Annotated in this window: 27 protein-coding genes and 4 pseudogenes; 17 read left to right on the forward strand and 14 right to left on the reverse strand. The window is 68.8% G+C overall.

Annotated elements, in window-relative coordinates; translation table 11 throughout:
* Position 1: 1 nt before the first annotated feature.
* Together I6A60_RS25085 and I6A60_RS25090 are read left to right on the forward strand one after the other, a co-directional pair.
* Positions 2-6118: a type I polyketide synthase gene (locus tag I6A60_RS25085; RefSeq protein WP_307873855.1), complete on the forward strand. Its 6117-nt coding sequence runs from the start codon at positions 2-4 to the stop codon at positions 6116-6118.
* 4 nt (positions 6119-6122) lie between these two features.
* Positions 6123-9524, forward strand: a pseudogene (locus tag I6A60_RS25090) (type I polyketide synthase); the annotation flags it as partial.
* 53 nt (positions 9525-9577) lie between these two features.
* On the opposite strand, the gene I6A60_RS43680 reads toward I6A60_RS25090, so the two are convergent.
* A complete protein-coding gene (locus I6A60_RS43680; RefSeq protein ID WP_374210296.1) occupies positions 9578-12544 on the reverse strand; it encodes a LuxR C-terminal-related transcriptional regulator in 2967 nt (988 codons plus the stop codon).
* A gap of 390 nt (positions 12545-12934) precedes the next feature.
* Here I6A60_RS43680 and I6A60_RS25100 point away from each other — a divergent pair, with 390 nt between their 5' ends.
* The 3 genes from I6A60_RS25100 (at position 12935) to I6A60_RS25110 (ending at position 16126) form a co-directional block, all read left to right on the forward strand.
* Positions 12935-13726 carry an AfsR/SARP family transcriptional regulator gene (locus tag I6A60_RS25100; protein WP_203022795.1) on the forward strand — a complete coding sequence of 264 codons (792 nt, stop codon included), beginning with the start codon at positions 12935-12937 and terminating at the stop codon, positions 13724-13726.
* Positions 13727-13802: 76 nt separating this feature from the next.
* On the forward strand, positions 13803-15254 hold the full coding sequence (locus I6A60_RS25105; RefSeq protein ID WP_203022796.1) for an acyl-CoA carboxylase subunit beta: 1452 nt from the start codon (positions 13803-13805) through the stop codon (positions 15252-15254).
* Positions 15255-15373: 119 nt separating this feature from the next.
* Complete coding sequence (locus I6A60_RS25110) at positions 15374-16126, forward strand: thioesterase II family protein (RefSeq protein WP_203022797.1); 753 nt, start codon at positions 15374-15376, stop codon at positions 16124-16126.
* 39 nt (positions 16127-16165) lie between these two features.
* On the opposite strand, the pseudogene I6A60_RS25115 reads toward I6A60_RS25110, so the two are convergent.
* Positions 16166-16432 (reverse strand): annotated as a pseudogene (locus tag I6A60_RS25115) (transposase); the annotation flags it as partial.
* A gap of 640 nt (positions 16433-17072) precedes the next feature.
* Positions 17073-18119 carry a hypothetical protein gene (locus I6A60_RS25120; RefSeq protein WP_203022798.1) on the reverse strand — a complete coding sequence of 349 codons (1047 nt, stop codon included), beginning with the start codon at positions 18117-18119 and terminating at the stop codon, positions 17073-17075.
* Positions 18120-18706: 587 nt separating this feature from the next.
* Here I6A60_RS25120 and I6A60_RS25125 point away from each other — a divergent pair.
* From I6A60_RS25125 to I6A60_RS25160, 10 genes and pseudogenes are all read left to right on the forward strand, one after another.
* Positions 18707-19579, forward strand: a complete 873-nt coding sequence (locus I6A60_RS25125) for a helix-turn-helix transcriptional regulator (protein WP_203022799.1) — start codon at positions 18707-18709, stop codon at positions 19577-19579.
* Between the two features lie 325 nt (positions 19580-19904).
* Positions 19905-20828 (forward strand): LLM class flavin-dependent oxidoreductase, encoded by a 924-nt coding sequence (locus I6A60_RS25130; protein ID WP_203022800.1) that lies wholly within the window; start codon positions 19905-19907, stop codon positions 20826-20828.
* 230 nt (positions 20829-21058) lie between these two features.
* Positions 21059-21401, forward strand: a pseudogene (locus I6A60_RS44170) (ribonucleoside-diphosphate reductase subunit alpha); the annotation flags it as partial.
* A 462-nt stretch (positions 21402-21863) separates the two neighbouring features.
* Positions 21864-21986 (forward strand): annotated as a pseudogene (locus tag I6A60_RS41995) (IS30 family transposase); the annotation flags it as partial.
* Positions 21987-22711: 725 nt separating this feature from the next.
* On the forward strand, positions 22712-23878 hold the full coding sequence (locus tag I6A60_RS25135; RefSeq protein WP_203022802.1) for a sulfotransferase: 1167 nt from the start codon (positions 22712-22714) through the stop codon (positions 23876-23878).
* Between the two features lie 117 nt (positions 23879-23995).
* Positions 23996-24745 carry an SDR family NAD(P)-dependent oxidoreductase gene (locus I6A60_RS25140; RefSeq protein WP_203022803.1) on the forward strand — a complete coding sequence of 250 codons (750 nt, stop codon included), beginning with the start codon at positions 23996-23998 and terminating at the stop codon, positions 24743-24745.
* Entirely contained in the window at positions 24742-25782 is a 1041-nt protein-coding gene (locus tag I6A60_RS25145) for a hypothetical protein (protein ID WP_203022804.1), read from the forward strand. The genes I6A60_RS25140 and I6A60_RS25145 overlap by 4 nt, the downstream gene beginning before the upstream one ends.
* Positions 25783-25888: 106 nt before the next feature.
* Entirely contained in the window at positions 25889-26842 is a 954-nt protein-coding gene (gene cysD, locus I6A60_RS25150) for a sulfate adenylyltransferase subunit CysD (RefSeq protein ID WP_203022805.1), read from the forward strand.
* Complete coding sequence (gene cysN / locus I6A60_RS25155; RefSeq protein ID WP_203022806.1) at positions 26842-28767, forward strand: sulfate adenylyltransferase subunit CysN; 1926 nt, start codon at positions 26842-26844, stop codon at positions 28765-28767. Before cysD ends, cysN begins: the two co-directional genes overlap by 1 nt.
* Before the next feature lie 200 nt (positions 28768-28967).
* Positions 28968-29681: a 3'(2'),5'-bisphosphate nucleotidase CysQ gene (locus I6A60_RS25160; RefSeq protein ID WP_203022807.1), complete on the forward strand. Its 714-nt coding sequence runs from the start codon at positions 28968-28970 to the stop codon at positions 29679-29681.
* A 57-nt stretch (positions 29682-29738) separates the two neighbouring features.
* Here I6A60_RS25160 and I6A60_RS25165 read toward each other — a convergent pair whose 3' ends face one another.
* The 8 genes from I6A60_RS25165 to I6A60_RS25200 form a co-directional block, all read right to left on the reverse strand.
* Positions 29739-30365 (reverse strand): TetR/AcrR family transcriptional regulator, encoded by a 627-nt coding sequence (locus I6A60_RS25165; protein WP_203022808.1) that lies wholly within the window; start codon positions 30363-30365, stop codon positions 29739-29741.
* Between the two features lie 603 nt (positions 30366-30968).
* Positions 30969-31526 carry a nuclear transport factor 2 family protein gene (locus I6A60_RS25170; RefSeq protein WP_203055708.1) on the reverse strand — a complete coding sequence of 186 codons (558 nt, stop codon included), beginning with the start codon at positions 31524-31526 and terminating at the stop codon, positions 30969-30971.
* A 50-nt stretch (positions 31527-31576) separates the two neighbouring features.
* A complete protein-coding gene (locus I6A60_RS25175; RefSeq protein ID WP_203015769.1) occupies positions 31577-32344 on the reverse strand; it encodes an SDR family NAD(P)-dependent oxidoreductase in 768 nt (255 codons plus the stop codon).
* 157 nt (positions 32345-32501) lie between these two features.
* The gene (locus tag I6A60_RS25180; RefSeq protein WP_203015768.1) at positions 32502-33692 is read right to left on the reverse strand and encodes a cytochrome P450; all 1191 of its coding nucleotides are present in this window, start codon (positions 33690-33692) and stop codon (positions 32502-32504) included.
* Positions 33689-34654: a TIGR03621 family F420-dependent LLM class oxidoreductase gene (locus I6A60_RS25185; RefSeq protein WP_203015767.1), complete on the reverse strand. Its 966-nt coding sequence runs from the start codon at positions 34652-34654 to the stop codon at positions 33689-33691. The genes I6A60_RS25180 and I6A60_RS25185 overlap by 4 nt, the downstream gene beginning before the upstream one ends.
* Before the next feature lie 49 nt (positions 34655-34703).
* Positions 34704-35450, reverse strand: coding sequence for an SDR family NAD(P)-dependent oxidoreductase (locus I6A60_RS25190; protein WP_203015765.1), 747 nt, complete (start codon positions 35448-35450; stop codon positions 34704-34706).
* Positions 35451-35715: 265 nt separating this feature from the next.
* Positions 35716-36762 (reverse strand): dihydrodipicolinate reductase, encoded by a 1047-nt coding sequence (locus I6A60_RS25195; RefSeq protein WP_203015763.1) that lies wholly within the window; start codon positions 36760-36762, stop codon positions 35716-35718.
* Positions 36763-37104: 342 nt separating this feature from the next.
* Positions 37105-38349, reverse strand: a complete 1245-nt coding sequence (locus I6A60_RS25200; protein ID WP_203015761.1) for an ABC transporter substrate-binding protein — start codon at positions 38347-38349, stop codon at positions 37105-37107.
* A gap of 717 nt (positions 38350-39066) precedes the next feature.
* Between I6A60_RS25200 and I6A60_RS25205 the strand changes: the two genes are divergently transcribed.
* Together I6A60_RS25205 and I6A60_RS25210 are read left to right on the forward strand one after the other, a co-directional pair.
* The gene (locus tag I6A60_RS25205; RefSeq protein ID WP_203015760.1) at positions 39067-39291 is read left to right on the forward strand and encodes a hypothetical protein; all 225 of its coding nucleotides are present in this window, start codon (positions 39067-39069) and stop codon (positions 39289-39291) included.
* Entirely contained in the window at positions 39288-40196 is a 909-nt protein-coding gene (locus I6A60_RS25210) for a TIGR03564 family F420-dependent LLM class oxidoreductase (protein WP_203015759.1), read from the forward strand. The genes I6A60_RS25205 and I6A60_RS25210 overlap by 4 nt, the downstream gene beginning before the upstream one ends.
* 189 nt (positions 40197-40385) lie before the next feature.
* On the opposite strand, the gene I6A60_RS25215 is transcribed toward I6A60_RS25210, so the two are convergent.
* From I6A60_RS25215 to I6A60_RS25225, 3 genes are all read right to left on the reverse strand, one after another.
* On the reverse strand, positions 40386-41576 hold the full coding sequence (locus I6A60_RS25215) for a cytochrome P450 (RefSeq protein ID WP_203015758.1): 1191 nt from the start codon (positions 41574-41576) through the stop codon (positions 40386-40388).
* Positions 41577-42153: 577 nt separating this feature from the next.
* Positions 42154-42591, reverse strand: a complete 438-nt coding sequence (locus tag I6A60_RS25220) for a nuclear transport factor 2 family protein (protein WP_203015757.1) — start codon at positions 42589-42591, stop codon at positions 42154-42156.
* A 60-nt stretch (positions 42592-42651) separates the two neighbouring features.
* A complete protein-coding gene (locus I6A60_RS25225; protein ID WP_203015756.1) occupies positions 42652-43392 on the reverse strand; it encodes an SDR family NAD(P)-dependent oxidoreductase in 741 nt (246 codons plus the stop codon).
* Between the last annotated feature and the right edge of the window lie 1329 nt (positions 43393-44721).

Here is a 44721-nt window from a genome sequence, read left to right on the forward strand (position 1 = left end):
GGTGGGCGGGGGGGGGGGGGGGGGGGCGGCCGGGGGGGGGGGGGGGGGGGCCGGGGGCCGGGCCCCGGGGGGGGCCGGCGGCGCCCGGGCGCCCGACGCCGCCGGACCGCGCACCGGGGAGCCCGGGGCCGTCGCCAACGAGGTCGACGAGGAGTCCGACGCGATCGCCGTCATCGGTATGGCGTGCCGTTTCCCGGGCGGGGTCAGCTCTCCGGAGGAGCTGTGGCGACTGGTCGAGGGTGGCGTCGATGCGGTTGGGCCGTTCCCGACCAATCGCGGCTGGGATCTCGACGCTCTCCACGATCCCGATCCGGACAGGCCGGGGACCTCCTACGTGCGGGAGGGCGGGTTCGTCTACGACGCGGACCTGTTCGACCCGGAGTTCTTCAACATCAATCGGCGGGAGGCCACCGCGCTCGATCCGCAGCAGCGGCTGATGCTGGAGACGTCGTGGGAGGCGATCGAACGCGCGGGCCTCGATCCGCGCTCGCTGCACGGCACCAGCACCGGGGTGTTCGCAGGTGTGATCGCGGGTGACTACGCCGGCGCGGGGGGCCGTGTGCCGACGGATTTCGAGGGATACCTGTCAACAGGCAACACGACGAGCGTCGCCTCCGGCCGGGTCTCTTACACCCTGGGCCTGGAGGGTCCCGCGGTGACGGTGGACACGGCGTGTTCGTCGTCTCTGGTCGCCCTGCACCTGGCCGGTCAGGCGCTGCGCGGCGGCGAGTGTGACCTCGCGCTCGCCGGCGGAGTGACGATCATGTCGGGGCCCCGCAACTTCGTGGAATTCAGCCGGCAGCGGGCGCTGTCGCCGGCCGGGCGATGCAAGGCGTTCGCCGCCGACGCCGACGGCACCGGCTGGGGCGAGGGCGCCGGGATGCTACTGCTGGAACGGCTCGCCGACGCGCGGCGCAACCAGCATCGGGTGCTCGCCGTCGTCCGCGGCTCCGCCGTGAACCAGGACGGTGCCAGCAACGGTCTGACCGCGCCGCACGGACCGTCGCAGCAACGGGTCATCCGCGCCGCGCTCGCCGCCGCGCGGCTCGCTCCGGACGAGGTCGACGCGGTGGAGGCACACGGCACGGGTACTCCGCTCGGCGATCCCATTGAGGCCCAGGCGCTGATCGCCACCTATGGCGAGCGGGGTGCACGGGCGGAGCCGCTGTGGCTGGGGTCGATCAAATCGAACATCGGGCACACTCTCGCGGCGGCGGGCGTCGCCGGTGTGATCAAGATGGTCGAGGCGATGCGGCACGAGGTGTTGCCGCGCACCCTGCACGTGACCGAGCCGACCTCGGCCGTCGACTGGTCGCGGGACACCGTCCGGTTGCTGGCTGACCAGCAGCCCTGGCCGTCCGCGGGCCGTCCGCGCCGTTCGGCGGTGTCGTCGTTCGGCATCAGTGGGACCAACGCCCACGTCATCCTCGAACAGGGCCCCGCCGACGAGCCGGTGTCCACGCCCCGGCCCCTGCCGGCCGAGGGCACCGATTTGTCCTCGCCTCGCCCCGGTGCGGCGCCCGGCCCCCTGCGCACCGGGACGAGGCCGGTACCCGTCGTCCTGTCCGCGCGTACCTCGGGCGCCCTGCGCGACCAGGCCGCGCGGCTTCTCGACCTGGTCGACTCGGACGACCCGCCGCCGCTGGTCGCCACGGCCGCGGCGCTCGCGACCCAGCGCTCCAGGTTCGAGCGGCACGCGGTGGTGCTCGCCGCGGACCACGCCGAGCTGGCACGTGGCCTCGCCGCGGCCGCGAGCGGGCGACAGGCACCGAACCTCGTGCTCGGCGCGGCCGACGAGCGGGCCAGGACCGTGTTCGTTTTTCCCGGTCAGGGCTCGCAGTGGCGCGGGATGGCCGTCGACCTGCTGGCGGACGAGCCGGTCTTCGCCGAGCGGTTGCGGGACTGCGCGCGGGAGCTGTCTGACCACGTTGGCTGGTCGGTGATCGACGTGCTGCGCGGGTCACCGGGCGCGCCTCCGCTCGACCGGGTCGACGTCGTTCAGCCCACCCTGTTCGCGGTGATGGTTTCGCTGGCGGAGCTGTGGCGCTCGGTCGGGATCCGCCCGTCGGCCGTGGTGGGCCACTCGCAGGGGGAGATCGCGGCGGCGTACGTGGCCGGGGCGATGTCGCTGTCCGAAGCGGCCCGCGTGGTCGCGGTCCGCAGCAGGCTGATCGGCCGCGCGATCGTGGACCAGCGGGCCGCCGCAGCCGGCGACGAGGGTCGGCCTGGCCAGGCTGGTGGGGCCGGCCGGCCCGGGGGGATGGGCGCGGTGGGCCTCGTAGCCGTGGAGGTGCGCGAGCGACTGGCTGCCTGGGGCGAGCGGCTCGGCATCGCGGCGCACAACGGTCCGCGCTCGACCGTGGTCTCCGGCGACGCCGACGCGTTGGACGAGTTCCTGGCGTCCTGCGTCGCCGACGGTGTTCGGGCGCGACGCGTCGAGGTGGACTATGCGTCCCATTCGGCCCACATGGACGGGCTGCACGACGAGATGCTCGACCTGCTGGGTGGTCTGACGCCGCGTTCCGGCGAGGTCCCGTTCCACTCCACGGTGGAGGGAAGGCCCGTCGACACGGCGACGCTGGACGCCGAGTACTGGTTCCGCAACCTGCGCTCGACGGTCCGGCTCGAACCGGTGATCCGGGCACTCGCCGAACAGGGCCACGAGCTGTTCCTGGAGTGCTCGCCGCACCCGGTGCTGACCCTCGGCATCGAGGAGACTCTCGACACGCTGCCGCCGGGCCGCCGGGCCGGTGTCGTCGGCTCGCTGCGCCGTGACGAGGGGGGCCCGCGGGACTTCCTGCTCTCGGCGGCCACCGCCCACACCCTGGGCGCCTTCCTCGACGTCCCCGCCATGCTCGGGGCGCACGACCCGGTGTCCAGCCAGGGCTCGAGCGTGGACGCGTCGCCTGATCACCGGATGGCCGGCGATCCGGTGAGCGCGCCGCGACCGGGTCCGGCCGCCCGGCCCGAACCGTCCAGCGAGCCGCGTGGTCTCCCGCTGAGTCTGCCCACCTACCCGTTCCAGCGCCGCCGGTTCTGGTTGGAGATGGCTCGCGGGAGCGCGGACGTGGCCGGTCTCGGTCTCGTCGCGGGCGGGCATCCGCTGCTGACCGCGACGGTTGAGCTCGCCGGTGGCAGGGGCGTGGTGCACACCGGTCGGCTGTCCACGCAGAACACGCCATGGCTGGCCGAGCACGGGCTGGCGGGCACCGCCCTGCTGCCGGGGACGGCGTTCGTCGAGCTGGTCCTCGCCGCGGCGCGGTCGGCCGGCCTCGACCGGATCGAGGAGCTGACCCTGGCGGAGCCACTCCTGCTCGCGCCGGACCGTTCCGTGCGTCTTCAGGTGACGGTCACGGGGACCGGGGCATACGAGGAGCCCGGAGCGGAGAACGGTGCGTACGGCGTCGCCAGCGGTGGCCGGTCCGTGGAGGTGCACTCCCGGACGGACGGCGACGAGATCTGGACTCTGCACGCCTCCGCCGTCGTGACCAGCGGCGACGGCCCTCTGGACCGCATGGCTGAGGACCAGGTGACCGCGGCCGCCGGGCCCGGCACCGGTAGCGCCGCCGCGGCAGGGCCGGCGACCTGGCCGCCGCCCGGGGCGGCCAGCATCGCCGTCGATGACCTGTACGACGACCTGCATACCCGCGGATACGAGTACGGCCCGACGTTCCAGGGGCTGCGGGCGGCCTGGCGGTCAGGCTCCGAGCTGTACGCGGAGGTGGCTCTTCCGCCGGAGACCGCGACGGGAGGGTTCCTGCTGCATCCGGCACTGCTGGACGCCTGCCTGCATCCGATGGCCGCGTCCGCGGGCGGAACCGACCACGGCCTGGGCGACGGCGTCGTGCGCGTTCCGTTCGCCTGGCGCGGCGTACGGATCGAGACGGCGGACGTGTCGACTCTGCGGGTGCGGCTCGCGCCGGTCGACGGCGGCGAGGCTATGTCGTTGCGGGCGACGACACCCGACGGCCGGGTCGTCGCCGTCGCCGACGCCGTCGTGGTCCGCGAGATGCCGGCGGCCCGGCTACGGGCGGCGACCCGGCAGGAGTCCCTCTTTGAGCTGGTCTGGGAGCCCGCCGTCCCGTCGTCTCGCCCCGCGGCGGCCCAGCCCGGGTGGACGGTGCTCGGTCCGGACCCGCTCGGCCTGCCCGGCCCACGGGCCGCGACGCTGGACGAGATCGCCGGTCTCGCGGCGGACGGGTCCGGACATCCGCCGGCCACACCGAGGACCGTGGTCGTGGCGGCGCTGACGCCGGCGGCCGCGTGGGCGCCCGACCTGGCCACGACAGCCGACGCGGCGGCCGTGCGGGAGCTGACCAGGTCGATGCTGGCCGCGCTGCGGGCGTGGCTGGCCGACGACCGGTTCGATGAGGACATTCTCGCCGTCGTGACCCGCGGCGCGGTGTCCACAGCCGACGAACCGTTGGTGGATGTCGCCGCGGCAGCGGTCTGGGGCCTGGTCCGGTCAGCCCAGGCCGAGCACCCGGGTCGGATCGTGCTGGTCGACCTCGACGGCGCGGGGAACCCGGCCGCGGACCTGGCCGGAGCGCTCGCAAGCGGTGAGCCTCAGCTCGCCGTCCGGGCCGGCGTCTCGCTCGTCCCGTACCTTGCCCGTCCGCGGGACGGCGAAGGCGGGTCACCTACGGACGGGCCCAGGCGCCTCGGCGGGGGCTCCGACGTCGTTCACCGGCCGCGGCCGCTCGACGCGGACGGCACCGTGCTGATCACAGGCGCCAGCGGGACGCTCGCGGGCCTCCTCGCCGAGCATCTCGTTCGCGTGCACGGCGCCCGCCACCTGCTCCTGCTTAGCCGGCGCGGACCGGCGGCGCCGGGCGCCGACAGGCTAGGGCAGCGGCTGACCGATCTGGGCGCGCGCGCGACCGTGCTCGCCTGCGACGTCGCCGACCGGGCAGCGCTGGCCCGGGTGCTCGACGCGGTGCCGGTCGAGCACCCGCTGACAGCGGTGTTTCACGCCGCGGGACTCCTGCGCGACCGTACCGTCACGGCGCTGACCGACGACGACCTCGACGCCGTGTTCCGGCCCAAGGTCGACGCCGTGGCGCATCTGCACGAGATGACAGCTGACGCCGACCTCGCCGAGTTCGTCGTGTTCTCCTCGCTGGTGGCGACGATCGGCGGCGCGGGCCAGGCGAACTACGCCGCGGCCAACGCCTACCTGGACGCGCTGGCGCAGCGGCGGTGGGCAGCCGGCCTGCCGGCGAGGTCCCTCGCCTGGGGCCTGTGGGCGCCCGCGTCGGGCATGACCCGAGAGCTCGGCGCCGAGGACCTCGCCCGGCTGACCCGCTTTGGGCTGACACCCATGACGGCCGAACAGGGGCTCGCCGCCTTCGATCGGGCTCTGGAGGTGGACCGGCCGGTCGTCGCCCCGGCGCTGCTGCACGCGGCCGCCCTGCGGGCGGCCGCCAGGGACGGCCTGCTGGCCCCGGTGCTGCGCCGGCTCGCGCCGGCCCCGCTGGCCCGCCACGCCCAGGACGCCGAGGTGAATCTCGCCGCCCGGTTGGGCGGACTCGACCCGGCGGAGCGCGCGCAGGCCGTCCTCGACCTGGTACTGGGCACGATCGGCACCGTTCTGGGCCGCGGCGGGGAGCCGGTGACGCCGGGGGGTGGACCGGCCGCCACGGACGCCGAGACCGTCGAGCCGGACCGGGCCTTCAAGGACCTCGGCTTCGAGTCGCTGACGGTCGTCGAGCTACGCAACCGGCTGGGCGCCGCGACCGGCCTGCGCCTGCCGGCAACGCTCGCGTTCGACCATCCGACGCCACGCGCGGTCGCCCAGTACCTCATGTCGGCGCTCATCCCGGCGCGGGCAGACGATCCGGCGGGGGATGGGGCGGACATCGGCACCCTGCTTGACCGCCTGGAGGCCAGTCTCACAGCCGCGACCGCGCCGGATCCGGCCCACTGGGGCGAGGTCGACGGGCGGATGCGGCGGATGCTCGCCGCGTGGGCCGCCGCCCAGACCGGAGGCCAGCCCGCCGGTCTCGCGTCACCCGTCACGGAACGCATCGGTACCGCATCCGCCAGCGAGATCTTCGACTTCATCGACCGCGAGCTGGGCAGATCGGACCGGGCCACGCCGGCCCGAGGAGAGGGCTGAACCGATGACGACGAACGAGACTACGCGGATGACAGCCCCGGCACCTGAGGCGACCGAGCCGACCTCGGCGAACGAGGAGAAACTCGTCGACTACCTGCGCTGGGTGACGGCCGACCTGCACGAGACCCGCGAGCGGCTGCGGATGGCGACCGCCGCCGAGCCCGAACCGGTGGCGATCGTCGGCATGGCATGCCGCTATCCCGGCGGCGTCGAGGACCCTGACGGGCTGTGGGAGGTGGCGGCGGGCGGGCTCGACGTCGTGGCCGACTTCCCAGCGGACCGCGGCTGGGACCTCGACGCGCTCTACGACCCGAACCCCGACAGCCCTGGCACCACCTACACCCGGCAAGGGGCCTTCTTGCGGGAGGTCGCGGCCTTCGACCCGGGCTTCTTCGGGCTCAGCCCGCGGGAGGCGAAGGCGACCGACCCGCAGCACCGGCTGCTGCTCGAGGTGGCGTGGGAGGCGATCGAGCGGGCCGGGATCGACCCGGCGACGCTGCGCGGAAGCCGGACCGGTGTCTTCGCCGGCGTCATGTACAGCGACTATGCCACCCGACTGCCGAGTGTCCCGCCCGAGTACGAGCCCTATCTGGGCAGTGGCACGGCGGCCAGCGTCGCGTCCGGTCGGATCTCCTACACGCTGGGGCTGGAAGGCCCCGCCGTCACTCTCGACACCGCGTGCTCGTCGTCGCTGGTGGCCGTGCATCTCGCGGTGCGGGCACTGCGCTCCGGTGAGTGCACCATGGCGCTCGCGGGCGGGGTGACGGTGATGTCGACGCCGGCGGTGTTCACGGACTTCAGCCGCCAGCGCGCTCTCGCTCCGGACGGGCGGTGCAAGGCCTTCTCGGCGGACGCCGACGGAACCGGGTTCGGTGAGGGCGCTGGGCTGCTACTGCTGGAACGGCTGTCCGACGCGCGGCGGGCGGGGCATCCGGTACTCGCGGTCGTCCGAGGGTCGGCCGTGAACCAGGACGGCGCGAGCAATGGGCTGACCGCCCCGAACGGCCCCGCGCAGGAGCGCGTCATCCGGGCCGCGCTCGCGGACGCGAGGCTCCTGCCCCGCCAGGTCGACGCCGTCGAGGCGCATGGCACCGGCACCGCGCTGGGCGACCCGATCGAAGCGGGGGCGCTGCTCGCCGCCTACGGCCAGGAGCGCGAGCAGCCGCTGTGGCTCGGCTCGGTCAAGTCCAACATCGGCCACACCCAGGCCGCCGCCGCGGTCGCCGGCGTCATCAAGATGGTGATGGCGCTGCGGCACGGCCTGCTGCCGGCCTCGCTGCACATCGGAGCGCCTTCTCCTCATGTGGACTGGGGCAGCGGGCGGGTGGAGCTGCTGACGCGGAGCAGGCCGTGGGCTGCCGGGCTGGAGCCGCGGCGCGCGGGGGTGTCCTCCTTCGGCATCAGTGGGACGAACGCGCATCTGATCCTGGAGGAGGCACCGCCGAACACCGCGGCCGCCGACGCCTCGCCCGCTGGGGCTTCGCCCGGCCTGGGACGGCAGCCGGACGCGCCGTCACCACGCCCGCTCGCCCTCGTGCTGTCCGGCCGTGACCCGTCCGCGCTGCGGGCGAATGCCGGCCGGCTACATGACGCGCTGGCCGACCGCGCGTCGCTGCGCCCCGCCGAGGTCGCGGCCACCCTGGCCGCGCGAACCCGCTTCGAGCACCGCGCGGTCCTCGTCGGCACCGACCGCGACGAGCTGCTGCGAGGGCTGCGCGCACTGTCGGCCGGCACGTCCGCGCAGGGACTCGTCACCGGGGTCGCGCGGCACCGGCGTACCGCCTTCCTCTTCACCGGCCAGGGCAGCCAGCGGCTCGGCATGGGTGGCGAGCTGCGGACGGCGTTCCCGGTGTTCGACGAGACGCTCGACGAGCTGGCCGCTCACCTCGACGAGCATCTGGAGCAGCCGCTGCTGTCGGTGATGTTCGCCTCGCCGCGGTCGGCGACCGCGGCTCTGGTCGACCAGACGCTTTACACCCAGGCGGCGCTGTTCGCGGTCGAGGTGGCGCTATTCCGCACGGCGTGGTGGGCAGGCCTGCGGCCGGACTTCCTGATCGGGCACTCGATCGGCGAGCTGGCCGCGGCGCACGTCGCCGGGGTGCTGTCAGCCCGGGACGCGAGTGCGCTCGTCGCCGGTCGCGGCCGGCTGATGCAGTCGATCGAGGACACTGGCACGATGGTCGCCATCGCCGCGGCGGAGGAGGCCGTGCGCGAGTCCATGGTCGGCTACGAGCGACGGGTCGCCGTCGCCGCGGTCAACGGGCCGGCCGCGACGGTCGTGTCGGGCGACGCGGACGCGGTCGCGGCACTCGCCGCGCAGTGGCGACGCGCGGGGACGAGAACCAGGCGGCTGAAGGTGAGCCATGCCTTCCATTCCCATCACCTGGACTCGGTCCTGGCGGAGTTCGGCCGCCTCGCGGCCGGTCTGACCTACTCCCCGCCGACGATCCCCATCGTGTCGAACCTGACCGGCGCTCCGGTGCCGGCCGGCGAGCTGCTGTCCGCCGACCACTGGGTGCGCCACGCGAGGCAGACCGTCCGCTTCCTGGACGGCGTGCGCTGGCTGCTGGGCAGCGGCGTCGACACCTTCGTCGAGCTCGGCCCTGACGCTGTTCTGAGCGGGCTGGTCGCCGGTTGCGCGCCGTCCGGGAACGTGGCACTCCTCCCGATGATGCGCGCCGGACAACCGGAGGTGGGCACGTTCACCACCGTTCTGGGGTCCGCCTCTGCCCGCGGCGCCGAGGTGGACTGGTCGGCCGTGATGTTCGACGGCGCGCCGCCCGGGCGCGTCGAGCTGCCCAGCTACGCCTTCGCCCGGCGGCGCTACTGGCTCGACTCGCCGGCCGAGAGGCGGGTCTCGACGCCCGTGCGGGCCGCCGAGGACGCTTTCTGGGCGCTCGTCGACGCGGACGACGCCGACGGTCTGGGTGACCTGCTCAGCGGTGGCGAGCCCGTGCCCGAGCCGGTCGGCGGCGGACTGCCCAGCGGTCCCGAGGGTCCCTCCGTCCGACTCGACGGGATCCGCGCGCTGCTTCCCGCGCTCGCCAGCTGGCGGCGCGCCCTGCTCGACGACCCACCCGGGATCGGGCAGCACGCGACCGACCCGGAGGAGGACCAGGACGAGGACGAAGACGAGGACGAGGACGGTGCCCCGGCGGCGCTGCGGGAGCGCCTGCGTGGACTCGACGCGTCGGCCCAGGAGGACCTCCTGCTCGGTCTCGTGCGCGGCCACGCCGCGGCAGTGCTGGGCCACGCCTCGGCCGTCGACGTCGAGGAGGACAGGAGCCTGCTGGAAAGCGGGATGTCGTCGTTCTCCGCGCTGGAGTTTCGTGACGCCCTGCGGCGGGACACCGGCCTGGCTCTCGAACCGGCGATGATCATGGACTATCCGGCGCCGGCGGCGCTGGCGCGTCATCTGCGGTCGGAGATGGTGGCGCTACTCCTCGCGGACGCCGACGCCTAGCCGCAGGATCCGGCGCTGCTCTCAACCGACGTGACCGACGTGTCAGCACCCGCCGGCCCCGGCGACCCGGACTTGGGCGTGGCCGGGGAGGACGAGTTCACCGTGGCCATCAGACGAACGAGCTCGCTCTTCGACCGCACGTTGAGCTTGCGGTAGATCCGGGTCAGATGGACGTCGACGGTTCGCGGGCTCAGGCCTAGTCGCCCGGCGATCTCGCGGCTCGTCCCACCCTCGCCCGCCACCCTGGCTACCTCTCGTTCGCGGTTCGTCAGGGCGGCGAAGGTGCCCTCTTCGAGAGGGTCCCCCGGTGGGCGCGGGGCGTCGAGACTGTCGAGTTCCTCGGCGATCTCGGCGTACAGCCGGCGGGCGCCGCACCGAAGCGCACTCGCCTGGCCGCGGCGAAGCATGTCCACCGCCTCGTCGCTTCGGCCCGCGTCGACGGCGGCGAACGACCCCAGGTAGAGGGCGAGGGCACGGGCGACCAGCATGCCGCCGTCGACGAACATCGTCGCGGCGCGCCAGTACAGGGTGAGTGCCCGACCGCTGTCTCCCCTCGACTGCAGCACGTGCGCCTCGGCGAGTACTGCGAGCGCGTATTGATAGGCCAGCCCGAGCGGTCTGGCGGCCGCCCCGGCGCGGTGCGCCCACCTCACGTCGTGGTCGCCCGCGGCGATCGTCGCGGCCGTGAGCAGCCCGAAGCAGGCCGGCCGCAACAGCACGGGCAGCGCCCGCAGCTCGGGGCCTCCGCCCGCCTCCAGGATGAGCGACACGCACCGGCCCGAGTCTCCCTCCGCGAGAGCCGCCAGTGCCAGCACGACGGTCGGGTTCAGGCCCCACAGCGCTGGGGCCGACGAGGACGCCGTCACCGCCTCCTCTGCTCGGTCGATCGCCGTCCGGTCCCCGGGCAGGGTGTCGAGAAGCAGGCAGAATGACTCGATCATGAGAGTCAGTCCGAGCGCGGCGTCCGCGTCCATCCGCCGCGCCCACCAGGTGGCCTCGGCGCAGGCCCGTCCGGCGTTCCGAAGGTCTCCGACCATGATGTGCAGGTAGCCCCGGCCGCTGAGCAGCACGGGCAGCGCGTGGAAGTCGCCGGTTCGACGGGCGATCGCGATTCCGCGGTCGAGGTGGCGCTCCGACGAGCGCGACCCTCCCAGCAGGATCTCGGCCCAGCCCAGGACGGCGAGGTACTCCGCCAGGTGCATCGTGTCGTTGGGGAGCATGTCGGCGATCTCGGCGCAGGGCTGGGCGGCGTGCAGTGCCTCCGCGACGCGACCGGCCAGCGCCTCTCCGAGCGCTCGCACCGCGAGGGCGCCGCACTCCTCGGCCCGCGTCCCGTGACGCCGGGCGAGGCTCACCAGGTCGGCCGAGACTTCCGGGAACAGCTCCTGCGTCTCCATGACGGTGCCGAGCGCTTCGGCGATCTTCAGGCTGACGGGACGTGTGGCCGGCCCAGCGGCGACAACACCGGCCGACGCGGCGCCTCGCCCACCGGCGAAGTTCCCCAGAAAACAATCCCGTAGTACCCGGAACGACCGAGCGTAGTCGACGCTCGGCGTGGCCTCGTCCGCCAGCCTGAACATCAGCGAGTCCAGCACCCGTTGGCTTTCCGGATGTCGCCCCGCCGCAGTAAGCGCCTTGACCAGCAGGATCACCAGCCTGGTCCAGGAGGGCCCGAGGTAGCCATTCGGGCTGGCGGCCGCGACGGCCTCGATCGTCATCCGTGTCCAGCGCGCCATTGCCTCCGGTTCGAGGCACAGAAACTGGCCGGCGTGCCTGAGCAGGATCTCGACGGTCTCGACGCTCGACACGACGAGCGCGCGCTCCAGGTGCCAGTCCACCTCAGCGGAGATGTCACCCCGGTGCAGCAGCTGACCCAGCGCGCGCCGATGCATCAGGCTGCGCAGGCAGTGGTCCATGTTCTCGTAGCGCACCTCGCGCACGACGGGGTGCCGGAACCGGAAGACCGGCGGCCCGCCGTGGTCCACGCGCAGCAGGTCGCGCTGCACCAGGCTGCTCGCAGCGTCAAGGACCTCACGCGCGGTGAGACCTGCCAGCTCGGCGGCCAGTTCGAGGCGTAGCTTTCCCAGCACCGCCGCCGTGTCGGCGACCAGCGACTCATCGCGGCTCAGGAGGGCCATCTCGCGCAGCAGTGCGTGGGCGCCGCCGCCCACGGCCGCCTGCCCCACGCCGACCTCGGCCCAGCGGGTGGCCAGTAGCTGCAGGTATAGCGGGTTACCCTCGCTCTCCCGGTGCAGGTCGGCGAGGGCCGGTGCCTGCCGAGGCCATCCCAGCAGTAGGGCGCACTGGTCCAAGTCGAGACCATCGAGATCGATGCGCCGGGTGATGTTCGGCAGGTCGTGGGCGCCTGCCAGCACCGCGAGCAGCCGGGCTGAGGACTGGCGCGGCCGGTGTGCCACCACCACCAGCACGCCGCGCGGCGGGCTGCGCAGGACCGCCTCGAGCGCCTCGATCGTCCGTGTGTCGGCGAGGTGGAGGTCGTCGAAGACGAACACCAGTTCGGTCGCCGCACGCTCGATGATCGGCCGCGTGGTCGGTAGAAGGGCGATGACGTCCAGGATCCCGGCCGTCTCGGGCCGCCGTGGCGTCCCGGTGGGCGTGCCGGCTTCCCCCCCATCGGCGAACGGGCGTTCGGGTGACCACTCGCCCGCCGCGGCTCCGCTGGCAGTGGCCGATCTGATGCCGGACCGGGCCAGTTCCTCTCCGAATGCCCTCAGCAGATGTGTCTTGCCGGCGCCCGGATCCCCGGACACCTCGACAATGACCGCGCAACCGGACCTAGCCAGGTCCAGGGCCGACAATAGCAGACGCATCTCATCGGCGCGGATTACGACGGACCGCAGGTCCGTCCAGCTTTTTTCCTCCACCCGAATAACACCTCCGCTCACGGCGGGCGAGCGATACCACAGACGTGACCTGCGAAGGTCCGTCGGCGAAGCACCCACCAGAAGGGTGGCACGTCACGGTCCGTGTCATGCGCGCGGCGATTGCAGCGTTCCTCTCGGCGATGACATGTACCGTATCTGTCCCGCGCTCGGCGCGACGCTGGCGAGAACACCGAGTCAGATGGCTGACAGGACCTTCATAACATTCGACGACGCTTGCCAAGACGCAAGGACGAGAGTGTGAGGATGGTCACCCAACAGATGTCAAAACAGGACAAAACGCCGCCCTCGGTCACGATCGGTGGTCGGAGCGACTCCACTCGTTGCATGCTGTGCGGGTAGGTAGTTTCTCTAATACGCACCGCTTCCGGCGCCTGGCAGTGTCAAGTGCGGTCGGCGGCGTGCACATCCTGCCGACCTCCATCCTCGCTACGAGTTTCTGGAGGCCGGATGCGTTACCAGGTGCTGGGACCGGTCAGGGTGGTCAGACAGGGCCGGGAATTCCTCGCGAACGCACGCAAGATTGAACTCTTGCTAGCCGTTTTCATCACGCGGGCGAACGAGGTGGTAAGCGTCGGACAGCTCATCACGGAACTCTGGGCCGAAGATCCGCCGCGGCGTGCGAACGCAGCTCTGCACGTGTACGTTTCGCAGCTGAGAAAACTCCTGGTCAACTCCGAGAAAGCCGGCACCGGGATCATGACGCGGCCTCCCGGTTACCTGCTCGTACAGGGCACCGACGAGATCGATGTCCAGGACTTCCAGCGGCTCGTCGACCGCGGCCGCCATCTCCTCGAAGGGGCCGACGCGCACGGCGCGGAACAGGAGTTCAGAGCGGCGCTGGCGCTGTGGCGCGGACCCGTCTTCGGTGACGTCCAGGGCGACGGGCCGATCGTCCGCGGCTTTACCGCCTGGGCACAGGAGGCACAGCAGGAATGCCTCGAGCTGCACATGGAGGCGCTGCTGGCGGCCGGGCGGCACCGGCAGGTCGTCGGCCCGCTCTACCAGCTGGTATCCCAGCACCCCCTGCGGGAGTCCTTCTACCGGCAGCTCATGCTCGCGCTCTATCGCTCGGACCGGCAGGCAGACGCGCTTGGCGTGTTCCAAAAGGCGCAGCGAGCCCTGGACACCGAGCTGGGCGTGCAGCCGTGCCGGACGCTGCGGGATCTGCACCGCACCATCCTGCTGGGCGAGCAGCGGTCCGCCGAGCAGCCGACCGACCAGGGGGAACTGATCTCGTGAGTGTCCGTGCTCCTCGAGGCGCACGCCTTCTGGCCAGGTTCAGCGGCCCTTTGGGCCGCGTCGGCAGCGTGCTCCCATGACCCTGTTGACGGACAAGAGGACGATCCCCACGCACGACCCGCTGGCGCGGCTGTCACAACTGTTCGACCGGGACTCGTTTCTGCCGCTGGGCGGCGGCGGCCGTCGCGGGGTGGTGACCGGACGTGGCCTCGTCGACGGTGAAAGCGTGATCGCCTACTGCAGCGATCCGGCGGTGATGGGCGGCGCGATGGGCATCGACGGCTGCGCGGACATCGTCGCGGCGATCGCCCTCGCTCACCGCGAGCTCCAGCCGGTCGTCGGGCTCTGGCATTCCGGAGGGGCCAGGTTGGCGGAGGGCGCCGCCGCGCTACACGCGGTCGGTGCCGTCTTCAGCGCGATGACCAAGGCCTCCGGTGCGATTCCGCAGATCTCTGTGGTTCTGGGAGCGGCTGCCGGCGGAGCCGCCTACGGTCCAGCCCTGACCGACCTGATCATCATGGCTCCGGCCGGCCGGGTGTTCGTCACCGGCCCCGATGTCGTGCGGGAGGTCACCGGTGAGTCGGTCGACATGGAGGGACTGGGCGGCCCGGAGGCGCACGGGCGCAGATCAGGCGTCGCGCACATCGTCGCGAGCTCCGAGCAGGACGCGTATGCGCGGGCGCGCCGCGTGCTGGGGATATTCACCCGGCCGGGCAGCATCGACTCGACGTCCGTCATCGAGGAGAACGACCTGGCCCGGTTCCTTCCCGAGTCGCCGCGACGCGCCTATGACGTGCGCCCCCTGGTCCGTGCCCTGGTCGACGCCGAGCCTGGGGGATCTTCCGAGATCGCTGGGGCCGGATCGGACCTGAGCTCGTTCGAGGAGGTACAAGCTCGCTGGGCTCCGAACGTCGTGACCGGGTTCGGCCGCCTCGCCGGCCGGTCGATCGGTGTGATCGCCAACAACCCACTTCGCAAGGGCGGTTGTCTCGATGCGCGCGCTGCGGAGAAGTCCGCCCGGTTCGTTCGGATGTGCGACGCCCTGGGCGTGCCGCTGGTCATTCTCGTCGACGTTCCGGGCTACCTTCCCGGCGTCGAGCAGGAATGGGACGGTGTGGTGCGCCGAGGCGCGAAACTGCTGCACGCCTTCGCTGAGGCAGTCGTCCCCCGCGTCACGCTGGTCACCCGAAAGTCCTTCGGCGGCGCCTACATCGCCATGAACTCGCGCTCACTAGGCGCGACCAAGGTTTTCGCATGGCCAGGGGCGCATGTCGCCGTCATGGGACCTGCGGCCGCGGTGGGCATCCTGCGCCGCCGCGAACTCGCCGCGGCTCCTGACGGGGAACGCGCAGCGCTGCGAACCCGGCTGGCCGCCGAGCACGAGCGTGAGACGGGCGGGATCGAACGCGCCCGCGAGACGGGCGTCATCGACGAGATCATCGAGCCGGCCACCACCCGGCGACGCATCGCCCAGGCGCTGGCCGAGGCTCCGCCGGCCCGCGGGAGGCACGGAAACATTCCGCTGTAGGACGGCGAGCCCGACCTCCTCCCGATCATCCGCCGTCACGCCTGGATCGCCCTTCCGGACCGGCCCCGCGGAGATCCACTCAGCAAGGTCCTTCCTTACTCGCGAAGAAGGCGACCACGATGCCGCAGAACGACTGGATACGACGGTTCCATGTGTCCGAGGGTGCTCATGTCCGGCTTGTCTGCCTACCGCACGCGGGCGGGAGCGCCGCCCAGTTCTTCTGGCTGTCGAAGGCGCTGGCACCGCACATCGAGGCGTTGGCCGTCCAGTACCCGGGACGCCAGGACCGTCGGCACGAGCCCTTTCTCAGCAGTATCGAGGAACTCGCCGACGCAATCTTCGTGGAGCTTGCTGACTGGCGCGACCGCCCACTGGCGCTCTTCGGGCACAGCATGGGCGCCGTACTCGCCTTCGAGGTCGCTCGACGGCTCCAGGACCAGCTTGGCCAGCCCCCGTTCCGGATCTTCGTCTCCGGCCGGCGGGCACCCTCGCTGAAGCCCGGGGAGCGATTCCACGCGGCCGATGACGAAAGCCTGATCGCGCAAATCACCCGACTGAACGGCACGGATCCCCGAGTCCTCGCCGACGACGAGATGCTGCGGCTGTCTCTGCCGGTGATCCGCAACGACTACCGGGTGGTGGAGATGTACCGCTGCGGACCGGACGTCGCCCTGACGAGCCCGATCTCGGTCCTCATCGGAGACTCCGACCCCCATTCCACGGTGGAGGAGGCTCGCGCCTGGGACCGGCACACCCGCGGCGAGTGCACAGCGACCGTCTTCCCCGGCGGCCATTTCTTCCTTGACAACCATCGCGCCGCCGTCGCCCAGCTGATCCTCGACGACAGCGCCGTCGGGTCGTGGCAGGGCTGACGGTCTGTCGCGCCATCGGTGTTTCCGGCGGTTTGATCTCTAATAGGTCTCGGCCGACGGCCAGCGGTCACCGAAAGTGATCGCGAACGCCTCAACGACCGGCTTCCAGCGGACCATCCACCGCGCCTGGCCAGTCCCGGTGGGGTCCAGGCTGCGGGTCACAAGATACAGGTACTTCAACGCGGCCTGATCGGACGGGAAATGCCCACGAGCGCGAACGGCCCGCTGGTAGCGGGCGTTCAACGACTCGATCGCGTTCGTGGAGCACAGCACTCGACGTATCGCCACGTCGTAGTCGAGGAACGGAGAATTCGCCGCTGACCTCCAGATCGGCGAACCGGTGGACGCGGGCCCGCCGACCCCGCTGGGTCGGGCAGGTCGTCGCGGTCGCCCGGCAGGTCCACCGCCCGGTGATCCACCGGGGCCGGCTCGAAGGGCTCAACCCCAAATATCTGCAGGCAGCTTGACCGGACGGCCGTTTCTGGCACCCACAAGGTCAGCCGGAGCAGCATCCTCGCTCAGACCTCCCGCGGACAGCACCGGGCGAGGGGCCGGACGCTGCATGGCCACGCGCAGTCCCGATGGCCGAGACCGTGCTGGCCGGCACGATTGGGATTTTCGGCATGGACAGGCGCGGAGTGTCGGCGGGGAGGCGTCGCGCGGCGGATGGTGTAGAGACTGACGATATGCATGGTGATGGGTCAAGGACCGGTCTGGCCGACGAACGCGGCCGGAGAGACCTACGGAGGGGGATTGCATGCCGTGCCTCGAAGCGACTGGCCGGACCTGATCTCGGCTGGGCTCAGGGATGGGAAGCGCGGCTACGTCAGGCGGACCGAACTTGATGCTGCGATTGGTACCGGGTTGCCGCCCGCCGAAAAAGCCGAATGGGAGTACCTGCCTGGTCGTACCACTGGTCACCGGCTCGGGCTCAGCGGATCTTGGTTCACCATTTCTCCTCATTGTCTCGTTCCAGCAATGAATCCGGGTCGCGGCGCGGAGCCACGTAGGATCGGTCGGCGCGGCCGACTCGCACGGCCATCTGGACTTTTGCCGGCTCGTCGACTCCGACCAGCTCGTTGAAGCGTTTCTGTAGGTCTTTCATCTCCGGGAACTCCTGCAGGACCTGGCTGAGAGGCTGGCACACCAAACCCAGCTGGGTGAGAGTCAGCTGAACGCGGGCGTACGCGCGGCCGGTCTTCAGCCAGTCGATCTGCTCGTTCGTCGCGGTCTTCAGCAGCAGCACGCCGCGTGCGCTGTGGACGCCCTTATGGACGGACTTCATAAGTCCCTTGACAGACCGGTCGCTGAACCAGCGTTTGGGGTCGCCGTCACGCAGGTACCGCTCCAGCAGGACCCGCTGTAGCCCGTCGATGCCGAGTTGAGGCGCGCTGAGCCCGTCCCGCTTGGTCTGTCGCTGCCCCTCGCTGTAGCGGAACCAAATCCGGGTCTCTTCGGACGTTCGCGGGGTGGTGGCCTCGATCTCCATCGCCCGGTAGAAGATGTCGAGCAAAGGCTGCACGGTGTCCGGTTGGTGGAAGGCCATCAGCTCAGCGGGGCCGTCGGGCAGCTGTCCGCGGACCTGCACGATCTCCTGCTCGGTCAGCATCGCTCCGGTGTACGTACGCCGGTTGGTCTGCCGCGTTGGGATCTGATCGGCCAGTGGGTCCGGCTGCATGTTCCTGTCGGAACGCAGAACGATCCTGGCGACTGGTTTCCGGCCTATCTCTTCGAGTGGGTACGGACCCTGAGGCAGGTACTCCACCTCGGTGCGGTATCCGTGCTGAGTCATACCGGCAGACAGAATTTCGATGAAACACCCGCACCCGATATGTATCTGCCGGGCCGGCGGATCGGTCACCGGCAGCAGGCGACTCGGATCAACGGAGAAAAGCATCTCGGTCGGCGATATGACCTGGCACCGCCAGGCTTGCGTGTCGTGCGGGTTCGGCGCGCGAATGCCGTACTCGATCGCGGTGCGAATAGGGTCCATACCGGCAATACTCCTGATCATTTTGGGGCATTCGACGACGGCGCCGAGTATGGTCGCTCGCCCGCCGAGCCGGCAGGGCAGAAACCCTGCCCCCCAACTGATGCCGCAACTGCCCCGCGTCGGGACCGCGCACCGAGCGGGCGAGGTCCTGGATCCGGTTCAGGTCGGCGGGGAGATGCGCGCTGGCCTTGTCCAGCTCGGCGATCTCCTTGCGAGTGCCCAGCTTGTCGGTCAGGTACCCGCCCGCCAGCGGTCCCCAGGTGGTGAAGCCGAGACCCTCGTCTCGATCATCGGCAGTACTTGGCGTTCGAGATCACGTCCCAGCAGCGACGATCGCCGTGCATCGAGGAGTGCAGTATTGTCCGGCCTCAGACGGATAGGGACACCGGCCGATGTTGATCCACTGACCGCCAGTCAAGTGATCATCCGGGGGGGTATGGGCCTGACCGCCCGTCACGTCGGCGCCAGCCCGCCCGAGCGCGATCGGGCGGTGGCTCGTGAACTCGCGGTCAACCAGTGGTACGGAGCGTTCCGTCGCCTCTCAAGCCGACTGGGATGAGTCGGATCATGGTCCGGGCTGCCCTTTAATGATCGCGTTTAGCGGGGATAATGTTTCGATGGGATCCGACGAACTCGCGCTGTTTTTGCGCTCGCGGCGATCTGCGCTCCAACCAGCCGACGTCGGACTTCCATTGCCACTGCGTCGGCGCACCACCGGTCTGCGGCGCGAGGATGTCGCCGACCTGGCCGCCATGTCCAGGGACTATTACCGGCGCTTGGAGCAGGCCCGGATCGCCCCGCCGTCACCGCAGATCCTGGACGCGCTCGCCCGCGCGTTGCGGCTCAGTAACGACGAACGCGATTACCTCTACCGGGTCGCCGACCGGGAGCCGCCACCGCAGCCTGTTCGGCTCAGCCGGATCGACCCGCCACTGCGGCAGATCGTCGACGCGATGGGCGCCAACCCCGCCCAGATCATGACCGTGACCGGCGAGACACTCCTGCAGAACGCTGCCGCCGTCGCTCTCTACGGTGACCACTCGCTGTACACCGGCGATGCCCGCAAAAGCATCTACCGATGGTTCACCGACCCGAGCAGTCGACGGATGCACCCACCCGAGGACCATGAGGAGGAGGGCCGTGCCCAGGTGGCCAATCTGCGGGCCCGGTCGGCGAACGGCAACGATACCGGGGCCGACCGGTTGATTGGCCTGCTGCGCGCCCGCAGCGCCGAGTTCGAGCAGATGTGGCAGGAACAGAAGGTAGCGCTCTGCCGATCCGGCACCAAGACCATGGTCCACCCAGCGTTCGGCGCAATGGACCTGCAGGTTCAAATCCTGGCGGCCGAGAGCGTCGGCCAACTCGCAGTCCTCTTCACCGCCGCCGGCGACAACGTCGAGCGGCTGCGTGCGCTCACGGTCAGTGCCCCGACCGAGCACAGCGCGAGCGGGCGTAGCTAGTACCAGTTGCGCGCGTTGGAGCCGGCGCATGACGCCGCATAAGAAGGTCACGTGGGTTTCCGCACGACCCGGAATAAAACAGGAATCAAAGTTGACGGGGTTAACTACGACATCCGGCTACCAGCAGCGCCGGAGCGGCGCCGTGGCGCCTACTATCCTCGCCCGGTCGCGATGACCTGCGCGTTCACGCCGTGACGCTGGTGCTTGCCGAAGTGGTTCGAAGGGTTGTCCGGACGCGACCCAAATAGGGGCAGAAATTTGACCTGGTTGGGTCCGCTGAACTCGGCGACAGTGGTGCCGCCCGTCCACCAATCTGGGAGAACCGATGACCGCCTACGGGCACGAGTTGCTGTTCGGCACGATGTGGGATGTGGTGGCGGACGACGCCGTGCGCATCGTCGACCTTGCAGTGCGGGCCGAGGAGTGGGGACTGGATCTGGTCACGCTCACGGACCACCCCTACAGCGTGATCCAGGGCCATCCCGATCGCCGGCCGAGGATCGATGTCGTCCCGTTGCTGACTGCGATCGCCATGCGGACACACCGGCTGCGAGTCGCGACCAACGTGGCCACCCTGCCGTTGCGGCCGCCGCCGATGCTGGCCCGGTGGGCCGCGTCGCTGGACCGGCTGAGCGGAGGCCGCTTCGAGCTGGGGCTGGGCACGGGTGCGATGTGGGACGCGATCGCCGCGGAGGGCGGCCCGCGGCGGACCCCCGGCGAGTCGGTCGAGGCGCTGACGGAGGCCATCGCGGTGATCCGAGCGCTATGGACGCCGGGTCCACTCGTAACGCGCACCGGGAAGCACTATTGCCTCGACGGTGTGCTGCCGGGCCCGTTCCCTTTGCACAAGATGGAGATCTGGCTCGGCGCCTATCAGCCACGGATGCAGCGACTGATCGGACGTGGCGCCGACGGCTGGCTACCCAGTTCGCCGTATCTTCCGCCAGCGGCGTACGCGCAAGGCAACAAGATCATCGACCAGGCCGCGGTCGAGGCGGGCCGGCTGCCGTCGGCGATCCGCCGCCTTTACAACGTCGCGGGTACCTTCGGTAACCGCGAGGAGGGTTTCCTGCAGGGACCCCCTCGGCTGTGGGCGGATCAGCTCGGCGAACTGGCCCTGACCCAGGGGGTCAGCACGTTCCTGCTGTATCTCATCGACGACGCCGACACGGTGCGCCGGTTCGCCGAGGAGGTCGCTCCGGCGGTTCGGTTCGGGAGATGGTGGCAGCGGAAGTTGAGCCCTGTCTGAGCCGGAGACCTTCTTCTTGAAGGTCGCGAGTCTGAGCGCCGTGAATAGCGAGTCAGGGGCGCATGCGCCGGCTGCAGCCTCCCGCGCGGCGGTGTATTCGGGGTCTCCTAGGACGACCCCCGCGTCCAACGCGGGCATGCCACGTTCCGGCGCGCAGGAAGCCTGGGGCCGACCCGAACGAAAATATTCCTAGATCGGCTAGATGGGCTGTGTTCGTGAGGCGGTGCGGCGGCACGAACGATCGTTCCAACGGGATCGAGCCGTGGCTGCAGACCCTGGACGTGTCAGTCGCGGCCTATGTCTACCTGGAGCCGTGGCACCCGGACATCGAGGAGCTCGTCGACTGAGGGACTACACCGGTGAGGACGTCTGGCGTACCCACAGCCTGAACCTGGTGCACTGAATCCCGGACGAGTTCATGCGCCCGGTCCTGGCCGGCGAGGTCTGGTCGCTGAGCGACCCGGACCAGGTGCCCGAGCTGACCGACCGTGGGCCGCCGAGGTTGACCGCGCCTACCGGGGCCGCAGAGGTCGAGGGCGTTTCGTCCGCCAGCTGGCCGCCCGGGGCCGTGGCCATTCGGGAGCGGCTCCCGCCGGTCAGGCCCGCGCTTGGACTCTACGAAGCCTTGCTGCGCCGCATGGTCCCGAGGGCTCCCCGAAGGCTGTCGCCGCGGCCACCGTGGCGGACGTGGCCACCTGGCTCGGACCGTTACAGCGCACGGCCGTCGAGGATCTCCTGACGAGTGGCCGACGCCGGCAGCTGACCGTCGGGCTCATCGGTCTGCCGATTTGTCGTAGTAGCGGCTGGTTCACCTGCGGTCGGGGGACTCCCGCACCGGGCTCGTCGTCTTCGTCAGAGGCCGTGATGTGGGGCGGTGGTGATCCTGGGGAGAGCCCGGTGATCATGATCAGAGTCAGGGTCTCGAGGGAACTTTGAGGGGCGCCGGCTGCGAGATCGTCGGATCCAGCCCGCGAGCTGCGGCGATGAGCAGGTCGACGGCAGTGTCCGGAGTGAGGCCGGAGGTTCATCGGCCGCTGCGGGCCCCACTCGGCCTTGCAACGAGCCAGGAACGGGAACACGAACGGGCTGCTGCGCCAGTACTTCCCGAAGAGGACAGATCTGTCTGGCTACCACCGCGACGACCTCGCGCCGTTGGCCGCCCGCAGCTGAGCCATCGCCCGCCCGGTGCCCGCCCTGGCGCCGGTGGTGATCGGTCCGCCCGACGGGTCGATCTCCCGGATCCGCCACCTTCGCCGATCCGGCATCGTCGACCTCTGGGTGCGACCATGCCTGTTCGCGCACCGCGAATCAAGCGTCGTGCTGTACGATCGTACAGTGCTGCTGTATGGGCGTATAGCGCGAGGTGCGACAGGCAATCTTCCGGTGACGCCGGCTCGTCGCGAGGGCGCCGGACACGGAAGCGCGCCCGCACCTGCCAATCCTCGGACGGGACGGGAGAGCACCGCGATCGGGATCGAGGAAGTGAAGGGCGGGCGGCGCCCGCTCGCGCATGGTCTGTCGCGCGCGCCGCGAGGTGTGCTATACAACCGTATGGCGCCAGCGCCGGAAGGGCTCAGCGAGACGCCACGAACTCCGTCACCACCAGGACCACGTGATCACCGCCGCCGACCCGTACCCCGCACCCCAGTCCTTCCGCTTAGATGCGCCGCATCCACCCCCCCCGGCAGCTGACAGGACGCTCGACGAAATGCCGACCCACCTGCCTGGCTTGGAGATCGACCTGCGGGCCGCGCCACGCCGTCGGAGCGACTGTCCGTGGCACGGTCCTCGGGCAGTGATCGGTTGACGGACGATCGGACGTCAGCTCCGGAGAGGCGAGTCCAGTTGGCCGACAGTCGTTTCTCAGTGAAGTGAGGGCGTACGTGACACTCGATGTGGACCAATTAGTCGAATCAGCCTGCGAGGCTGCGGGTTCCGATGACTTTGGCGAGGACGCTTGGAAGGAGGGTCTCGATCGGCTCGTAGACGCACTGCGTAGCGAGGCGGATCTGAACGATATCGGAGTCACGTTTGTCGGCAGGGAGTTGAAGCAGCAACTCGTCACCCGCCTCGGCATCGTCGCCTATCGCCAGGCCAACCCCGAGGTCGCGAAGGCCGACGTCGTGCCGCCAGTCGTGATCGTCGGCCACGGCCGCACAGGTACGACGATCCTGCACGACCTGATGGCACAGGATCCGGCCGTCCGTGCGCCGTTGACGTGGGAGGTCGAGCGCCCGTGCCCGCCGCCCGAGACTGCGACCTACGACAGGGACCCGCGCATCGACGCGGTCGAAGCGAGATTCACCGCGATCAATCGCGTGATGCCGGCCCTACTAGGCATGCATCCGATGGGCGCCAGGCTCGCCCAGGAGTGCGTGTGCATCACGACCTCGGACTTCCGAAGCACACTGTTCGGGACGCAGTACCGCATACCAGGCTACCTCAGGTGGCTGCTTAACGACGCGGACATGGCACCGGCCTACCGGTGGCACCGGCAGTTCCTCCAGCATCTGCAGGCGCGCCACTCGGCGCAGCGGTGGGTGCTGAAGTCGCCCGGCCACATCTGGTGTCTGGGCGCCTTGCTGGACGAATATCCGGAAGCTTTGCTGATACAGACCCATCGAGACCCTCTCCGCACGATCGCCTCGTCTGCTTCGATGTTCGCGACGCTCCAGAACACCACGAGTTCCTCGACCAATATTCGAGCGATCGCGGCTGAGTGGGCGGACTACATTCTTGAGGGGCTCGACCGGTCGGTTATCGCGCGGCAGGACGGAACGGTTCCGTCCGACCGCATTGTGGATGTCCACTTCGGCCAGTTCATTGCCGATCCGTTCGTGACCATCCGGACGGTCTATGAAAAGCTTGGGTTCGAGTTCACGCCCGATATTGAAGGGCGAATGCGCGCGTTTCTCGCCGACAACCAGCAAGGTAAGCACGGAGGGCACCGCTACGCGTTCGCCGAGACCGGCCTCGACGAGGGCGAGTTGCGAGAGCGCGCTCGGCGCTACCAGGAGTACTTCGACGTGCCGTCGGAGGGCCTGCAGTGAGGCTGACCTCGGCGCTTTCGATCCCAGCCGTCCGACCGTCGCAGGAGCGATGCCTTGGTGCGGCCAGAAGCATGATGAAGGGGGACCGCGTCGATGACCATGGGTAGTGGGTCTGCAATGTTGCAGGACAAGGTTGTACTCATCGCCGGCGCGGGACCGCAGATGGGATCCGCCACGGCATTGATCGCTGCCCGCGAGGGTGCGAGCGTCGCCTTGACCGCTCGCACGCTCGCGGCAGCGGAGGCCACCGCGAAGACGATTGTCGACGCCGGTGGGAAGGCGATCGCGCTCCAGTGCGACCTCACCAGTGAGGAGGATGTGCGCGCGACACTGGCGATGATCAACTCCGACCTCGGAGCGATCGACGCCGTCTTCTACAACGCTGCCTACTACGACAACCGCCAGGACTCCATCGATATAGACGAGGAGGCCTGGGAGATGTCGATGGATGTGAACCTCAATGGCGCGTTGAGAGTGGCCCGCCTCACTATCCCGTCTATGGTCGAGCGGGGCGGAGGCTCCTTCGTATTCAACTCGTCGGCTGCTTCAATTGTTGCGGGCGAAACGCGCTTCGGCTACCAGGTATCGAAGGCCGGTCTGAATGCCGTCACGCGTTTCGTGGCCGGAAAGTACGGAAAGAAGGGAATCCGCGCCAACGCGACGTTGCCGTTCGTCCTCGAGGGGAAAATCGGCGAGGCCGCTGCGTCGCTCAACTGCATCGGGCGCTCCCCGACATCGGAGGAGATCGGCGAGGCGGTCGTCTTCCTGCTGTCAGATCGCGCTGCCATCATCACCGGGCAGATCATCCATCTGGATGGGGGCTTGTTCGTCCGTGCGCCCTGGCCGACACCTTCGGCGCGCCGATGAGCGCCACCGTCGACCTGACTGGTGGGCTCGTAGAGGATCGGGAGCTCTTTCTTGCCGATCGTCCAGATGACCGAGAGATGCGCGATTCCGCCAGCTTCTGGGTCTATGACGATGCGGGCTTTGTGACGTTGCCGCGGCTTGGCATCGAGGCGATCGCTTCGAAATGGGATTCTCATCAGTACCAGGTCAACGTGGCTTTTGCCGACGGGCGAGTGTTCCGCGCACGCGGTAAAGGAGAAAGGCACTCGCCCATCGGCTCGGACGGAAGACCGTCGGTCCTCGGCGCCGGGCCCCTGGAGTTCCGCTGCCCAGAACCGTTTCGACGCCTAACCGCGAGCTTCGAGGGTGAAGCAGAGAAAACGTCCACAATTGACTTGTTCAATAGAAGCGGCGGCGGCCCTTCTATCGCCCTTCAGTTTCACGTCGAGGCCACGACGGTGGTTCCGCCGTGGATCAACGGCCAGATGTCGGCCGAGGCCGCCCATGTACTTGAATCATCGATCGAAGGCACCTTTATCGGCACGGCTCGCTACGAGCAGCTTTTTCGTACAGAGGGCGTTGTGCGAGTCGAAGGAGACGAATACCGTTTCACGGGGACGGGCACCCGCGTCCGCCGACAGGGCCACCGCGAGATGACCGGGTTTTGGGGCCACTGCCAACAGTCCGCTGTCTTCCCGAGCGGCCGCGGCTTCGGCTACATCGCACACCGGCCTCGCCCGAACGGTGAGGGCTCGTACAACGAGGGTTACGTGTTCACCGGCGATGGCGCACTCGTGCCTGCCCGGGTCATCCAGGCTCCGTGGCTCACCAGGCTCCAGCCTGGGAACGAGGACGTCTCGCTCGTATTGGACAGCGAACTCGGCAGGGTCGAGATCGGTGGCGAGACCGTCACGTCAGTGTTCAACCTCGGTGACCCGACGTCGTCCAACGCACTCGCGGCTCTCGTTCAGGGCGGAGTTCGTTACACCTGGGACGGCGAGGAAACGTACGGTGCGATAGAGCGCTCAACCCCTCCCAATGAGCTCGTTCGGTCATGAACCCGCCGAGCTTCCCGGGCCTGTCTCGGAGCGAAGGCAAGCATACCCGGGACGGAAAGGAGGCGTACGGCATGTTCGAACGGTCTACGAAGTGGGATCTGATCCAGTGAGCACCAACACACGGAACAGCGCCCCGGCCGGCCGGCTGCTGGCCGGCACGGCGCACCTGTCGCATCTGCAGGGGCTGGAAGCGGAGAGTATTCAGATCTTCCGGGAGGCTGTGGCCGAGTCGGAGCGGCCGGTGATGTTGTATTCGGTGGGTAAGGACAGCGCGGTGATGCTGCACCTGGCGATGAAGGCGTTCTACCCGTCGAAGCTGCCTTTCCCGTTGCTGCATGTGGACACGACGTGGAAGTTCCAGGCGATGTACGCCTTCCGTGACCGGCTGGTCGCCGAGAAGGGTCTGGATATGTTGGTGCATCGGAATCCGGATGCGGTGCAGCGGGGGATCAATCCGTTCGACCACGGCTCGGCGATGCACACGGATATCTGGAAGACCGAGGGCTTGAAGCAGGCGCTGGACAAGTACGGCTTTGATCTGGCGTTTGGTGGGGCGCGTCGGGATGAGGAAAAATCGCGGGCGAAGGAGCGGGTGTTCTCGATCCGTTCCGCCGCGCACCGGTGGGACCCGAAGGATCAACGTCCGGAGTTGTGGCGGCTGTACAACGCCCGCAAGGCACCGGGGCAGTCGATCCGGGTGTTCCCGTTGTCGAACTGGACCGAGCTGGATATCTGGCTGTACATCCACCGGGAGAACATCCCGATCGTCCCGCTCTACTACGCCGCGCCGCGGCCCGTCGTGGAGCGCGACGGCACTCTGATTATGGTCGATGACGAGCGGATGCCCCTGAACCCCGGCGAGGTGCCCGAGCAGCGTTCCGTGCGGTTCCGCACGCTGGGCTGCTATCCGTTGACCGGCGCGATCGCATCCGAGGCGTCGACCCTGTTGGAGATCATCCAGGAGATGTTGCTGACGACGAGCTCGGAGCGTCAGGGCCGGGTGATCGACCACGACTCGTCCGGGTCGATGGAGAAGAAGAAGCACGAGGGGTACTTCTGATGGCGCACGCAACCGACGAGCTCCTCGCGACCGACGTCGAGGCGTATCTGCGCCGGCATGAGGACAAGTCGTTGCTGCGCTTCATCACCTGCGGGTCGGTGGACGACGGGAAGTCGACGCTGATCGGGCGGTTGCTGTATGACTCGAAGCTGGTGTTCTCCGACCAGCTCGCCGCGTTGGAGTCCGACTCGAAGAAGGTCGGCACCCAGGGCGGGGAGTTGGACTTCGCGTTGTTGGTGGACGGGCTGGCCGCCGAACGCGAGCAGGGCATCACGATCGACGTCGCCTACCGCTTCTTCTCGACCGAGAAGCGGAAGTTCATCGTCGCCGACACCCCGGGCCACGAGCAGTACACCCGCAACATGGTCACCGGCGCCTCCACCGCCCAGCTCGCCGTCATCCTGATCGACGCCCGCAAGGGCGTGCTGACCCAGACCCGCCGGCACAGCTACCTGGTCTCCCTGCTCGGGATCCGCCATGTCGTGCTCGCGGTGAACAAGCTCGACCTCGTCGACTACTCCCGCGAGGCGTTCGACCAGATCGAGGCTGACTACCGCCGGTTCGCCGCCCAGATCGGACTGGAGGGTGACGCGATCCGGGCGATCCCGCTCTCGGCGCTGCGCGGTGACAACATCACCGAGCACAGTGCGGCCACGCCCTGGTACGTCGGTCCGACACTGGTCGGCTATCTCGAGACGGTGCAGGTCGCCGACGACGCGGCCATGGGGCCGTTCCGGCTGCCGGTGCAGTGGGTGAACCGGCCGAACCTGGACTTCCGCGGCTTCTCCGGCCAGATCGCCGGCGGGGCGGTCCGCCCCGGTGATCTGGTTCGAGCGCTCCCGAGCGGTCAAGAAAGCATCGTCGAGCGGATCGTCACGGCCGACGGCGACCTCGACTCCGCCTACGCGGGCCAGTCGGTGACGATCACACTCGCCAACGAGATCGACATCAGCCGCGGCGACGTCATCGTGGCCGCGGACAGCCCCGCCGAGGTCGCCGACCAGTTCGAAGCCCACCTCGTCTGGATGGCGGCCGAGCCGATGCTCCCCGGCCGGCCGTACCTGCTCAAGGTGGGTACGCGCACACTCAACGCGACCATCGGCCAGCCGAAGTACAAGGTCAACGTCAACACCCTCGAACAGACTGCCACCAAGACCCTCGTCCTCAACGAGATCGGGGTCGCGAACCTCAGCCTCGACCGGGCCGTCCCCTTCGACCCGTACACGGCGAACCGGGACACCGGTGGGTTCATTCTCATCGACAAGTTCACCCACGCCACCGTCGCAGCCGGCCTGCTGCACTTCGCGCTACGCCGGGCACACAACATCCACTGGCAGGCGGTCGAGGTCAACAAGACCGCCCGGGCCATCGCCAAACGCCAACGTCCCGCCGTCGTCTGGTTCACCGGACTGTCCGGCGCCGGGAAATCCACCATCGCCAACCTCGTCGAGAAGAAACTCCACGACGAAGGCTTCCACACCTACCTCCTCGACGGCGACAACGTCCGCCACGGCCTCAACAGGGACCTAGGCTTCACCGAAGCCGACCGCGTCGAGAACATCCGTCGCATCGCCGAAGTCGCCAAACTCGTGGTCGACGCCGGCCTCATCGTCCTCACCTCATTCATCTCCCCATTCCGGGCCGAACGCCAACTCGCCCGCGACCTGCTCGACGACGGCGAATTCATCGAAGTCTACGTCGACACCCCCCTCGACATCGCCGAATCCCGCGACCGCAAAGGCCTCTACGCCAAAGCCCGCCGCGGCGAACTCGCCAACTTCACCGGCATCGACTCCCCCTATGAGACGCCGGTCAACCCGGAGCTCCACCTCGACGCCTCGGGAAGCATCCCCGCCGAGCAGAGCGCCGAAAAGGTCGTGGCCTACCTGCGCGCAGTTGGCCTCCTGGCCCCGAACGAGGAGTGAGCGGCGACCACACGGTTGGATCTCGTGCGTGTTGGCGGGCTAGGCCGTTGCCAGTCAACACGCACGCGGGCCGCCTCGACGTGACTTTCGCCGGCGGGTCGGCGTCGCGGCGGCAACGAATGTCATTTGCCGCTTTCGGATCTGTGAGCGAAATCTCGGGACGATATCCCCATAGGCCATCGGGAAGCAAGGAATACGAAATGGATGACCATAACCTCGCAGCGTGGCTTGCCGAGCAGGCGGGAGACCATCTTCTGGCCATCCGCTCGCAGGGAGGCAAAGAAGGCGACCGTCAATCGAACGAACTGCTGCTACGCCTGTTGGCGGACGCCCGGCCTGACGACGCCGTCCTCTCTGAAGAAAGCGCGGACGACCGCGTACGTCTCAGTCACGACCGGGTGTGGATCATCGACCCGCTTGATGGGACCCGTGAGTACGGTGAACCCCCACGGGTGGACTGGGCAGTCCACGTCGCCCTGGCGGTGCACGGCGAGCCCGCGGTCGGCGCCGTCGCGCTGCCTGCCGAGAAGCTCGTCCTGCACACCGGCATGCCCCTCGCCCTCACGACTCGGACGGACGGGCCGATACGCCTCGTCGTCTCGAGAACCCGCCCACCTGCCTGCGTCGACCAGCTGGTCGCGCAACTGCACGCCGAGCTGGTTCCCATGGGCTCGGCCGGTGCCAAGGCCATGGCTGTCGTCCGCGGCGACGCTGACGTCTACGCCCACTCTGGCGGCCAGTACGAGTGGGACTCCTGCGCGCCTGTCGCGGTAGCAGCCGCGGCCGGCCTGCACGTCTCGCGGCTAGACGGGAGCCCCCTGCGCTACAACCAGCCAAATCCCTACCTCCCCGACGTCCTGATCTGCCACCCGAATGTCGCGGGTGAAGTGCTCAGCGCGCTGGGACAGAGCTGACGTCGCTGACAGGTAGCCGGTGCGGTGGGTGATAGCGCGGCGAGACAGTCCGGACAGCTATGACGGTTCGTCTCCGGCCGGGGCGTCCCCGTCTTCTTGGTTCTTCCTGGGCTCGACGCGGTCGAGGTAGCGGTCAAGGAAGTCGAGGGTCTCCGAATGTGAGGTCGACATTCCCACTGACTGCTCAATCAGGACCATCCGTGGAATGCTGGACAGCAGGAAGACGACGACTTCGGGCGAGATCGGCTCCATCGGAAACGTGTAGTCGTTGCGTGATTCCGCCATCGCCGCGAGAATCATCTGCCGGACCTTGTCGCCGACCGAGGCCAGCTCGGCCCTGATAGCTTTGTGATGGTTCGCCAGCGCGGTGAGCTCGGCGATCAGCGCGGCTGCGGTTGGGTTGTTGGAGAACTCCCAGATTGCGCGCAGAGGCTGGCGGGTCTTCAGCGCCTCGACCAGAGCGCCCACGGTCTCCTCGGTACGTCGCCGGACCAGAGCGAGGTAAAGGTCGTCCAGCGTCGGGAAATAGTACTGGACCAACCCGGGTGTCACGCCCGCCTTGGCGGCCAGTGCCCGGTAGGTAACTGCAGCGTAACCGTCCTCAAGCATCAGCCGTTCGGCGCGGCCCAGGAGGGTGGCACGGGTCTTCGAGTTCTGAGCGCCGACTCGCCGTGTTGCCGCCATTGAGGGCCTTTCGTCGCTGCAGTCCGCCTGCTGTCGCACAGACCAACCGCCGTGCGTGCATTCCGTTCCCAGACACTCTAACGTGCAACACGCCGCACACCGGGTGAGCCGGCACCCACACTTCGCAACGCGACTGCGCCGACCAATCGTGACCCACGGCACTGCGGTGCTCCGCGAGGTGCTCGAGGTGTGCTGCAGGAAGCCGTCAGTGCCAGGGCCAGCGTCTTCGAGATCGCCGGGGCACAGAGTGCGCACGTCTTTCCAGAGTCTTCATCGGCGGCCCGCCGAGTCGGCCCGGCGGCGGACGGGCCCGTGGTGGCCACAGAGGCAGCCGACGACGACGCGACCGGCCAGTGCCCTCCGGGCAGGCCGACCGTCGTACGCAGGAGTTCCTCGCCTCCCTAGGACGCCCAGCTCGTGAAGCCCGGGCACAGTCCCCTCCCGTTGCTATCCCCGCTGATCGCGGCCTGGGCCGCGAGATCCCGAGACCGGGCATTGGACGACGAGCCGGTCGTTGCGACGTCCTCGCTGCGGCCGTCGGGCCTGCGCCGCCGCGCAGGCCCAGGCCTGCTCCCACGCCGCCAGGACGAACCGCCCGGCCGTCTACCAGCGGATGGCGGGCTCGGAGTCCGGCAGGAGGGGCCGGGCGTAGGACAGGTCGTCGGTGTCCCAGGTGCCCTTGAGGAAGCCCTTGAATGCCCCAGAGTGCAGGAAGGACGCGTCGGCGGTGAAGGCCCACTCGATCGTGCAGCGCCGTAGCGCGATCTTCCAGACGCCGTCGCGGCGTTCCAGCCGGTCGAGGTAGCGGCCGCCCATGAAGGCCAGCGTCTTGTCATCGCGGCCGACCATGGTGCCGATGACGTAGCTCTCCGCGTGCGCGACGTCGCCGTCGATCTCGCACGTGTGTGTCGTGACGTTGTGCAGATGGGCGGCGAACACCATCGAATGCTGCTTGTTCGCCCACGGGCCGTAGGCGGCGCCGACGTTCGAGACCGGGCCGTGCTCGTCGATGCCGTCCTCGTGCAGGGCGCTCGTCATCAGGTCTGCGTCGTGGCGGTCGTGGCCGCGGGACTGCTTGTTGACGCAGTCGAGGATGTCCTGCCTGTCCTTGAGGTACCTGACCTCGCGCCGCAGGTCCTCGAGTTCGCTGTCGCTGCTCATACTGCTCCCTAAGCTGTGGGCGATGTGATTCGACTGGCCGGCTGGTTATGTCAGATGCCCGCGGGCCCTGGGCCGCCGTGAACGTAGAGCGACTGTCCGGAACAGAAACTCGCGGCATCCGACGCGAAGAACAGCACGGCGTTCGCGATCTCGTCGGGCTCACCGATGCGGCCCGAAGCATTCGTCTGCGCGATCAGCGCCGGGTCGATGCCCGCCCGGGCGAGGTCGTCGGTCAGACTGGCCGAGTTGATCGCGCCGACCACGACGTTGTTCACCCGGATCCCCTTGCGGGTCCAGGCCGCGGCCATCGACGCCGTCAGGCTGTTCACGCCTGCCTTCGCGGCGCCGTAGGGGGCTGCCTGTGGCATGCCGAGCAGGCTCGCTCCCGAGGAGATGTTCACGACCGCCCCCTTACCTTGCGCCAGCATCGGGACGGAGGCGGCGCGCGTAAGGAACCACACCGAGCCGAGGTTGAGCGCCAGCATCTGGTGCCACTCGTCTTCGGACCAGCTTCTGATCGACTTGGTCGTACCGCCGCCGGCACAGTTGACGAGGACGTCCAGCCGGCCGAACTCGGCCAGGGTGGCATCGACAATCCGCTGGCACTCGCTGGCCTTGGTCACGTCCGCCGGCAGTGCCAGGGCACGCCGACCGAGCGCCTCGACCTCTTTGGCCGTCGACTCCAGGGGTTCCGGCCGCCGCGCCGTGAGCACGACATCGGCGCCGTATTCAGCCAGCGCCAGCGCGGACGCCCGCCCGATGCCGGTGCCGCCTCCTGTGATGACGGCGACCCGTCCCGTCTGCGAGAACCTGTCCACAGAGCTTCTCCTCCATTCGATATCTTCGCGATCCGCGCCAGGGCGATCGTCGCCGCGCGCAGTATCCGAGACGGTGTGGCGGGCCGAAGCGGCCCGGCGGCTTCTTCAGCCGATCACGGCCGGGAGGGAGTCAACCCGGCCGGTTGTGGCGCCGGGCTCAGCCGACGACAGCCGGCATGCTGTCCCAGCCGCGCACGGTCGAGGCCGGCGACCGGACGGCACTGTCGAGATCGATCTCCCAGTCGGGCCAGCGGTTCAGGACCTCGTCCAGCGCGATGCGGGTCTCCAGCCGCGCGAGGGCAGCGCCGAGGCAGTAGTGCGCTCCCTGGCTGAAGGCAAGGTGTTTGTCGATGGCACGGTGGATGTCGTAGTGGTCCGGGTCGTCGAAATGGCGGTCGTCGCGGTTGGCCGCGGACAACATCAGCAGGAGCCGGCTACCGGCCGGCACCGTCTGACCGTGTAGGACGAGGTCCTCGTCGACGTAGCGGGCGACGTTCGGCGACGACGTCTCGAACCGCAGGAGCTCCTCGACGGCGTTGGGCATGAGCCCGCGGTCTCGGGCGATCTCCCGGCGTTGGTCGGGATGCTCACCGAGGACCTTCCCCATCCAGCCGAAGATCCTGCCCGTGGTGTCGACTCCGGCCGCCGCGATCACGGCGAGGAAGATCTGCAGCTCGTCGCGGTGCAGGCGCCGGGTGGTGCCGTCGACGTCGGTGAACTCGATGTTCAGCAGCTCGGTGATCAGGTCGTCGGACGGGTTTCTCTCTCGCCACTGCACGTAGTCGGCGAAGCCGTCGCCGGAGAAGTAGCTGTCCTTCTTCACAGCGAGCGGCTCGCCGGCGTTGTTGCGCAGTGAGCGGTGCGCCCGGTCTCGAACCGACGGCTGGTCGGAGTCGGGTATGCCCACGAGCATCCCGATGACCCGCATCGGCAGCTCCGCGCCGAGGTCGAGGAAGAAGTCGAACCGGTCACCGCCGACCAGCGGGTCGAGGCAGGCCTGGCAGAATGCCCGCACCCGGTCCTCCAACGACCGTATCCGCCGTGGCGTGAAGGCCCGGGAGACCAGGGCCCTGTGGACGGTGTGCAGGGGCGGATCCTCGTTGATGAAGATCCCTCTGGGCATCTTCGGATCGGCCTTGATGACCTCAAGGATGTTGCCTCGTCCGGAGAGCAGCCGCCGGTGGTCGCGCACGGCGGCCTCGACGTCGTCGAATCTGCTCAGCGCGAAGAAGTCGTGACGGTCGTTGTAGTACAGCGGTGCCTCGTCGCGTAGCCGACGATATACCGGATACGGATTCTTCGCGATCTCGGCGTCGTACGGGTCGAAGTACAGCTCGTCGCTCATCATTTTCCTCGCAGCCGCGCGACGATGGGCGCGAACATGTCCATGGCGTTCTGCGGCACGGTGACATAGCTGGTGCCGAAGGCCGCGCGATTGGCCTCCAGGCGCTCGGCCATCTGGTCGAGTGTTCCAACCAGGACATTGGGATGCTCGGGCAGTACCTTCTCGTCCACGGAGATCCAGCCCGCGATGTCCGCATAGGCAGCCGCGGGCTTGGCAGTGACGACGGTGAAATAGGGCGAGCCCTCGATCTCGATGCCATGCAAGCGCTCGCCGGCCGCCTCCCGGACGACGGAGTAGCGATAGGCCGCCTCCTGGGCCGGAGTGCGGCCGGCGGCGTTCACCGGGTCGAACGGCACATTCGAGATGCTGACGATGTCCGCCTCGCGCGCCGCGAGCGAGAGGACGCGCCTGCGGTTTCCCCCGATCATCAGAGGCGGCCGCGGCTTCTGCACGGGCTGGGGGAGCCCCCGGTACCCGCTGACCTTCACGTGCTCCCCGACGAGCTCGATCGGCTCACCGGACCAGTGTTGATTCAGCAGGCCGATGACCTCCTCCAGCTTGTCGACGCGAACGCGGCCGGGGGCGAAAGGGATCCCGAGCGCCGCGTACTCGTTGAGCTGCAACCCGGCGCCGATGCCCAACTCCAGCCGGCCGTCGGAGAGGAGATCGATGGTCGCGGCCTCTTTCGCCAGCGCCGCGGGGACGTGGTAATCGATGCAGAACACCCGGCAGCCGACCCGCAGCGTCAAGGTCACCGCCGCGGCCGCGGCCATCGCCGCGATGGGTGCCAGGTGCTGTGGCGGCATGCTGCAGGCCCGCGCGGCCGGGCCGGGCCCGAGATAGTGGTCGGCCACGAACAAGGTCGAATAGCCGAAGTCCTCGGTCTTGCGCGCCAGGTCGTACCACTCCCGCGCGGACGTCGCCCGTGTGGCCTGCACCGCGAAGCGGAACGGTCTCCCGGTCATCGACAGCCCGGCAGGCCGGCGTGGGTCGCGGCCTCGCTGGTCGGCCGGCTCACAGGACCGCGCCCCCGTTCGGCGCGATGATCTGGCCGGTGATGTACCCGGCTGCGTCCGAGCACAGGAAGGCTGCCGTGGCTCCGATGTCGTCGGGCGTGCCGACCCGGCCAGCCGGGATCATCCGCGCGATGACCTCGGTCTTCGGGATGTTCCGGTTGTTCTGAGCGACGCGCATGAGCGGGGTGTCCACGGCGAACGGCGGGATCGTGTTGGCGGTGATGCCCCGGGCGGCGAACTCGAGTGCCACGGCTTTCGTCAGGCCGATCACGCCGGCCTTTGACGCCGAGTAGTGGACTTGACGGGCCGTGCCCGTCTGCCCGGCCGCCGACGAGACGGTCACGATGCGTCCCCAACCGGCTTTCACCATGTCGGGAATCGCGGCCTGGACACAGTGAAAGGTGCCGGTCAGGTTGACCGCCAGGTACTTGCTCCACAGCTCGAGGATGATGTCCTCGAATGCGGTGAACCCTGATACCCCGGCGCTGGTGACGAGAACCTCGATGGCCCCCAGCTCTGTCCGTACCCGGTCGAACGCGGCGTCGACCGCGGCTCGGTCCGAGACGTCGGCCTCGAGGGACGTCGCCTGCGCGCCGATCTCCGTGCGCAGGCCGTCGGCCACCTCCTTCGCCGCGGCGCCGTTGAGGTCGAGCACCGCGACCCGACGTCCCGCGCGAGCGAGGTGCTGGCAGATGGCGACGCCAACCCCTGAGGCGCCGCCCGTCACGACAGCCACACGTGTCATTTCGCTTGTTCCTTTCTCGACCGGCGCCATGCCGACCTCTGGGTACACAGGCGGCCAGGCGGCACACCATCTGCCATACGAACGTAAAGCATAGGTCTCCGGCATTCACCTGTTGGCTGGCGTGGCCCAAGCGCGCGCTGGGCCGCAGCGTCCTCGGCGACCAGGCCGCGACCTTCAGGCCAACGTCGGTGTCCCCAGTCGGGGCAAGCCGGAGGCCGCCTCCGGCACCGACTCGCGGCGGGCGCGGCCTCGTCCGCGGGCGCCGTCAGGTGAGCTTGGCCACCACCTGCGACAGCTGCGTCGTCGGCGCGATGCCAGGAGGCGCCGCGACCACGTAGGGGATGGCGTTGACGGGACGGTGCGCGGTGTAGCGCCCCGACGCGCGCTCGTCCTTCTCGATCGGCATCGGCAGGTCGATCGACATGTCCACCGGGGTGTCGCCTTCGACCGTCAGACGCCAGCCATCGCCGCGCAGGTCCCAGGCGGGCTCGACGTCCGTCGTCACATACCAGTTGGACCGGAAGCGCATCAGTGGCTCACCGTTGCGCAGGCCTGTCACTGACACGCGCTGCGCACCGACGGACCCGGCCGGGATGGTCACGTCGCGCAGCTTGGTGTCCTGGCGGCACAGCGCGATCTCGGCCGACTCGACGAAGCTGTCGACAGGCACGCCGAGCGCCGTGGCGATCAGGCTCAGCGAATGCTTGAAAACCTCGTCACGCGCGGCCACATCCCGCTTGGCGAACTCCTCAGGCGCATCCCCGAAATGCATGATCTGGACCAGCATTTCGGTGGAGCAGCCTTCGAGGCAGTTCGCGTACTCCTCGATCGCGAGGAAGTCGAGCCGGCGAACCAGCGAGGTGACGCAGATGGGCAGGGCCTCGGTGATGAAACCGGGGCTGGACCCGGTCGCGTGGATCGACGCGCCGCCCACTCGACAGGCCTCCTCGACGGCCTCACGCAACGAGCGTTCCATGGCCTCGGGGTTGAAGAACTCGGCCCGCGTCGTGACGATATTGATGCCGTTTTTCAGGAGCCGGCACACGTCGGCGGCGTCGGTACTCTCAGGCATGTACAGGACGCAGTCCGGCCGCAATGCGAGAATCGCCTCGACGTCGCGCGTCGCCGTGACGCCGACGGGCGGCAGGCCACATAACTCGCCTGCGTCCCTGCCGTCCTTGGCCGCCGAATAGACGCGCGCGCCCACGAGTTCCAGGTCGGGATGCTCGATGACCGCGCGCATGGCGAAGGCACCCACGGTCCCGGTCGCCCACTGCACTACCCGAATCGGTCGACGCGTCTTGGTCGTCATGTCGCTCTCCGTCCTCGTTTCTTCGGCTCAGCCTCGAACCGCGGGCGACGGGAGATCTGGCTCCGCGCCGAGGCGCAAGGTTCTTCCTGCTTCGCTCCGGACCAGGCCGGGCGCTCAGGAGCGGCCGCGGCACCAGGCCGTCCGAGCCCGCCGAGCCTGTATACCACGATGCAATACGCCTGTATAGCAGACTGTTTGTGCGCCGCGTGCACCGCGCCCCTCGCCGCCCCGACCTGGGGCGACGAGGTGGATGCCGTTGGACCGGTGAACGGCCGGTCGAGCCGGGCTCGGACGGACCGCCCGAACCCGACGGTCAACCGGCCATTCACCGGCGCTCGTGCGTCAGGACGTGGGGAGCTTAATCTTGCTATCGGTCAGTTTCCCGCAGATCGGCGTTGCGTTCTTGACCGGCTTGAGCTCGGTCCCGACGAACTGGGCGAAGAAGAGGCAGTCGCCGCCGGTGACCGCATCCTGGCTGACGTCGTACGTGTGATCGCCGAGGAGGCCAAGCCCGTTCCAGTCGTGTATTCCCTGTAGTGCGGTGGTCAACGACGCCCTGGTGATGTCTGGGCCCGCCGCCAGTGCCGCGCGCACGACCAGGCCCGCGCTCAGGTAGCCGTTGTACTGAGCTGATGTCGGCTCGTCGCCGCTGCCAGCGGACCTGAGGTCGGCCTGGAACTGCTTGGTGGCGGCCGTCCGCAGCTCGACCGGCTCGTAGCCGAGCATGAAGTAGGCGCCCTGTGCGTCGGCCTTCGCGGCGGCACCGGCTTCGGTGATGTCTGAGCCGTATCCAGTCGGCAGAAGAGCTGCCTTGATCTTGACGCCCTGGTCGCGCAGCCCACTGAGCAGTGAGAAGATCGTGTCGGGGTCGACGGTCGCGAACAACGCATCGATGCCGGCGTTCTTCATCGCCAGCACGGTCGGGCCGACATCGGTGCTGCCGAAGGGGAACTGGACGTTCGTGTAGCCGACCTTGAGGCCCGCCAGGCTCGCCGACTTGCCGCTCTCCAGCGCGTTACTCTGGGACTGTGGGGAGACGGAATATCCGATCACCCCGACGTTCGTCGCACCCGTTAGCTTGAAGAAGTCGCCCATCGTCGTCGTGACTTCATCGTTCAAGACCGGCCCGTTGATCGAGAACATGTTCGGCAGCGTGAACCACTCGTGGCCGTCCTCGGGGAACCCGACGACGGGGACCTTCTGGGTGCTGAGATAGTTGGCGGCCGCAAAAAAGACGGCCGAGTTCCCGATGACCACGTCGACCTTGTCCTGCGTCACCAGCTTCTGTGCTGCCGTGAGCGCGGTGGTCGGGTTCGTGCCCGTGTCACCGACAACGTACTTGAGATTGTATCCCGCCCGCTGGGCGTAATAGGTTCCCGCCTTGACGCCCCCGACGACGGTCTTGTTCCCGGATGCGGCCGGGCCAGTCATGTCCGCTAAGACCCCGACCGTGATGGTTCCTTTGCTCGAAGGACCGCTGGAGGCGCCGCCAGCGTGTCCGCTCGAGCCGCCGCCGCAGGCGGCAACCACAGCCATCGCGGCGGCGACGCCGGCTGCTAGAAGAGCTCTCGTCTTCCGGTTTCCCATGGATTCTCTCCGGTAATGTTGGGTCGACGGCGGGTGCCGTCGGCGTAACTCGGGCGGATGCCGCCAAAATGGCGGCCGGCGCCGTTCAGAACGGGCAAATGGCCGAGTGGTGTCGCTCATCAACTCGGTACGGTGTGTCGCCTGACCTTCCTCGCCCGAAATCCAGGGCGAAAGCCGGCCGCGCGGCCGTGTCGGATGCGGTCGAAGGCTGGATCCCGACATCTTCGAGCGGGATGTGGCGCACAGGGCGCGGCAGCTCCTCGACAGCCCGGTGGGGCGGCCTCCAGCTGGCCGGGATGCGCGGCGAAGCTCCTACGCGGCCCGGCCCGGCGGCCGGCTGGCGACCTCGATGCCGACGCTGCCGATAACTCCCCCTGTTCGGTCGGGTGTGGGCGCGAGTCGATCTCGGGGTCATGGAGGTCGTGGCCGGAGTCGCCTGCGTCCGCATCTGGCTCCCTCGACATCTCTATACGAACGTATGGCATTACGCCATACGTTCGTACAGGCCTGACGCGTGCCCCGCCGATGAACCGACGCGGGGAGCGGGAGTCAGCGCGGCACCGTCCACTGTCAAGCGGGCACTTCCGTGCCGGCTAGGCCACGTGGCCCGGTGCCTGCCATGGCCCGCGGGGCCTCACGGGCCACGGCAGGCACCAGCCGGGTCCGCGCACCGGAGAGAGCCGGGTCCGCGCGCCGGAGAGAGACAGAGGGACAGCCATGAACAACGACTTGATCCTGATCAGCATCGGTGACCCCGTCATCGAGCCACCGGACATGTTCGCGGGTCGACCGTCCGCCAAGGGCGCCGCTGACGCGCCGCGCATCGAGCGCCTGGACAGCGGTGCCGACGTGTGGAGACTCCGCCACACCATGATCCCCGAGGGCGCGCGCAACGCCGTGGCCCCTTCGTCCCGCGAGTACTGCATGAGGAGTTGTTCATGAAGATCGGACTGACCGGGCGCCCGTCGACGACGGCGAAACTCGTCGAGCAGGCCAAGGCGGCGGAGAAAGACGGATTCAGCACCGTCTGGTACGACAGCACGGCGCTGGGCGACCCTCTTGCGGCGATGGCAGTCGCCGGGCGGGAGACCTCGACGATCGAGTTGGGCACCGCGGTGCTCCAGACCTACCCCTGTCACCCGGTGCTGCAGGCAAATCGGGTCGCGGCTGCGGCCGAGGCGATGGGCCGGGCCGGGCTGACTCTCGGCATCGGGCCGTCACATCGGCCGCTGGTCACCGGCCTGTATGGCCTCTCGTACGACAGCCCCGGCCGCAACACCGAGGAATACCTTCACATCTTGGTCGCCCTGCTCGCCGGTGAGACGGTGACCTTCGAGGGGTCGGAGTGGACCGCGCGGGGTGCCAGCGTGCCTGTCGCGCGGCCGGTGCCGATACTGCTCGCGGCGCTCGGGCCCAGGCTGCTGCGTGTGGCCGGTGAGCTCGCCGACGGGGCGGTCCTCTTCATGGCCCCGGCGAAGGCGATCGAGACGCACGTCGCTCCCCGCCTCAGGACGGCGGCATCCGGGGCAGGCCGACCGGAGCCGCGGATCGTCGCCGGGCTGCCGGTGGCCGTGCACGACGACCTCGCTGAGGCTCGCGCCGCCGCAGCCGCGACCTCGCAGGTCTACGGGAGCCTGCCGAACTATCGGCGAATCATGGAGATCGGTGGGGCGGAAACGCCGGCGGACGCGGCCATTCTCGGCGACGAACAAAGCGTGACCCGTCAGCTCCAGAACCTTCTCGACGCCGGTGCCACCGACATCCAGGCGTTCGTCGTGCCGGTGGGTCTCGACCGCAGAGCCTCCCGGCAACGCACCCTGGACCTGTTGGCCTCCCTCACCGGCTGACACCAGGCCCAGGTCTGCCTCGCCGTCGCGCAGCTGGCGTCGCGCCGGGAGGTCCCTCATCCATGTGCGGGGCCGGCCGGCGCCGGCGCGGCTGCTGGTGTGGTCCAGTCGGGCGAGGACGCATGTCGAGCTGTGTCGGCGCCGCGTCGATGGCCCGTGACGCCGGCGTCGGCCTGGTCGTGCCTCGCGTCAGCCGGCGACAGCGGGCATAGCGTCCCAGCCACGGACGGTCGAGGTGGGCGCACGCCGGGCGGAGGCCAGGTCGACCTCCCAGGTCGGGAACCGCTTGAGCACCTCCTCGAGCGCGATCCGTCCCTCCAGCCGCGCGAGCCCGGCGCCCAGGCAGAAGTGCGTTCCGATGCCGAACGTCACGAGCTGGCTGAAGTCTCGGTGGATGTTGAACCGGTCCGGCTCGGGGAACGCGCGCTCGTCGTGGTTGGCCGAGGCCAGCATGAGCAGCAGCGCGCTGCCCGCGGGAATCGTCGTTCCGTGGTACTCGACGTCCTCGGTCACATAGCGGGCCACGTGCGGGCCGGGCGGCTCGTAGCGCAGTAGCTCCTCGACCGCGCGTGGGATCAGGCCCGGGTCCGCGACCAGCTCGGCGCGCTGGTCCGGATGCTCAGCGAGAACCTTGCCCATCCAGCCGAACAGTCGGCCGGTGGTCTCGACGCCCGCGCCCGCGATGACTCCCACGAAGATCTGCACCTCCTGTCGGGTCAGCTTGCGGACCGTGCCCGACAGGTCGGTGAACTCGAGGGTCAGCAGTTCGGTGATGATGTCGTCCGAGGGGTTCTGCGCCCGCCACTTCACGTAGTCGGTGTAGTTCCCGCCGTCGAAGTACTTCTCGCGGCTGACCGGGAGCGGCTTTCCGGGCTCGTTGCGCAGGGCCCGTTGGGCGGTCGACCGCAGCGACGGCTGGTCCGCGTCGGGGATGCCGAACAGCATGCCGATGGTGCGCATCGGCAGTTCGGCGCCAACGTCCAGCACGAAGTCAAATCGGCCCTTCTCGACGAGAGGATCCAGGCAGGCGGCGCAGAACGCTCGCACCTTCTCCTCGAGCGCCTTGATTTTCTTCGGCGTGAACATCCTCGAGACCAGGGCGCGGTGAATCGTGTGCAGCGGCGGATCTTCGTTGATGAAGATCCCCGGGGGCATGACGGGCGCCGCCTTCACGACCTCGAGGATGTCGCCCTTCGTCGAGGTCAGTCGTCGCGGGTCCTTGAGTGCCGCGGCGACGTCGCTGTAACGGCTGAGGCCCCAGAAGTCGAGGCTCTCGTTGTGATAGACCGGTGCCTCGTCGCGTAGACGCTGGTAGACGGGATAAGGGGCCTTGTCGATCCCGACGTCGTACGGGTCGTAGTAGAGGTCGTCTGCGCTCACTGCCTTGGCCTCCCTGAACATCCTCATACGAACATATTGCATTGTGCCATACGTTCGTACAGGACGGCACTCGCGGGATCAAGCGAACTCGTGGCGCTGGGGCCTCGCCAGGCAACAACCCCGTTGCGTGACCTGGCCGCGGTGCAACGACACCCGAACATCACGATCGGTGGTCACTTGAGCGTGGAGGCAGGGGTCCTTCGCGTCGGATAGAGATCCTTGCCGGGCGGGTGTCGGTCGCTGCTCGGCGACGGAACGTCTGCGGGGGCGGGCTTTGCGCTCAAGGCGGACAGAAGCCGCCGGCGTCGACGGCGGCATTCGCGAGGCCGACCGTGACAGCGTTGACCCGCACCTTGGCGCCCATCCAGCGCCCAGAACATGCGCCGATTTGATCTCCTATGCCAGACCGCCGGCCAGGCGCTCGGATTCCCCGACCCGTTCACCGGCACACGGGCTGCCGTGCCCGCCCCGCGCCGGCCGACCGGGGTCCGGACCTCCTGGTGCCTGACGGCCAAGGCGACCCGTCATGGCCGGTCGGCCCGCCCGCCTTCGGAGAGGGTCAGCCAGATGCGAGTCGTCAGGAAGTCTCGACACGGAGACGGTGCAGGCGCACCTGCTGGATCCGCCACTGCCCGTCGTCGCAACGCAGGTACTTTTCGTGGTAATGGCCGTATCCCTGGAGCGTTGCCTTCAGTTCGGTGCGCGTAGCGTCCGCGAACATCTGGACGCTGTCTTCCATCGCCCACACCCCAGTGGCAGTGTCGGGTCCAGTGACAGTGATCTCCGGCATGTGGCCGTGGTGAACGCTGAGGCACTTGTCCAGCTGCCGGCTCATCGTGCTGACGAACTTGTCGCGCCCGGCGAAAGTCACATCAGGCACGTCCGCTACCCACACAGTGACATCTTCTGTGAAGACGTCCCGCCACTCGTCCCACTGCTTGCAGTCCATCAGGCGAAAATACCGGGCCTTCAGCTGCTTGATCTTCTCGATGTCGACGATCGTATCGATATTCATGATCGAGGTCCTCTCCTCAGGAAACTCGGTTCTTATCTGCGCCGCCGCACTGCGACCCCGTCAGCGGGCGGTGTACCCGCCGTCGACAGGCATGGCTACGCCGGTGACGAAAGACGACTCGTCACTGGCAAGAAAGAGAGCGGCGGCGGCCAGCTCGTCGGGCATCCCCCAACGCCCGACAGGCTGCGGAGGAACGAGGTCCGTAGGTGGTATCGAGTCGTCCGTTGCCCCTGCCTGGCCAGTCCAGGTGAGCCCCGGACAAAGAGCATTGATCCGTATACCCTTTTTTGCGTAGTCAAGCGCGGCGGACTTCGTCATTTGCACAACCGCGCCCTTCGATGCGGCGTAAAGTGAGAGGTTTTTGAATCCAACAAGTCCGCTTGCCGAGGCTGTATTGATGATCGATCCACCGCCTGACGCCAGCAACACAGGGATGGCTGCCTTCATGCCAAGGAAGACCCCTTTCACGTTCACGGCCATCACTGCGTCAAAATAGTCCTCCGTGAACTGGTCGAGCGGAATGAGAGGACTTGAGATGCCCGCGTTGTTGAACAGTACGTCGAGGCCGCCAAAACGTTCGATGGCGGTGGACACCATGGCCTCTACGTCGACTGCTGATGACACGTCGACGTGAACGGCGACAGCGGCCTCACCGATCGACGCCGCCGTTAATTCTTCGCGTCCACTCACATCCGCGCACACCACGCGTGCGCCCTCCCGCGCGAACAGAAGGGCTGTGGACCGACCGATACCGGAACCGGATCCGGTGACTACGGCAACCTTTCCGGATAATCTTCCCATGGTTATCTCGCTTTCAGGCGCGGAAGTTTTGGGACAGGTCAGGCCGTAGCGGCGCGGCCCGTACTGCGTAGAGCCCCCGCGCGGGCCAGGCGGGTCGGTGCGCGCACGGAGAGACGGCCGCCGAGCGCGAGCGCTGCTGCTCCCCGGTGCGACGAAGTGGAATGTGGTTACCGACGCGCGGGCACCTCCATGAAGATCGAAGGAACGTGCTCGATCGACGGGGGGTACGACAACCCGTCGCCCTTGCCTAACTGTAATACATCTGTATAGCACAGGATTTGCACGCCTTCGATCACGTGACGGCCGGGGGTCGCCAGCTCCGGAGGTGAGTGCCGCTGGCCGCCGCCGGCGAACCGCGCGCAGCGGCGTGCTCGGCGTGGCGGTGACGTAACCATCCCGCATCCGGGGCTGTGAGGATCTTGGCGCGGGTCCCGGCGCCGGGAGCGGGACCTCGCTCGTCCCGGTCAACGGACTCCGGGACCGGACGCGCAGGTGGAGATCTCTGCGCCGTCGGGGAGTGGAGCGAGTCGCCGGTCGCCCGCGCGGCCAGCGGGCCTAACATGTCGAGGCTTTCGTGGCGGCATGGTCGGGTCGAAGCCCGTTGTCGACGCGAGGCTTGGCCGAGCTGCGCATCGCTCGCGTGGTGCCTGTTGAACTTAGTCCGCGTGCGGGCTCTATGGGAGCGCACAACCAAGATCGTCGCCCTGATCCACTTGATGTTCGCGGTGCGAACGAGATCCGCCTCGTGCGGATGAAGGTCATGCGCCGGCGGGGCCATGCTGTTGAAGTCGCGTCTGGCCCCGTCGGAACGACGCAGGAACGCGCGCGGTTCGCTGCCCAGCCGGGCCTGGCAACGCGCCGGGCCTGCCCGTCGCGAGGCATGGCTTACTCGTTCCGACTGTCGCTATCCGACCGGAGGCTCCGTCGATGGCGCCCAGGTGCAGCGCGGTAGACGCCCCGGTGGGCGCCCCAAGGATCCCGAGGATCAGCAGGTCGATACTGTGCCGGCTCTTGATCTTCCACCTGTCTGCACTAGGCGAGGCGACACGCTCCAGGCGACTGGCCGATCTCCAGGCCGTACATCGGACGCGTCGGATGCTCGACTGGCAGGTGCCGATCACCTCGGATGGATCTTCAGGAAACGATCTTTCCCTAACACCCCTCCCGTTGGGCAGGCGGTCGCGGTCTCTTGCTTCTGATCGCGGAGGTCGTCTTGGCGGGGCTCCGGCCCTTCCAGGACGGGTTCGGCCTTAGTGCCTGTCCTGAATCTTGATGGTCGGTTAGCTGTCGGTGGTCGTCCGGGCGGTCCATCGCGGGGCCGGGACGCCG

The organism is Frankia sp. AgB1.9, from assembly GCF_016786355.1.
Taxonomy (GTDB): domain Bacteria; phylum Actinomycetota; class Actinomycetes; order Frankiales; family Frankiaceae; genus Pseudofrankia.

What these genes read in the sequence shown, in the direction of transcription:
- I6A60_RS25100 (WP_203022795.1), top strand. Translation starts at nt 12,935, where the DNA reads ATGCGTTACCAGGTGCTGGGACCGGTCAGGGTGGTCAGACAGGGCCGG.
- I6A60_RS25105 (WP_203022796.1), top strand. Translation starts at nt 13,803, where the DNA reads ATGACCCTGTTGACGGACAAGAGGACGATCCCCACGCACGACCCGCTG.
- I6A60_RS25110 (WP_203022797.1), top strand. Translation starts at nt 15,374, where the DNA reads ATGCCGCAGAACGACTGGATACGACGGTTCCATGTGTCCGAGGGTGCT.
- I6A60_RS25120 (WP_203022798.1), bottom strand. Translation starts at nt 18,119, where the DNA reads ATGGACCCTATTCGCACCGCGATCGAGTACGGCATTCGCGCGCCGAAC.
- I6A60_RS25125 (WP_203022799.1), top strand. Translation starts at nt 18,707, where the DNA reads ATGATCGCGTTTAGCGGGGATAATGTTTCGATGGGATCCGACGAACTC.
- I6A60_RS25130 (WP_203022800.1), top strand. Translation starts at nt 19,905, where the DNA reads ATGACCGCCTACGGGCACGAGTTGCTGTTCGGCACGATGTGGGATGTG.
- I6A60_RS25140 (WP_203022803.1), top strand. Translation starts at nt 23,996, where the DNA reads ATGTTGCAGGACAAGGTTGTACTCATCGCCGGCGCGGGACCGCAGATG.
- I6A60_RS25145 (WP_203022804.1), top strand. Translation starts at nt 24,742, where the DNA reads ATGAGCGCCACCGTCGACCTGACTGGTGGGCTCGTAGAGGATCGGGAG.
- cysN (WP_203022806.1), top strand. Translation starts at nt 26,842, where the DNA reads ATGGCGCACGCAACCGACGAGCTCCTCGCGACCGACGTCGAGGCGTAT.
- I6A60_RS25160 (WP_203022807.1), top strand. Translation starts at nt 28,968, where the DNA reads ATGGATGACCATAACCTCGCAGCGTGGCTTGCCGAGCAGGCGGGAGAC.
- I6A60_RS25165 (WP_203022808.1), bottom strand. Translation starts at nt 30,365, where the DNA reads ATGGCGGCAACACGGCGAGTCGGCGCTCAGAACTCGAAGACCCGTGCC.
- I6A60_RS25170 (WP_203055708.1), bottom strand. Translation starts at nt 31,526, where the DNA reads ATGAGCAGCGACAGCGAACTCGAGGACCTGCGGCGCGAGGTCAGGTAC.
- I6A60_RS25180 (WP_203015768.1), bottom strand. Translation starts at nt 33,692, where the DNA reads ATGATGAGCGACGAGCTGTACTTCGACCCGTACGACGCCGAGATCGCG.
- I6A60_RS25185 (WP_203015767.1), bottom strand. Translation starts at nt 34,654, where the DNA reads ATGACCGGGAGACCGTTCCGCTTCGCGGTGCAGGCCACACGGGCGACG.
- I6A60_RS25190 (WP_203015765.1), bottom strand. Translation starts at nt 35,450, where the DNA reads ATGACACGTGTGGCTGTCGTGACGGGCGGCGCCTCAGGGGTTGGCGTC.
- I6A60_RS25195 (WP_203015763.1), bottom strand. Translation starts at nt 36,762, where the DNA reads ATGACGACCAAGACGCGTCGACCGATTCGGGTAGTGCAGTGGGCGACC.
- I6A60_RS25200 (WP_203015761.1), bottom strand. Translation starts at nt 38,349, where the DNA reads ATGGGAAACCGGAAGACGAGAGCTCTTCTAGCAGCCGGCGTCGCCGCC.
- I6A60_RS25205 (WP_203015760.1), top strand. Translation starts at nt 39,067, where the DNA reads ATGAACAACGACTTGATCCTGATCAGCATCGGTGACCCCGTCATCGAG.
- I6A60_RS25210 (WP_203015759.1), top strand. Translation starts at nt 39,288, where the DNA reads ATGAAGATCGGACTGACCGGGCGCCCGTCGACGACGGCGAAACTCGTC.
- I6A60_RS25220 (WP_203015757.1), bottom strand. Translation starts at nt 42,591, where the DNA reads ATGAATATCGATACGATCGTCGACATCGAGAAGATCAAGCAGCTGAAG.
- I6A60_RS25225 (WP_203015756.1), bottom strand. Translation starts at nt 43,392, where the DNA reads ATGGGAAGATTATCCGGAAAGGTTGCCGTAGTCACCGGATCCGGTTCC.